Origin of the sequence: Parvibacter caecicola (assembly GCF_003725335.1) — a bacterium.
In the GTDB taxonomy this organism is placed as follows: Bacteria; Actinomycetota; Coriobacteriia; order Coriobacteriales; family Eggerthellaceae; genus Parvibacter; species Parvibacter caecicola.
This window is the reverse complement of the sequence record NZ_QIBY01000012.1, coordinates 1-56,091: the sequence shown is the minus strand read 5'-3', so window position 1 is coordinate 56,091 and position 56,091 is coordinate 1. Positions and strand designations below refer to the sequence as shown.

The 56,091-nt window shown below is 62.0% G+C and carries 54 protein-coding genes and 3 tRNA genes (1 of these 57 only partly in view); 32 read left to right on the top strand and 25 right to left on the bottom strand.

Features of this window, described 5'->3' with window-relative positions; genetic code table 11:
• Positions 1-1,005, top strand: the 3' portion of a protein-coding gene (locus DMP11_RS07485; RefSeq protein ID WP_161555331.1) for a L,D-transpeptidase family protein. It extends 501 nt beyond the left edge of the window; 1,005 of the gene's 1,506 nt are visible here — the last part of the coding sequence; its start codon lies beyond the left edge, outside the window; the stop codon is at positions 1,003-1,005.
• Positions 1,006-1,326: 321 nt separating this feature from the next.
• Here DMP11_RS07485 and ybaK read toward each other — a convergent pair whose 3' ends face one another.
• Both ybaK and DMP11_RS07475 read right to left on the bottom strand, forming a co-directional pair.
• Positions 1,327-1,812: a Cys-tRNA(Pro) deacylase gene (ybaK, locus tag DMP11_RS07480; RefSeq protein WP_123185872.1), complete on the bottom strand. Its 486-nt coding sequence runs from the start codon at positions 1,810-1,812 to the stop codon at positions 1,327-1,329.
• An 8-nt stretch (positions 1,813-1,820) separates the two neighbouring features.
• Positions 1,821-2,474, bottom strand: coding sequence for a flavodoxin family protein (locus tag DMP11_RS07475; protein ID WP_123185871.1), 654 nt, complete (start codon positions 2,472-2,474; stop codon positions 1,821-1,823).
• A gap of 131 nt (positions 2,475-2,605) precedes the next feature.
• Between DMP11_RS07475 and DMP11_RS07470 the strand changes: the two genes are divergently transcribed.
• The 4 genes from DMP11_RS07470 (at position 2,606) to murI (ending at position 8,299) form a co-directional block, all read left to right on the top strand.
• Positions 2,606-3,838 carry a hypothetical protein gene (locus tag DMP11_RS07470; RefSeq protein ID WP_123185870.1) on the top strand — a complete coding sequence of 411 codons (1,233 nt, stop codon included), beginning with the start codon at positions 2,606-2,608 and terminating at the stop codon, positions 3,836-3,838.
• Complete coding sequence (locus tag DMP11_RS07465) at positions 3,838-5,721, top strand: protein kinase domain-containing protein (protein ID WP_123185869.1); 1,884 nt, start codon at positions 3,838-3,840, stop codon at positions 5,719-5,721. The genes DMP11_RS07470 and DMP11_RS07465 overlap by 1 nt, the downstream gene beginning before the upstream one ends.
• Positions 5,718-6,692, top strand: coding sequence for an FHA domain-containing protein (locus DMP11_RS07460; RefSeq protein WP_123185868.1), 975 nt, complete (start codon positions 5,718-5,720; stop codon positions 6,690-6,692). Before DMP11_RS07465 ends, DMP11_RS07460 begins: the two co-directional genes overlap by 4 nt.
• An 86-nt stretch (positions 6,693-6,778) precedes the next feature.
• Positions 6,779-8,299, top strand: a complete 1,521-nt coding sequence (gene murI / locus DMP11_RS10525; RefSeq protein WP_123185867.1) for a glutamate racemase — start codon at positions 6,779-6,781, stop codon at positions 8,297-8,299.
• Positions 8,300-8,333: 34 nt separating this feature from the next.
• Here murI and DMP11_RS07450 read toward each other — a convergent pair.
• Positions 8,334-8,410, bottom strand: a tRNA-Pro gene (locus tag DMP11_RS07450).
• Positions 8,411-8,515: 105 nt separating this feature from the next.
• On the opposite strand from DMP11_RS07450, the gene DMP11_RS07445 reads away from it, so the two are divergent.
• Positions 8,516-8,591: transfer RNA gene (locus DMP11_RS07445), tRNA-Arg, on the top strand.
• A 77-nt stretch (positions 8,592-8,668) separates the two neighbouring features.
• On the opposite strand, the gene DMP11_RS07440 is transcribed toward DMP11_RS07445, so the two are convergent.
• Complete coding sequence (locus tag DMP11_RS07440) at positions 8,669-9,793, bottom strand: aldo/keto reductase (protein WP_123185866.1); 1,125 nt, start codon at positions 9,791-9,793, stop codon at positions 8,669-8,671.
• 685 nt (positions 9,794-10,478) lie between these two features.
• Between DMP11_RS07440 and DMP11_RS07435 the strand changes: the two genes are divergently transcribed.
• The 4 genes from DMP11_RS07435 to DMP11_RS07420 all read left to right on the top strand — a co-directional run bounded on the left by DMP11_RS07435 (position 10,479) and on the right by DMP11_RS07420 (position 13,950).
• Positions 10,479-11,264, top strand: a complete 786-nt coding sequence (locus DMP11_RS07435; RefSeq protein ID WP_123185865.1) for a ParA family protein — start codon at positions 10,479-10,481, stop codon at positions 11,262-11,264.
• Entirely contained in the window at positions 11,257-12,201 is a 945-nt protein-coding gene (locus DMP11_RS07430) for a ParB/RepB/Spo0J family partition protein (protein ID WP_123185864.1), read from the top strand. The genes DMP11_RS07435 and DMP11_RS07430 overlap by 8 nt, the downstream gene beginning before the upstream one ends.
• Positions 12,201-13,439 carry a helix-turn-helix domain-containing protein gene (locus DMP11_RS07425; protein WP_214646987.1) on the top strand — a complete coding sequence of 413 codons (1,239 nt, stop codon included), beginning with the start codon at positions 12,201-12,203 and terminating at the stop codon, positions 13,437-13,439. Before DMP11_RS07430 ends, DMP11_RS07425 begins: the two co-directional genes overlap by 1 nt.
• 301 nt (positions 13,440-13,740) lie before the next feature.
• Positions 13,741-13,950: a hypothetical protein gene (locus DMP11_RS07420; protein ID WP_123185863.1), complete on the top strand. Its 210-nt coding sequence runs from the start codon at positions 13,741-13,743 to the stop codon at positions 13,948-13,950.
• Positions 13,951-14,059: 109 nt separating this feature from the next.
• Here the strand turns inward: DMP11_RS07420 and DMP11_RS07415 are convergent, their stop codons facing one another.
• Entirely contained in the window at positions 14,060-14,851 is a 792-nt protein-coding gene (locus DMP11_RS07415) for an abortive infection family protein (protein ID WP_123185862.1), read from the bottom strand.
• 63 nt (positions 14,852-14,914) lie between these two features.
• A complete protein-coding gene (locus DMP11_RS07410; RefSeq protein WP_123185861.1) occupies positions 14,915-16,432 on the bottom strand; it encodes an ATP-binding protein in 1,518 nt (505 codons plus the stop codon).
• A 362-nt stretch (positions 16,433-16,794) separates the two neighbouring features.
• Between DMP11_RS07410 and DMP11_RS07405 the strand changes: the two genes are divergently transcribed.
• From DMP11_RS07405 to DMP11_RS07390, 4 genes are all read left to right on the top strand, one after another.
• Positions 16,795-18,144: a ParB/RepB/Spo0J family partition protein gene (locus DMP11_RS07405; RefSeq protein ID WP_123185860.1), complete on the top strand. Its 1,350-nt coding sequence runs from the start codon at positions 16,795-16,797 to the stop codon at positions 18,142-18,144.
• 77 nt (positions 18,145-18,221) lie between these two features.
• Complete coding sequence (locus DMP11_RS07400; protein ID WP_123185859.1) at positions 18,222-18,695, top strand: DUF3846 domain-containing protein; 474 nt, start codon at positions 18,222-18,224, stop codon at positions 18,693-18,695.
• Positions 18,696-18,967: 272 nt separating this feature from the next.
• Positions 18,968-19,690 (top strand): hypothetical protein, encoded by a 723-nt coding sequence (locus DMP11_RS07395; RefSeq protein ID WP_123185858.1) that lies wholly within the window; start codon positions 18,968-18,970, stop codon positions 19,688-19,690.
• A 305-nt stretch (positions 19,691-19,995) separates the two neighbouring features.
• Positions 19,996-20,409 (top strand): YraN family protein, encoded by a 414-nt coding sequence (locus DMP11_RS07390; RefSeq protein ID WP_123185857.1) that lies wholly within the window; start codon positions 19,996-19,998, stop codon positions 20,407-20,409.
• On the opposite strand, the gene DMP11_RS10640 is transcribed toward DMP11_RS07390, so the two are convergent.
• Positions 20,330-20,731: a YbaK/EbsC family protein gene (locus DMP11_RS10640; RefSeq protein WP_123185856.1), complete on the bottom strand. Its 402-nt coding sequence runs from the start codon at positions 20,729-20,731 to the stop codon at positions 20,330-20,332. The genes DMP11_RS07390 and DMP11_RS10640 overlap by 80 nt on opposite strands.
• A 291-nt stretch (positions 20,732-21,022) precedes the next feature.
• On the opposite strand from DMP11_RS10640, the gene DMP11_RS07380 reads away from it, so the two are divergent.
• The 3 genes from DMP11_RS07380 to DMP11_RS07370 are packed head-to-tail and all read left to right on the top strand — an operon-like array spanning position 21,023 to position 23,155.
• Entirely contained in the window at positions 21,023-21,433 is a 411-nt protein-coding gene (locus DMP11_RS07380) for a plasmid mobilization protein (protein ID WP_123185855.1), read from the top strand.
• A gap of 10 nt (positions 21,434-21,443) precedes the next feature.
• Positions 21,444-22,646 carry a relaxase/mobilization nuclease domain-containing protein gene (locus tag DMP11_RS07375; protein WP_123185854.1) on the top strand — a complete coding sequence of 401 codons (1,203 nt, stop codon included), beginning with the start codon at positions 21,444-21,446 and terminating at the stop codon, positions 22,644-22,646.
• A complete protein-coding gene (locus tag DMP11_RS07370) occupies positions 22,643-23,155 on the top strand; it encodes a hypothetical protein (RefSeq protein WP_214646986.1) in 513 nt (170 codons plus the stop codon). The genes DMP11_RS07375 and DMP11_RS07370 overlap by 4 nt, the downstream gene beginning before the upstream one ends.
• 63 nt (positions 23,156-23,218) lie before the next feature.
• Here the strand turns inward: DMP11_RS07370 and DMP11_RS07365 are convergent, their stop codons facing one another.
• On the bottom strand, positions 23,219-23,665 hold the full coding sequence (locus DMP11_RS07365) for a MarR family winged helix-turn-helix transcriptional regulator (protein WP_028027726.1): 447 nt from the start codon (positions 23,663-23,665) through the stop codon (positions 23,219-23,221).
• A gap of 9 nt (positions 23,666-23,674) precedes the next feature.
• Complete coding sequence (locus DMP11_RS07360; protein ID WP_123185853.1) at positions 23,675-24,076, bottom strand: SRPBCC family protein; 402 nt, start codon at positions 24,074-24,076, stop codon at positions 23,675-23,677.
• Positions 24,077-24,248: 172 nt separating this feature from the next.
• Here DMP11_RS07360 and DMP11_RS07355 point away from each other — a divergent pair, with 172 nt between their 5' ends.
• The 7 genes from DMP11_RS07355 (at position 24,249) to DMP11_RS07325 (ending at position 27,500) form a co-directional block, all read left to right on the top strand.
• Complete coding sequence (locus DMP11_RS07355; RefSeq protein ID WP_123185852.1) at positions 24,249-24,518, top strand: helix-turn-helix domain-containing protein; 270 nt, start codon at positions 24,249-24,251, stop codon at positions 24,516-24,518.
• A 246-nt stretch (positions 24,519-24,764) separates the two neighbouring features.
• Positions 24,765-25,355, top strand: coding sequence for a TetR/AcrR family transcriptional regulator (locus tag DMP11_RS07350; RefSeq protein WP_016310166.1), 591 nt, complete (start codon positions 24,765-24,767; stop codon positions 25,353-25,355).
• A gap of 8 nt (positions 25,356-25,363) precedes the next feature.
• Positions 25,364-25,594 (top strand): DUF4177 domain-containing protein, encoded by a 231-nt coding sequence (locus DMP11_RS07345; RefSeq protein ID WP_161555330.1) that lies wholly within the window; start codon positions 25,364-25,366, stop codon positions 25,592-25,594.
• Positions 25,591-26,319 (top strand): ABC transporter ATP-binding protein, encoded by a 729-nt coding sequence (locus DMP11_RS07340; protein WP_123185850.1) that lies wholly within the window; start codon positions 25,591-25,593, stop codon positions 26,317-26,319. The genes DMP11_RS07345 and DMP11_RS07340 overlap by 4 nt, the downstream gene beginning before the upstream one ends.
• The gene (locus tag DMP11_RS07335; protein WP_016310169.1) at positions 26,303-26,998 is read left to right on the top strand and encodes an ABC transporter permease; all 696 of its coding nucleotides are present in this window, start codon (positions 26,303-26,305) and stop codon (positions 26,996-26,998) included. The genes DMP11_RS07340 and DMP11_RS07335 overlap by 17 nt, the downstream gene beginning before the upstream one ends.
• 16 nt (positions 26,999-27,014) lie before the next feature.
• A complete protein-coding gene (locus tag DMP11_RS07330) occupies positions 27,015-27,245 on the top strand; it encodes a hypothetical protein (protein WP_028027721.1) in 231 nt (76 codons plus the stop codon).
• A gap of 12 nt (positions 27,246-27,257) precedes the next feature.
• Positions 27,258-27,500 (top strand): hypothetical protein, encoded by a 243-nt coding sequence (locus DMP11_RS07325; protein ID WP_016310171.1) that lies wholly within the window; start codon positions 27,258-27,260, stop codon positions 27,498-27,500.
• A 326-nt stretch (positions 27,501-27,826) separates the two neighbouring features.
• Here DMP11_RS07325 and DMP11_RS07315 read toward each other — a convergent pair whose 3' ends face one another.
• The 11 genes from DMP11_RS07315 to DMP11_RS07265 form a co-directional block, all read right to left on the bottom strand.
• Complete coding sequence (locus tag DMP11_RS07315; protein ID WP_153070633.1) at positions 27,827-31,702, bottom strand: VaFE repeat-containing surface-anchored protein; 3,876 nt, start codon at positions 31,700-31,702, stop codon at positions 27,827-27,829.
• Positions 31,703-31,715: 13 nt separating this feature from the next.
• On the bottom strand, positions 31,716-32,219 hold the full coding sequence (locus DMP11_RS07310; RefSeq protein ID WP_123185848.1) for a DNA gyrase: 504 nt from the start codon (positions 32,217-32,219) through the stop codon (positions 31,716-31,718).
• Between the two features lie 131 nt (positions 32,220-32,350).
• Positions 32,351-33,352, bottom strand: coding sequence for a VirB6/TrbL-like conjugal transfer protein, CD1112 family (locus DMP11_RS07305; protein WP_123185847.1), 1,002 nt, complete (start codon positions 33,350-33,352; stop codon positions 32,351-32,353).
• A gap of 10 nt (positions 33,353-33,362) precedes the next feature.
• A complete protein-coding gene (locus tag DMP11_RS07300; RefSeq protein ID WP_123185846.1) occupies positions 33,363-34,121 on the bottom strand; it encodes a hypothetical protein in 759 nt (252 codons plus the stop codon).
• 13 nt (positions 34,122-34,134) lie between these two features.
• Entirely contained in the window at positions 34,135-35,742 is a 1,608-nt protein-coding gene (locus DMP11_RS07295; protein ID WP_214646983.1) for an NlpC/P60 family protein, read from the bottom strand.
• Between the two features lie 50 nt (positions 35,743-35,792).
• Positions 35,793-38,300, bottom strand: a complete 2,508-nt coding sequence (locus DMP11_RS07290; RefSeq protein ID WP_214646982.1) for a VirB4-like conjugal transfer ATPase, CD1110 family — start codon at positions 38,298-38,300, stop codon at positions 35,793-35,795.
• Positions 38,284-38,691 carry a PrgI family protein gene (locus DMP11_RS07285; RefSeq protein ID WP_123185844.1) on the bottom strand — a complete coding sequence of 136 codons (408 nt, stop codon included), beginning with the start codon at positions 38,689-38,691 and terminating at the stop codon, positions 38,284-38,286. Before DMP11_RS07285 ends, DMP11_RS07290 begins: the two co-directional genes overlap by 17 nt.
• A 9-nt stretch (positions 38,692-38,700) precedes the next feature.
• Positions 38,701-38,916, bottom strand: coding sequence for a hypothetical protein (locus DMP11_RS07280; protein WP_016310179.1), 216 nt, complete (start codon positions 38,914-38,916; stop codon positions 38,701-38,703).
• A gap of 190 nt (positions 38,917-39,106) precedes the next feature.
• The gene (locus tag DMP11_RS07275; protein WP_123185843.1) at positions 39,107-40,957 is read right to left on the bottom strand and encodes a VirD4-like conjugal transfer protein, CD1115 family; all 1,851 of its coding nucleotides are present in this window, start codon (positions 40,955-40,957) and stop codon (positions 39,107-39,109) included.
• Positions 40,954-41,535, bottom strand: coding sequence for a hypothetical protein (locus tag DMP11_RS07270; protein ID WP_123185842.1), 582 nt, complete (start codon positions 41,533-41,535; stop codon positions 40,954-40,956). The genes DMP11_RS07275 and DMP11_RS07270 overlap by 4 nt, the downstream gene beginning before the upstream one ends.
• A 177-nt stretch (positions 41,536-41,712) precedes the next feature.
• A complete protein-coding gene (locus tag DMP11_RS07265) occupies positions 41,713-42,030 on the bottom strand; it encodes a helix-turn-helix domain-containing protein (protein WP_051191216.1) in 318 nt (105 codons plus the stop codon).
• A 398-nt stretch (positions 42,031-42,428) separates the two neighbouring features.
• Between DMP11_RS07265 and DMP11_RS07260 the strand changes: the two genes are divergently transcribed.
• Entirely contained in the window at positions 42,429-43,187 is a 759-nt protein-coding gene (locus DMP11_RS07260; RefSeq protein WP_183621453.1) for a response regulator transcription factor, read from the top strand.
• Positions 43,177-44,709, top strand: coding sequence for a sensor histidine kinase (locus DMP11_RS07255; protein ID WP_123185841.1), 1,533 nt, complete (start codon positions 43,177-43,179; stop codon positions 44,707-44,709). Before DMP11_RS07260 ends, DMP11_RS07255 begins: the two co-directional genes overlap by 11 nt.
• A gap of 11 nt (positions 44,710-44,720) precedes the next feature.
• Here the strand turns inward: DMP11_RS07255 and vanX are convergent, their stop codons facing one another.
• The 4 genes from vanX to DMP11_RS07235 are packed head-to-tail and all read right to left on the bottom strand — an operon-like array spanning position 44,721 to position 48,359.
• Positions 44,721-45,329: a D-Ala-D-Ala dipeptidase VanX gene (gene vanX, locus DMP11_RS07250; protein ID WP_123185879.1), complete on the bottom strand. Its 609-nt coding sequence runs from the start codon at positions 45,327-45,329 to the stop codon at positions 44,721-44,723.
• A gap of 2 nt (positions 45,330-45,331) precedes the next feature.
• The gene (locus tag DMP11_RS07245) at positions 45,332-46,363 is read right to left on the bottom strand and encodes a D-alanine--D-alanine ligase family protein (RefSeq protein WP_123185840.1); all 1,032 of its coding nucleotides are present in this window, start codon (positions 46,361-46,363) and stop codon (positions 45,332-45,334) included.
• Positions 46,356-47,309 (bottom strand): NAD(P)-dependent oxidoreductase, encoded by a 954-nt coding sequence (locus DMP11_RS07240; RefSeq protein ID WP_123185839.1) that lies wholly within the window; start codon positions 47,307-47,309, stop codon positions 46,356-46,358. Before DMP11_RS07240 ends, DMP11_RS07245 begins: the two co-directional genes overlap by 8 nt.
• A 15-nt stretch (positions 47,310-47,324) precedes the next feature.
• The gene (locus DMP11_RS07235; RefSeq protein ID WP_123185838.1) at positions 47,325-48,359 is read right to left on the bottom strand and encodes a D-alanyl-D-alanine carboxypeptidase family protein; all 1,035 of its coding nucleotides are present in this window, start codon (positions 48,357-48,359) and stop codon (positions 47,325-47,327) included.
• Between the two features lie 596 nt (positions 48,360-48,955).
• Between DMP11_RS07235 and DMP11_RS07230 the strand changes: the two genes are divergently transcribed.
• The 4 genes from DMP11_RS07230 to DMP11_RS07215 all read left to right on the top strand — a co-directional run bounded on the left by DMP11_RS07230 (position 48,956) and on the right by DMP11_RS07215 (position 51,400).
• Positions 48,956-49,261, top strand: a complete 306-nt coding sequence (locus tag DMP11_RS07230) for a helix-turn-helix domain-containing protein (RefSeq protein ID WP_123185837.1) — start codon at positions 48,956-48,958, stop codon at positions 49,259-49,261.
• A complete protein-coding gene (locus DMP11_RS07225; RefSeq protein WP_123185836.1) occupies positions 49,230-50,615 on the top strand; it encodes a site-specific integrase in 1,386 nt (461 codons plus the stop codon). Before DMP11_RS07230 ends, DMP11_RS07225 begins: the two co-directional genes overlap by 32 nt.
• A 62-nt stretch (positions 50,616-50,677) precedes the next feature.
• Positions 50,678-50,751 (top strand) — tRNA-Gly (locus tag DMP11_RS07220).
• Between the two features lie 400 nt (positions 50,752-51,151).
• The gene (locus DMP11_RS07215) at positions 51,152-51,400 is read left to right on the top strand and encodes a glutathione S-transferase N-terminal domain-containing protein (RefSeq protein ID WP_123185835.1); all 249 of its coding nucleotides are present in this window, start codon (positions 51,152-51,154) and stop codon (positions 51,398-51,400) included.
• Positions 51,401-51,532: 132 nt separating this feature from the next.
• Here the strand turns inward: DMP11_RS07215 and DMP11_RS07210 are convergent, their stop codons facing one another.
• The gene (locus tag DMP11_RS07210; protein WP_136846157.1) at positions 51,533-52,954 is read right to left on the bottom strand and encodes a PucR family transcriptional regulator; all 1,422 of its coding nucleotides are present in this window, start codon (positions 52,952-52,954) and stop codon (positions 51,533-51,535) included.
• 580 nt (positions 52,955-53,534) lie between these two features.
• On the opposite strand from DMP11_RS07210, the gene arcA reads away from it, so the two are divergent.
• Together arcA and argF are read left to right on the top strand one after the other, a co-directional pair.
• Entirely contained in the window at positions 53,535-54,752 is a 1,218-nt protein-coding gene (gene arcA, locus DMP11_RS07205; protein ID WP_123185833.1) for an arginine deiminase, read from the top strand.
• 95 nt (positions 54,753-54,847) lie between these two features.
• The gene (gene argF / locus DMP11_RS07200) at positions 54,848-55,843 is read left to right on the top strand and encodes an ornithine carbamoyltransferase (protein WP_123185832.1); all 996 of its coding nucleotides are present in this window, start codon (positions 54,848-54,850) and stop codon (positions 55,841-55,843) included.
• Positions 55,844-56,091: the final 248 nt, after the last annotated feature.

Sequence of the window (56,091 nt, the reverse complement as noted above, 5' to 3'; positions counted from 1 at the left end):
GTGGAGAAGTTCAACGCTACGGCCACTGCCCCGCAGGACGCCTACGTGGCCTACAACGAAGAAGCGGGGGAGTACCAGGTGATGCCCTCGGTGATGGGCAACACTCTGAACGGCGAAGCGGTGCTTGAGGCGGTGGCCCAGGCGGTGGCGGAGTTTTCCGCCGCGGTGACCCTGGATGCCGACGTGGTGCAGCAGCCAAAGGTGCTGGTGAATGACGAGGGGCTGCACGCCACGGCCGATGAGGCCAACAAGCTGATTTCCGCCGACTTGGCCCTCATGGTGGGGGGCACCGAGGCGGCCCATCTGGGCAAAGAGCAGTTGAAAAGCTGGGTGAGCCTGGGGGAGGACGGCACGGTGAGCTTCGACGATGCCGCGCTGGACGCCTGGGTGGAAGCCTTCGTGGAGAACAGCGAAACGGTGGGCACCGAGCGCACCTACACGCGCCCCGACGGCAAGAAGATCACGGTGTCGGGCGGCGATTATGGCTGGTACATCCACACCTCTAACACCAAGGACATGGTGCGCGAAGCGGTGAAGAACGGCACCCAGGGGCAGATCGAGCCTCCCATCAACCGCAAGGCTGCCGAGTGGAACGGCAAGGGCAAGGCCGATTGGGGCGACAGCTACATCGACGTGGACATCACCGAGCAGCACGCCCGCTTCTACAAAGACGGCAAGATCATTTGGGAAACCGACTTCGTGAGCGGCAAGGACGGCAACGAGACGCCGCTGGGAGTGTTCTACATCAAGACCAACAACGGCGCATCGGTGCTGAAAGGCTACGAGGAAGACGGCAAGACCATCACCTACGAGGCTCCGGTGGAGTACTGGATGCCCTTCGACGGCAACCTGGTGGGGCTACACGACTGCGATTGGCGCACCGAATTTGGCGGCGACATCTACCACAAGAACGGCAGCCGCGGCTGCATCAACCTTCCCACCAAGAAGGCGAAGGAGCTGCACGAGCTGATCTGGGTAGGACTGCCGGTAATCACCCACGAATAGGCTGTTCCGCGGTTTTCCAAACCGCGGAACCACTCGGCGCTGCGGCGCACTGTGGCCACCCGTCCTTGCCTTTCAGGGCTTTCCCTCACGTGCGAAGCACGCTCGGCCGCCCTTCAAGGCAATTACGGGCACCACAATGCGCCTCGCTCGCACGTCCTGACCGACGGGTTTTTGGCCCGGAAGACCCAGGGACGGGATAAATCGTAGGGCAGAGATTCTATCTCTGCCTAAGCCGACGACCCGCAGATGCTTGCGGCCCAGGCAGGCATAGAATGTCTGCCCTACGAAGGGATCGCGCGCCCGCCCTGACCGGGCGTTGCCTTATTCGGTGAGGTCGGCGAAGGTGAGGGGGATGGTGCGGGCCAGCGCTTCGGGGTTGGTGCGGATTTGCAGCCCGATGCGGCCGCCGGAGAACATCACCTCGTCGAACAGCAGCGCCGTTTCGTCCATCACCGTGGGGAATTGCTTTTTCTGGGCCAGGGGCGAGCAGCCGCCGTGCACGTAGCCGGTGAGGGGGAACAGCTCCTTTTGGGGAATCATGGCCATGGATTTCTCGCCCACCGCCGCAGCCGCCTTTTTCAGGTCGAGCGATTCCGCCACCGGCACCATGAACACGTAGTGCTGACCGCTTTTGCCCTGGGCCACCAGGGTTTTGAACACCTCTTCCGGATTCTGCCCCAGCATGCGGGCTACATCGGTGCCCGAAGGCGTCCCCTCGCACTCGAAGGCGATGTGGCTGTAGGGCACCCCGGCGTTCTCCAGGGCGCGCATGGCGTTGGTTTTTGGGTCTTTCTCGTGCTTGGCCATGGGCGCGGCTAGTTGGCGCCGTCGATGAGGTCGCCGCGCACCATGTTGGTCATGGTGCCCCGCTCCAGCTCGGGGGCGGTGATGCCCGCCTGGGCGCCCGCTTGGATGCACTTCAGCAGCCAGGCCATCGAACGGGCCAGGTTGCGCATGGTCTGCAGCCCCTCGCCATCGCCTTCCACCTCGCCGGCGCCGCGGCCGTGCACGATGTTCCAATAGGTGGACGACACCACTGGCATGCCGTTGATCTGGAAGAACTTGTTGATTTCGTCGGCGGTGATGGTGGCACCGGCGCGGCGGGCGCAGGCGATGCCGGCCGCCGGCTTCTGGCGCATCACGGCGCCGCCGGCGTAGAACATACGGTCCATCAGGGATTTCAGGCTGCCGTTCAGCCCGGCGTAGTACACAGGGCTGCCGAAGATGTAGCCGTCCGCCTCAGCCGCCTTTCGGATGAGGGGGTTCACGATGTCGTCGTCGAAGATGCAGCGGCAGTCGCCGTTGCGGCTGCAGGCGCCGCAGGCGGTGCAGCCGCGGATGGCCTGGGCGCCGATCCAGATGAGCTCGGTTTCGATGCCTTCTTGGTTCAGCACCGCGGCGCATTCTTCCAGCGCGCGGTCGGTGTTGCCGTTTTTGCGGGGACTTCCGTTTACCAACAGGACTTTCATGGCGTTCCTTTCGGCTCCGTTGGGGGCGTAAGCTGCCGCCCCGGTGTGGTTTTCGCTATAATTTTACCCCAAAAGGTCATCGGGCATTTTATGGGTAGGAAACGGATGGTTTTGCCCGGAGGGAGAAGGCTTTGGCTGGGGATTCGCTGAACAAATGGCCCATCGTGGGCCGTGCCTACCGGTGGGCCACGCTGCCGAACACGCTGGCGTGCGCGCTGGTGTTTCTGCTGGTGCTCCTGGCGGGCGGGGCGGCCACTTATCTGGCGGCTGTTCCGGGGCTGGCGTCGGAAAGCCCGCTGATGCAGCGGCTGCAGGCGGAAGGGGTGGTGCCCGAGGACGCCTCCGCGGCGCCGGACGGCGCTGGCGCTCCTTCTGGCAACTACGGTCGGCCGGACGGCGACGGACCGGGGGAAGGCCTTGCGGTCACGGGCGGGGAAGATGCCGATGCCCCAGCCGACGGCGCTGCCGATGAGGGCGAGGTTTCGGCGGAGGGCGAGCAGGGTGCCGCCGACGGGGCCGCCGACGGGGCTGCGGCCGCTGCGGGCGCCCCTGCGAACATCGACTACGGAGCGGCGATGCCAACCTACCGGGGCGGCAGCGCCGAGAACATGCCCGATCCCACCAGTGGCAAGTCAAACGGCTCATCGACTGGCTCTTCGGGTTCGAATGGCGGCGCGTCATCGGGCGGTTCGTCTTCGGGCGGCAACTCGTCCAACAATGCCACCTCTTCGTCCGGCAGCGGTTCCGGCGGCTCTTCTTCCGGCTCATCGGGTTCTTCCGGTTCGTCCGGATCCTCCTCCGGCTCGTCGTCCGGTTCCTCATCGGGCAGTTCTTCGGCGCCCCAGCCCGAAGAGCCCAAGAAGTACTACCCCGAAGGCCCTGAGGAAAACGGCCTGAGCCCTGAGATGGAAGAGCGCATCCGCAAAGTGGTGGTGGCCGAGTACGACATCGTGAAGGACTACGGCAATCAGGTGCGCCAGTACCAGGCCGCCTATGACAAGTATTCCATGACCGCCGATGTGGAGACGCGGCGAAGCGCTCTCCAAGGTATCTCGAAGCTCATGTACAACATCCAGGTGGCGAACCAGGCCTTCATCTCGAAGATGGGCGTGGCCTGCGACATAGGCGGTGGCGGCATATACAACTGCTCGCGCTACTCTCCCAATTACGGCGCTGTCAGCAGCAGTTACGGCAAGTTGGTGGACTACCTGTACGAACTCGACAATGCCTGGGCGGCCAACATGCGGTTGGCGGACCCGGCGGAGAACCCCTCTTCGTGGCAAGGGAAGATAGAGATGGGCTCGGACGGCCAACCGAAGCGCTTGCAGGAATATGAGGGCTACCTGAAGAAGGTGAAGCCCTGATGGGGCTTGCGGTTTCGGGTGCCGTCGAAGTGGCGGGGGCAGCGGCTCCGCGGCTTCGGCTGGTGCGCTTGGAGGGGTTTTGCCCCGTGGCGCGGCCGGCCCAAGACGACGGCCGTTACGAGCGCCGCTTCACCACGCTCTTCGTTGACGAGGCCTCGTGCCGGTCGGGCGGCGTGGCCGAGGTGATGCGGGTGCAAAGCCCCATGGGGGAGCAGTTCGCCTTGAAGCGGCTGCGATTGTCCCAGCCAGGACTGAGCGAGGGCACGGAGCAGCTGCTGAGGGACGCCTTCGACGCCGAATTCGACACCCACCAGCGCCTGTCGGAGCTGAAGGGCTTCCCGCGGCTGTACGGGCGGGCCACCGTGGAGGGCTGTCCGGTCATCCTTATGGAATGGATAGAGGGCATCACCCTGCAGCAAGCGGCTCGCCAGCTGGCGGTGGACGATGAGGGGCGGCTGTCGCCGCTCACGGCGGCCCGCTTGGGACGCGATTTGTTCGAGCTGCTGGCCCGTATGAGCTACGTGGAGGGCGGCTTGGCCCATCGGGACGTGTCGCTGCGCAACGTGATGGTGGACACTTCCCGCGTGCCTTTGGCCGATCAGGCGGAGGAGGGCGCCTTCGAGCTGCGTTTGGTGGACTTCGGTTCGGCCGCCATCTGGGAAGAGGGGGATTCGTCCCTCACGGGCCGCTACGGCGGTGCCCGCGGCGCCACCGCCGATTTCGCCCCGCCGGAGATGCTCACCGACGATGTGGCCGAAGTGGCCCAGCTGCGCCACTCGCCGGCGGTGGACGTGTACGCGGCCGCCAGCGTGGTGTACGCCCTGCTGGAAGGGCATCCTCCCTACGATCTTAGCTTTGCGGCGCGGGAGCAGCAGGGGCAGCGCTCCGCTTACCGCATCAAAACCGAGTTGGCCTTCGCCCCGTTCGAGGGGGCCCATGCCGCTGCCGCCGATATGGCCGCGGTGCTGGCCCGCGAGCCAGAAGTGGCGGTGGCGGTGGGGCAGGAGGCGGCGGCGCTGGAGGCGGCCCCGTCTTCGGGCAAGGTGCGCACGGCCCTTTGCGCGGTGGACCAGCTGTTGGAGCAGCCGATTTCCCGTTGCTTGGCGCCGCAGCAGCCCCTGCGCCCGTCCGCTGCGGCCATGCGCGACGCTCTGGGGCGATCTTGCGACAGTTATCGCCAGAACATCGGCCGCGCCTTGCGGGGCCAGCCGCTGGTGGAGTGCGCCATCGGCCAGGACGAGCGGTCGCGGCGCGTCGCCCGCCGCCGGCGATTGAGCCGCGGTTTGGTGACGGCGGTTTCGGCGGCGGTGCTTTTGGCGGTGACGGCCAGCGCCGCCCTGCTGGCAAACGGCATGCCGGCCGCCTTCCCTGCGCCTTCGGGGCAATGGGAGGGGCCCATGCCCGGTGCGGCTGTGGCGGCCGTGCTGCTGTTGCCGGCGGCTGCGGGCCTGCTGGCGCGGGCCGTCTCCGGAAAGCGGGGCCTGGCGGGGCCGCTGTTGGCGGCGCTTGGCGGGCTTGCGGTTTCCGCCGTGCTGACGGCGCTGGTGCAGTGGCCCTCTGCCGCAGTGGCCGGCGCTTTGTGGGCGGCCCTTGCCGTGGCGGCCGCGGCGCCCCTGTGCGGCTTTGCGGCCACGGCCCTGTTCTCGCCGGAAGCGGCGGCGGAAAGGGCGGCAGAGGCGGCCCCCAAGCGCCCCGTGCTTGCCTGGGGCGCCGACCCCGCGCCCATGCTGGGGCTTGAGGCCCCTGCGGCGGCGCTGCCGGAAGCGGGCCTGCCCGAGGCCGCCGCCGACGAATCGCCGACTTACGAGCCGGACCCGGATTCCGACCCCGCCCCCCGTTCCGAAGAAGTGCTGATTGCCGAAGTTTGCGAGGAGACTGCATGACCCCCACCGACGTAACCCCCGCCTCTGTGCTGTTCGACCTGATGAAGCGCGAATGCGGCGTGAGCCACAAAGAGCTGGCGGGCATGCTGCTCTCCGGCCGGCCGCTCTCCGACGGGCGCAGCCCCTTGAGCCGCATGGACGACCGCACCTGGGTATCGCGGACGGTGGTGCACGCCGCCCCCGCGTCGCTGGCCGACCGCTACTTCTGCGATTACTCGGTGGGCGCCCTGCGGCTGGCGGCCCGCATGAAGGCGCGGGAGAAGAAGGCGCTGCCGTCCGAGAAGATCCTGGCCATCGTGGCCGGGCGGCCGGGGGAGGCGATGGACCGCGCCCTGGAGGCCCATGGGGAAGACCCCACGTTGTTCCGCAACATGATGGAGCGCATCAAGGGCGAGGCGGTGATGACGGCCGACGAGAAGGCCGAGGTGGCCCTGGTGCTGCTGGTGACGGTGGCCTGCACCTCCGACGTGCGCCGCGCGGTGAAGGAGGCCCAGAGCTTCGCGAAATCGGTGTTCGGCCGCGGCGTGCGCACGCCTGCGCCGGCGCTGGCGGTGGCGGGCGACGGGGCCAGCGGCGCGGCCCTCGACCAGAAGGAGCTGTGGCTGGGGCTTTTGCGGGTGGAGGACGGTTACCTGTCCGGCACGCCCCAATGGATTGCCCCCACCGAAGACGGCACCGAGATCGGTTCGCTGGCGCTGGCGGAAGGCGCCGTGAACGAGGTGGGCCCCGACGTGTCGGCCCGCCACGCCCGCATCTGGCGCACCGGGGAAGGCCAGTGGCTGGTGGAAGGGCTGGAGTCCCGCAATGGCACGGTGCTCACCAGCGGCCTTACCAGGAAAGAGACGGTGGTGGAGCCGCCGCAGGAGCAGCGCTTCCAGTTCACCTCGGCGCCGGTGCCCATCGCTCCCGGTGACACGCTGGCCCTGGGGCAGAGCACGGTGTTCGTGGTGGTGGAAGGCTACCCGGAATAGCGGCCCGCGCACGCGCCTTTTCGGATTATTTTGGGGCCGCTGCGCCGCCGCCTTTGGCGCCCGGGGCTTCGGCTATACTTTCGCCCATGGCATATTTCAGCGAAACAGCATCCAACAACGCCCCCATCGGCATCTTCGATTCCGGCTTGGGGGGCTTTACCGTGGCGCGGGAGATTGTGGCGGCGCTGCCCCATGAGAGCATCGTCTACGCTGGCGACACCGCCCGCTGCCCCTACGGTCCCCGCGATCAGCGGGAAGTGGACGCCTTCGTGCAGCAGATTTGCTCGTGGCTGGTGAGCCGTGGCGTGAAGATGATCGTGATCGCCTGCAACACCGCCACCGCCGCCGGGCTTGCCCATGCCCAGCGCACCATGCCGGTGCCGGTGGTTGGCGTGGTGGAGCCGGGGGCCCGGGCCGCCGTGATGACCACCCGCACGCGGCGGGTAGGGGTGGTGGCCACCCAGGGCACCATCGATTCGGGCGCTTACGAGCGGGCCATCACCAACATCGACGCCGGCATCCAAGTGCTCTCGGCCCCAACCCAGCGGTTCGTGGAGATTGCCGAGCAGGGGCTGCGCGGCGAAGAGGTGCGCTTTTCCGGTTACGACCAGCTGGTGGCCGCCGGCTTCGACCGCCCGGAGTACCATGCGGTGGCGGAAGGCTACCTGGCGCCGTTTCGCCAAGCCCATGTGGACACCCTGGTGCTGGGCTGCACCCATTTCCCGCTGCTGGCGGGGCTCATCGGCCAAACCCTGGGGCCCGAGGTGCAGCTCATCTCTTCGGCCACCGAAACCGCGCGGGACGTGGCGGAAATCCTGCGCCGCCGCCGCGCGTTTGCCGACGAGGGCCACCGGCCTACCTACCAGTTCTACACCTCCGGCTCCGATTGCGAGGAGTTCGCCCACCTGGGGGCGCTGGTGATGGGAGTTTCCCCCCAGTGTGCCGAGACGGTGGACTTTGGGGAGCTGCATCCGCCGGAGCTGACGACCGCAAAGGAGAACATCGTGGAAAAGAAAGTGGTCATCGCCACCAATAACGCCCATAAGGTGTCCGAAATCACCACGGCGCTGGACTTCGCCGGCTGGCAGTACAGCACGCTGCGGGACGCGGGGCTGGTGTCGAACCCGGTGGAGGATGCCGACAGCTTCGAGGGCAACGCCCGCATCAAGGCCCGTGCCGCCCATGAGCTCTCCGGCGGCCTGGCGGCGCTCGCGGACGACTCGGGGCTGGTGGTGGACGCCCTGGACGGGGCGCCGGGGGTGTTTTCCTCCCGCTATGCCGGCGAGGACGGCAACGATGCCGCCAACAACGAGAAGCTGCTGAAAGAACTGGCCGACCTGCCCTTCGAGCAGCGCACCGCCCGTTTCGTGTGCACGCTGGTGTTCATCGACGAGGACGGCAGCGAGACGGTGGCCCGCGGCACCATTGAAGGCAAGATCGGCTTCGAGGAGAAGGGCAGCGGCGGTTTCGGCTACGACCCGCTGTTCTACCCGGATTTCTACGACGGCAAGCTTACCCTGGCTGAAGTGCCTCAAGCCGACAAGAACGCCATTTCCCACCGCGGCAACGCCTTGCGCCAACTGAAAGCGCTGCTGGAGGCAAAATAAAGCGCGAGCCCGAAGGCCCGCGCGGTGGAAACGATGGTCGGGGCGACAGGATTTGAACCTGCGACATCTTGCTCCCAAAGCAAGCGCGCTACCAAACTGCGCCACGCCCCGAAAAAAGCATGGGAAATTATAGCCGAAACACTGGGGCGCGCTCCGAGAAAGCGGAATTCGGACGAAAAAGCGCTATAATGACTGCTGCATTTCCGGCACTTGCAAGCGCCCATGGCTCAACGGATAGAGCAACGGACTTCTAATCCGTAGGTTGTAGGTTCGAGTCCTACTGGGCGCGCCATTTTTCCAGATAAAAGGGCGGATGCCGTGCGCACTCGCCCTTTGTTTTCCTTCTCTGGCCGCCTTCCGTGTTCGCGGTTACTCGTATTTCTCGGCGGCCCGCTTCAGCTGGTTGATGATGTCTATCTGCTGGGGGCACATGGCCTCGCAAGCGCCGCATTGGATGCACGCGCTGGCAGGGCCTTCGGCTGTTTGCCAGCTGTAGAGGTCCTTCACGAATTGATGGTCGTTGGTCATGGCCTCCAGGTTCAGGAGCTCCATCACTTTTGGAATCTGCACGTTGGCGGGACAGCCCTTCACGCAGTAGTTGCAGCTGGTGCAGGGAACGCTGGCAAGGGAGCGCAGCACAGCCACGGCCTCGTCCAGCGCCGCCTGCTCGGCGGGGGAGAAGGGGACGTTATCGCGGTAGCTGGCCACGTTCTCGTGCGTTTGCTGCAGATTCGACATGCCCGAGAGCACCGAGAGCACCCCCGGCAGGTTCCAGCAGAACCGGTAGGCCCACTGGGCCTGGCCCGCTTCGGGGGCGGCCTTCTCCAGCACTTGGGCCGCTTGCGGGGGCAGGTTGCACAGACGCCCGCCGCGGGCCGGTTCCATGATGATCACCGGTTTGCCGTGCTTCTGCGCCACTTCCATCAGCCGCGACGCCTTGTTGTGGGGGTCATCCCAGTCCAGGTAGTTCACCTGCAGCTGCACGAAGTCCATTTCCGGATGGGCCGTCAGCAGCTGATCCAAGGTGTCGGCGTTGTCGTGCATCGAGAACCCGGCGAAGCGGATGCGCCCGGCTTCTTTCTCCCGCTGTACGAAGTCCCACATGCCGTACTCGTCGAACTTCGCGGTGCGCTTGCCGCCCACGTTGTGCAGAAGGTAGTAATCCACGTAATCGGTGCCCAGCCGCTCAAGCGAAACATCCAGGCAGTTCTTGGCGGATTCGCCATCGGGCATGGCCCAGGCCAGGCACTTGGTGGCCAGCGTGAAGCTCTCGCGCGGGTAGCGCTTCACCAGCGCTTCGCGCAGGGCGGTTTCGGACGCGCCGTTGTGGTACACGAAGGCGGTGTCGAAGTAGGTGTTGCCCGCCTCCATGAAGGCGTCCACCATCTGCTTGAATAGCTCGATGTCGATGCTGGCCACGTCGCTTTCATCCAGAAGCGGCAGTCGCATGCAGCCGAACCCCATCTTCGATGCGGGCATGATGTTCTGGTTCATGGGCGATACCCTTTCTCGCTCTCCTCATTCTTCTCCAAACGTAGACTAGCGGGAATCGCCCGAAATGTGAAATACCGGTGGCGCATTTCGCGCTATGCGTTTCCAGTGCGTCCTGTTTGCTGGTGCTTTCGGACAGCGCGGTTCGTTGTCCAGAATGCGGTTCCGGTCTGAGGGTCTATCGGCGAGCGAGGGGGTTGCCGGCCAGGTAGTCGAAGACCTTTGCCCCCCGGCATTATTGCCATATCCGCGTTTTTCATGGCGGCGGCTGTGGAAAAAACGAGGATGTGGCAAAACGACAGCAGCCATTGCCACTTATTGGATTATTCATCGGGATTGCGCGGAAAACCGGAGCGGCTGGGGTATAATCCCCTCTGCATTTTGCGGGCGTAGTTCATTGGTAGAACCTCAGCCTTCCAAGCTGTGGCATCGGAGGTTTCTAGCGAAACCCGCGAAATCAGTATTCAGAGTTTCCCCTGTTCACAGCGACATATTTATGAAACAGGCGAAATCTGCATTCTTTCGCTAGCGCCCATGCTCCCCCTGATTTTCCAGTACTTTTCCAGTACGTTTGCGAAACATGCGTCATAGATGACCGTTCGCGGCCATCCATGACCGCCATTCGCGCAAGCCTCTTATATCGCCTGACCTCCCGATGCGGGAAACCGCAGAAGGAGGTGCATGCATCATGCCATGCAGAACCATCGCCGTTGCCAACCAGAAAGGCGGCACCGGCAAGACGGCCACCACCCTTAGCCTGGGGATGGCGCTCGCCAGGAGCGGGCAGCGCGTCCTGCTCGTTGACACCGACCCGCAGGGCGACCTCACCAAGTCGCTCGGCTGGCACGCCCCCGACGCGCTTGAGACGACCCTCGCCAATCATTTGAACGCGATGATCGAGGGCGTCATCCTCGACCCCCGCGAGGGCATCCTATCGCACGACGAGGGCATAGACCTCATGCCCGCGAACATCGAGCTCGCTGGGATGGAGATGCCCATTTTGATGGCGATGTCCCGCGAGCAGCTTGTGAACATGTGGATGTCCCCGCTCAAGGCGGATTACGACTTCATCCTCTTCGACTGCGCTCCCACGCTGGGCATCATCCCGATAAATGCCTTCGTCGCATCCGACAGCGTGCTCGTCCCCGTGTCGGCCGAGTATCTGCCCGCCTCCGCCATGGCCGGGCTCTTGAAGACCGTGGGGCGTGTGCGCCGTCAGATCAACCCGTCCCTCGAAGTGGAGGGCATCCTCGTCACGCTCTCCGACAGCCGCAATAACCTCGCCCACGAGGTCGAGGAAACCATCCGCAGGCAGTACAGCAGCGCCTACCGCGTGTTCGACACGGTCATTCCCCGTGCGGTCTCGGCGGCGGAAGCTCCTGCAGCCGGCATGAGCGTCTTCTCCTACGACGGCGCGGGCAAGGTTGCCCGTGCCTTCGAGAGGCTTGCGGAGGAGGTGCTTGACCGTGGCTAGGAAAAGAGCGCCCATCGACCTCCCCGCCGTGGACGAGCTGTTCACATCCCAGAGCGAGCGCGAAGGGGCGGCCCTTGAGGGCGTCGCGGAAGTGCAGCTCGCGCTCATAGACCCCTTCCCCGGGCATCCCTTCCACGTGAAGGACGATGAGGAGATGGAGCGGCTTGCAGAGAGCATCAAGGAGAACGGCGTGCTCGTGCCCCTCACCGTGAGAGTGTCGGGTGCGAATCGCTACGAGCTCGTGAGCGGCCACAGGCGAAAGCGCGCGGCGGAACTGGCGGGGCTTGAGAGCGTGCCCTGCATCGTGCGCGCCATGACCGATGAGGAGGCCACCATCGCCATGGTGGACTCGAACCTCCAAAGGGAGGCCATCCTGCCGAGCGAGCGGGCGTTCGCGTACTCGATGCGCCTTGAGGCGATGAAGCGCCAGGGGCGGCGCACCGACCTCACTTGTGCGCAAGTTGCGCACAAGTCGGACGGCAGGAGGTCGCGTGACATTCTGGCCGAGGAGCTGGGCGTCAGCAAGGACAAGGTGCAGCGCTTCATACGCTTGACGTTCCTCTCCTCGGAGCTTCTGGCCCTCGTCGACGAAGGACGGATGAAGATGCTTCCCGCCGTCGAGATCAGCTACCTTTCGGCCGAGGAGCAGGAGCACCTGCTCGACGCCATCCGCGCGCAGGAGGCGACTCCCTCCCACGCCCAGGCGCTGAAGATGAAGCGCTACTCCAAGGAGGGCACGCTCACCGCCGCCCTCGTGCGCTCCATCATGGAGGAGGAGAAGCCCAACCAGGTCGAGCAGTTCAAGATCCCGAAGAGGAGCATCGCCCGCTTCTTCAAGCCGAGCGCGACCAAGGACGAGATAGAGAGCCGCATCGTGCGCGCCCTTGAGCTGCTTGAGCAGGCCGAGGCGCGCCGCGACAGACAGGGCGGTGCCTGATGGGCAACGTCATCCACAGGGGCAAGGGTTCCTTCACCTTCGTCGAGAACACCATCTTCTTCGATCACGGCCTCTCGGCTAAGGCCAAGGGGATCTACTGCCAGATTCGCTCCCTTGAGAACAACCCCGAGTGGGTGTTCACCATCAAGGGCTTCGCCTCGCTCGTGAGGGACGGCGCGGATGCCGTGTCGGCCGGGATAAAGGAGCTGGAGTCCTCGGGCTACATCATCCGCGCCCGCAAGCGCAGCGAGAACGGCCGCTTCCTCAAGGCGGAGGAGGCCACCTGGATCACGCTCGACGACCCGGCCATGCACGCGCAGGTGGCGGCGGAGCTCAAGGCGGACGGCTACGCCATCCTCTCGGAGTTCACGCGCGAGCCGTCCGCCAACGTGGAGTTCGAGCCGTCCGCTGCTACACTGACCGCGACAGACGATATGCCCGAAAAAGGCCAGGTCGACACCAGAACGGGAAAACCCGTATCTGGAAAAGCCACATCTGGAGAATCGGCACCTATAAATTACTCATGCAATAAAACCCTTGAACCTGATAAAGAACCCCCCTCTTGTCCCCCCGAGGAAAGCGCCGAGAAAGCGAAGAGGCGGGAGGATGGCTTCAGGGAATATCGGAAGGGAGAGTTCCCGGAAGCCTTCGAGCGGCTGTGCGCCATGTCCATCAAGCCCGTCGCCTCCTTGAGGTTCAAGCGCGACTGCCTCACCGCATGGAAGCGGCGCGTGGCGCAGGGCTTCTCGCCCGAGCAGATCATCGACGCCTACGCCGCCTACGCCAAGAGCTTCTGGATGCGAAACGGCGACGACGCCACGCTCGCCAAGAACCTCGCCCGCTGGCTCGAGGGAGAGGGAGGGCTCTCGGCCTACGCCGACGAGCCCATTCCGCCGGACCTCCTCGACTCCGACGGCGAACCGCTCGATATGGCAGGCCTCGCTCAAGCCAACCCGGAGTTCGCGAAGATGTGGCGCAAGGTCGAGACGCGCCGCAGCGTCATCCGCTCGCAGCTCGCCATGGGAGGCGCGCTGCCGCCGGAGGAGCAGGTGCTCGCGGCTTGCGAGGAGGACGGCCCCTACAAGCGCTATCTCGCCGCCTGCGAGGAGCGCCATGCGCGTTACCTCAAGATATTCAACCTCTTCAAGGCGCCAGAGATGCACCTGCCGCTTGAGGATGCGCACCAGCAGATCATCGCCGACGGCTTCAACCCGTATGGAAGGAGGGTTATAGCATGAGAACGGCGGCGAAGTTCATCCGATGGCTGTTCCGCGCGGTGTTCAGATTCATGTGACGAACACTCGCCGCAAGACGCGTTTGGTTTACCTGTGCACCATCGCGGAGAGCGCACGGCGCGGTCTATAATGGAAGGGTCACGCTAATTGAATATGAACACCAAATATCGGACAGAGGGGCATCTGCCGTATTGGGTATTTGGTGTTCATTTCCCAACAGCGTGACAACTGAGGTGGATGCCTCTCATCTTTTCGGAGGGGCTGCCATCATCCTCGTTTTGCGTTACTTGAAAGGATGGCCCCGATGACATCGAGTGCAGATTACGCCCCGCCAAGAGAGCTCGTCAATGTTGTAGTCCATTCGTCGGAGAAGCTGGAAGGCGCTGCATCCCTCTTGAAGACGTTGGAAGACAAGGCCGAGGGCGAGCAGATAACCTCCGCCGAGCTTGCTGCCATCCGCTGCATAGTGGAAACCTGCGCAAGTGATCTCGATGTGGTCTTGGAACAGGCCTAGACATAAATAGAGCCAGTCCCAGTAGGACCGGCTCCTGCAAAGCCTCGAAGGCTTTGACATGTACGCTTATTATCTCGAATCAGGACGCCCCGTCAATCACAAGCGCGGGCTAAAACGGTATGTCGTCATCATAGACGGGTGTCGGCTGAACGACTGGAGCCGCTTTCGCTCCAGTGCAAGAACGCTCGTATAGCCTCCAAAGCAGTAAGCCTAAAGTAGCAGTGGCATTGACTACGGTTTCTGCCCATAAGCTGTCATCTACAACATAGTCGCCAGCTGCCTTGCCATGCGCAGTCGACTTATCGCTGCGAAGATCGTCTATGGTGCTCCCGAGTCCACGCAGTTGCGATGCGAGAGTCCTTATTTCTTGCGGTGCCGATGCGTCGCAATCACCTATGAGCTGTTTTACAACCTTGCCCGTCAAATCGCTCAAAGACAAGTTCTTCACCCGAATACTTGGGTCAGAGTTTTGTAGAATCGTCTTGAAAAGGCCTTCGAGCGTCGAAGCAGCCAACGCAACGGATTGATCAGGGTGATCGTAAACATCCTTAACGGCACGCTCGAAGTTCGCATACGCATTAGTGTTGTTCTGATTCAGAATGTTCTTCATTATCGGGATGCAAGGAAGCATCCCTGGTGTCTCTACGCCGATGTCAGCCGCCATCTTTATCAATGTGTCGTTTGGCATTCCTGCCAACGTGCGACCGAGGTCAATATGCCCGTCCTTCTCGAATACACAGAAGTTCTCCCAGAAACTGCCATCATCTTCATGCCATCGCCGAACGTATTCTTCGACTTGTCTGTATTTTGATCCCTCGAACAGATTCCACAGGGCGTTTTCCACCCGGCCTTTCAGTCGTTGCATGTATAGCGGCGATATGTCTTTGTACTCGTCTTCCATGTCCTCGCCCGTAGTCTTCTGTAGAATGCGCTTATTGTGGCAAATGGGCTTGCTCCGAAATAACTACGAAGTTTCTTTCGGAGTAATTTCGTAGTATTGCTTTGGGTCGCGGAGGTTCTTGCCTCGCCAAGTTAGGATGCCCCGGCTGGCAAGGCCTTTCAGCACGCTTGAAGCTGTTCGGGTCGTAATGCTCCTATTGTCTGCCAGCCCTTTGGTTGTCACGATTCCGTTCTCGGCCGCCAATCGAATCGCAGCGATTTCGTTTCCTGAAAGGGTCATTAACGTTGATAAGTCAACGGGTATCTGGACGCCGTGCTGTAGGCTATCGGACCCTAGAACGTCGTCGCCAAGGCTCCCATGGGCGGCCGCGTTCCTGAGCCTCGGAATCCGCTCTTCAAGGTTGTTTCTCAAGATGAGCTTAACGTAATAGCCGTCTTCTCGAATCTGATACTCAGGATCAGGCAGTCCGGCCCGTTCCATCTCGTCGTAAATCTTGTCTACTCCCTCGTTCAATTCCCGCACCCAGTCGAACGCCATGAACACATTGGTGATGGAGGGGTTACGAGAGTAGCGCGTATATCTCATGTTCTCGGGCGTCACGATGTTCGGGAGGCCGCCTGGGCTTTGAATCTCCATCCTGTCGTCGAAGATGTACACGCGGATGTGCTCTCCTCGAATGGTGTAGTCGCGGTGCGCTATGGCATTGACCAGCCCTTCGAACCACGGATAGCGCGGGTACTCTGGGACGGTGGTGAACTCCATCTTGCCGGGAAGCTGGAACTGATACTCTCGAAGCTGTGACGCGATGAAGTCTCTAGCTGCTGGCAGGGCCCTCACGAGCGGTTCATCGAATGTCCGCTCTTTGACGACGCGAAGCTCGTCCCCATGGCCCATTTCGGTGCCGTCGATCTTGAGAACGCGAAACTTCATCTGAGGTAGCGAGAGCGATGGGGCCTGCGCGAATAACATGGCACCAGCATTTGTTAGCCGGTCGCCTTTCAGCAAGCCCTTGCTTCGGAGCAGCTTCTCATCGCTGATGGTCGTTCCGAGGGCGTCTTTATAGGCCTGCAACGCTTCATGGTCTACATCTTCCAGAATAAGCTCGCGCGTTAGCTCACCGTCAAAGTAGTACTCACCTTTATCATATTCCAGCGCTCGTATCTGGTCGTAGTCAAGCCACTTGCTCTCGTCCCCTTGGCGAAGCGCCACCTTGCCGTCTTTGCGTCGTCGCACCACCTGGTTTTCGGAGCACTCGACATCCATCACCAGCACTTGATCGTTCTCGCCTTCGGCATTCACGACAGGAATGCGCTCGGCCTCAACCCTTGGCGATGGCGTCAGTTCTGTAACATGAACCTGCTCGAAGCTCTCGATGCTATGAGCCTTGTCGCGCTTGAAGCCCGTCACGACGCCATCGTCCTCTATGCCCACAACGAGCTTGCCCCCTGCGGCGTTAGCGAAGGCCATCAGGTGCTTGGCTATCTCGCTTGTGTCCTTACGAGCACTCTTGCGGTCGAAATAGTGCCCCTCTGGGTCACGGGAGAAGGCCTCTATGTCGTTTTCGGTGTAGGGATGATCCATCTGCCCTCCGTTTTCTGCTGCTTTTATTTTACCGCCCAGCGCATTGTCCCGATACCATGCGTTCCCATTTGCATGACATCACCGCATCGAGCGGTGCAGCCCAGTCGTTTCGCTTCGACCTCCTTGGCGCGTCCTCGCCCCAGCGGCCTTATGCGCCCGCATGCTCGGCCGGGAACCGAGCGGCGTGCAAGGGCCGCGAAAACTTTTCCGCCGGGCGAAGGACATTCCAAGACCCCCTGAAAACTCAAGCCCTCCGGGTTTCGCATTTCCCCCTTGCGCGCCGCCCGAACCCCGTCCGGTGATACGGGCACAAGGCTCGCTCAAAAGGGGCGGGCCGCAACCCTAAAAGGAGGTCAAGAGAAATGGAAACGACCAAGATCCCGCTCTCCCGATGCGTCGAGAGCAGCTACCAGAACCGCAAGGAGCTAGGCGACGTCTCGGGGCTCGCCCGCAGCATCGAGGTGAACGGGCAGATCACGCCGCTCATCGTGGTGGCCGACGGGGACGCCTACCAGCTCGTCGCCGGGCACCGCAGGACCGCCGCCATGAAGTCACTCGGACTCGAAGAGGCGGACGCCTACGTGATGGGCGGCTGGGACGACGCCCGGATCGCGCAGATCCTCAACGCGGAGAACAACCACCGCCGCGAGCTGACCGAGGCCGAGCGCGGGCGCGGCATCCAGACCATGCTCTCGCTGGGAGTCCCGGTCGCGGACGCGGCCGTAAGCGCCGACATCCCCGAGGGCAAGGCCGAATCCTACGTGCGCGGCACGAAGGTGGTCCCCGTGGACGCCGTGAACCTGGACTTCGAGGCCGTGGCGCTCATGGGCGAGTACGACGATGTGCTCACCGAGGACGACGTGGTGGCCGTGCTCTCCAAGAAGAGCTTCTGGGACCGCCAGGCGGTCTGCCGCAAGGCCCGGGCGCGCGCGGCGGCCGAGGAGGAGGCGGTGCGGCTCGGATCCCTCGGCATCGAGGTGGTGGACAGGGACTCCCTCGGGGAGGGCTACCACGGATGCGGCGGCGACTGCGGGCACCCCGGCCTCGTGGCCGTCGTGAGGCCCCAGGCCTGGGGCGAGGGGGCGGACGTCACCTTCTACTGCGACGACGAGTCCCACGTCTACCAGCCCACGCCGGAGGAGATCGCGGAGACGGAGGCCTTCCTGGGGCGCAGGGCGACGCTCGACGCCATGGGCGGCCGCATCGCGGAGTTCGCCAAGTCCATCTACCCGAAGTTCCCGGCCAAGGGCCAGTCGAAGCTGCGCCAGTGGGCGCACGAGGCCTTCGAGGCCTGCTACGACTGCGAGCCCGACGACGCCTGGGAGGGCTTCAAGGAGCCGAAGGCTAAGGCCCTCGACCAGTTCATCCTGATGCGCACCATCCCGGCCTGCGTGCCCGGCCTCCCGGAGCGCGTCCTCAAGCGCGGCTACGAGCCGTGGTCGCGCGACCTGGACGAGCTGCTCGGGTTCACCTCCTTCGTGGACGACGTGCTCATGCCCGCGGGCTACGAGCTCTCCGAGGAGGAGCGCGACCTGATGGACCACCTGAGCGGGATCTTCGCCGCCGAGGACGAGGACGAGGTATTCGGCGAGGGCGAAGCCGAAGCCATCGAGGAGGCGACAGAGGTCGATGATGATGAGTGCCCCTTCGACGCCGACACCATCGACGGCGAGTACCTGGACGGCCATCTGGTCATCGCCAAGGCGGCCTAACGCCTTATCTCCGCCCGGCCCCAGCCACGGGTCGGGCGGTCACTTCTCTTCCATCACATATCAGAAAGGAACAAGTCATGAAGACCACCCTCGAAGCCGTGATCGTCCCCGTGGGCGAAAAGCCCTATCCCAAGACCCTCGAAGCGGACGAGAACGGCTCGTTCCTCCGCGCCCTGCAGGAGTGCGTGGGCGGCCACATCGAGCCTATGGGCTACCTGTTCGACGATGCCCCGACCGTCTACTGCAACGAGGAGGGCAAGCTCGCCGGGAGCGGATGCCGCCCGAACCGTGCCGTCTACGCCACCGAGGCGATGGCAAACGCTGGCTACGTGAGCCCCAACGACCCGAGCCGCGCCGTGAAGCCCGACGAGCTGTACGACATCGTTTTCGGCGACATGGTGTGCGTCGGCTTCGACCCCGAGACCGGCGAGGACCGCGACATCACGCCCGAGGAGCGCGAGCGCGTCATCAAGCGGTTCGGCAGCCGCGAATCTATCGAATCGGGCTATCTGGAAGCCCTCCGAATCCAACTGGCAGCCCGTCACCGCTAGGCGCAGGCTATGAGCGCCACGCATCCCATACGACCTCCGCCGTGAGCGTCCTCCCTCCGCACGCCCCGTCCTGGGAGCCAAGCTGCCCGAGGGCGCGCGCGGCGGCAAGGGCCGCGAAAAACCTTCCGCTGAATACCCACGAAGGCGACCGAAAGCTCAGGCCTGCGGTTTTCGCTTCCCCCCTTGCCCCCACGTGCGCCCTCGGGCGACCGCTTCTCCCAGGAAGGCGCATCCGAAGGATGGACGCGCCGCGAACACCAGGAGGTCACATCATGGGAAACCGAGCCGTCATCACCACGCCCGAGCGCAAGGTCGGGCTCTACCTGCACTGGAACGGAGGGCGCGACACCGTGGAGCCGCTGCTCCGGTACTGCGAGCTGCAGGGCTACCGGCCGCCGAGCCAAGACGAGTACGGCTGGGCGCGCATGTGCCAGGTCATGGGCAACTTCTTCGGAGGGAGCACGTCCCTCGGCATCGGCCCCTACACCACCGACCGCCAGATGGACCCCGGCGACAACGGCATCTACGTCATCGACGGATGGCGGATCGCCGAGCATCTGCGGACCGAGTACGACTCGGACTGGAACCCCATCGGGATGCGCTCGTTCGAGCCCGCCGAGGAGGAAGCCTGGCACGAGTTCGACGATATGCTTCGCAGCCTCGACGCGTCCATGCCCGAGGAGCTTCGGCTCGGTGGGGTGCTCGATTCGGTGGAGGTCCCCGTCTCGGACGTGAGGCTCGGCGACGAGGTGTGGCTCTACGATGGCGTCTACGGCAAATGGGAGGTGTTCCCGGTCGTCGGCTTCGGGCAGCCCGAGTTCAACCGCATCGCAGTCGAGGTCGACGCGCCGAACGGCAGGAGGGAGGTCACGTACCCGGACCTGCCATACGTCGCCAAGTGCGACCACGGCGGCGACTTCTCGTGGAACTGCAACAACTACGTCCACGGCGACACGGCACGCATCAAGCCGCGCGGCCAGCAGGTTGCCGCATAGCAGCTTGCAAGCCCGTCGGCCTTCGGGTCGGCGGGCTTTCCCTTCGCTTCCCGCATGGGTCGCATCGACCTCCCGGCGTATCCGGCAGCCCCGCCCCGCCTCTCACCCGCATGCTCGCCGATGCCCCGCAGCCGCGCAAGGGCCGCGAAAACTTTTCGGGCGGAATGAGGGCAAGTCCACAACCTCCCGAAAACTCAGGCCCTGGCGGGTTTCGCTCTCCTCCCTTGCGCGGCTGCGGGGCATTGGCGGCTCCCGGGTCACGAGGCAGGACAAGAGGGCCTGCCCAAGACTTTAGGAGGTCTACCATGAACGACTTGAACGCGAAGGCCAAGCAGGCCGCCGAGAGCTTCCTCTCGCGAAGGGGCTACGACATCCTGGACGACGGCTGGGAGGATCCCTCGGGCATCGTCGACATCGTGGCGCGCGAGGGCGACGTCCTCGTGTTCGCGGAGGTGACCGCGACGCGCGACAGCGGCCGTGGCTTCCCCCGCGAGCGCTCCGACGAGGCCAGCCGGGCGGCGCGCGAGGCGTCGGCGCTGGCGTACCTGGCCGAGCACGACGTGGCCGACATGATGGTGCGCTTCGATACCGTGTCCCTCGTGGTCCTCGGCAGCGACCGGGCGCTCGTGCGGCACCACGTCAACTGCCTCTCCGTCGGGATTCCGCAGCAGGAGCTTCCTGACGGCTCGGACCTGCAAGCCCTCCCGGAGGCCGCCTAGACCTCCTCGGCCCCGCGAGGGGCGAAGCCCTCCGCCTTCGGGCGGAGGGCTTTTTGATGCTCAGGACTGCCCCTTTGGCTGGCGGCTTGCAGGCATCGACCCAGACGCCCGCGGGCACGGTCTGCGCCAGCTCTTCGGGCGTCAAGGCGATGGCGCTGTTGGAGTTTCCGCATGCCGGGCAGATTACGTCGAACCGACGCAGGGACTCGTCGAAGCACACGTCGCAGCCGTCCTTCACGCCGAAGGGGCAGACGCCTCCCGCCGCATGGCTGATGCGGTCCTCCGCCTCGTCCGCGATCTTTCTCAATGATGGGTCGCTCATGGAGAGGCTTTCGGACGAATCTCGCCCAAGGTTCTCGCAACAAAGCAAGAGGCCTATTCCGTGTACACAGCACACGGAATAGCTCTTGGCCGCCAACGCCGTCACTCGCAAGCGACGGCCTTCGGCATCGTTTCGGGCGGCATCGCCACGGGGACGAACCTCCCCGAAACGATACGGCGGCAGCGCGACCTCGGATACTCTCGGCTACGCTTTGTGCGGGGGATCCCCCGCGCCCCTAGTGCGCAGGCTTCGCCTCCTTATTCAAACTCGGAAGGGGGCGAAGCCCGCGCGATGGAGCGCCATTCCAAACAGATCCACGTGCGCATGTCGGAAGCCGAGGTCGAGCGGGCCAAGCTCCTCGCGGCTGATGCCGGCATGACGCTCTCCGACCTCATCCGCGTCCTCCTGCAGATGCCCTCGTCTTCCATCGAGGAAGGCTGCCGCTTCGTCGTCATCGACCGCGCGACCGCCGCGAAGCTCGCCCGCGAGATGCGGAGGTGGGGCCATCACTACAACCAGGCCGTGCACGCCCTCAACGCGATCGCCTACTACCTCCGCGCGAACGACATGGATGCGGCGGACGTGATGGAAGAGCTCGACCGGGCCTCCGACAAGCTGGCCGCCATGCAGCCCGGGGTCGAGGCCCTGCGCCATAGCGTCGAGGACGTGACGAGAAGCGTCGTCGCGGCGCTCGGGAGGTGATCTCGTGCCGATGCTCAAGACCATCGCGGGGCACACCTCGGCGCGCGGCATCCATCGGTATCTCACGCGCAAGAACCGCGCCCTCGCCAGTGACTACATCAATCTCGACGTTCCCGAGGGCGCACGCGATTTCGACTGGGCGGAGGCCATGGACGCCACGCGCCGCTCCTTCGGAAACGACCTCCCCTGGCGGGGAAAGCGGGTGCGCACCTACAAGCACTACGTCGTGTCCCCCGACCCGAAGGACGGCATCGCGCTCGAAGCCCTGCGCGATCTCGCGACCTCGTGGGCGCGGGAGCACTTCTCCGAATACGAGGTAGCCATCGTCTACCACGACGACAACGAGCACGGCATCCCCCATGCGCACGTGGTCGTGAACAACACGAACGTCGAGACGGGGCGGCGCCTCCAAGACCCCGACCCCAAGGCCCTTGCCGCATCGCTCCAAGAGCTCGCCGAGGCGCAAGGACTCACCGCCTTGAGACCGCCGCAGGCAACAGGCGTGGCGGCGCGCGCCCAAAGGCGCAGCCCGAAGAGGGCGCCCGAGACCTTTCGAAGCGAGTACGTGCGCCGCGCGGAGCAGGAGCTCACCGAGCGCGGTGAGTACTCCTGGACGGCGGACATCCGTGCCCGCGTCCGCATAGCCCGCACGGTGTCGAGGAGCGAGGCGGAGTTCCGCAGCATCCTCGGCACCATGGGCGTGACCATGGCCGACAACTCCCCCAAAGCGGAACGGCGCGACTGGATATACGCGCTCGCGAGCCACCCTTCGAGAAGGATCTCCGGGGAGCGCATGGGGCTCGCCTACGGGCGCGAGCGGCTGGAGCCGCTGCTGCGCTCGGGAGGCGCGAGAAGGCTCGAAGACGCCGGGGAGCGCGCCATCGCGGCCATAGCGAAGCGGGCGGTCGCGGTCGGGGACCTCGCGGAGCTGCGGAGCCTTTCCAGGGCGGTCGCCCTCATCGAGGCCTCTCGTGCCAGATGCCTTGACGATCTGGATGCGCTCTTGGAGAAGGGCGGGGACGAAGCGGTGCCGCAGCTCGTCGGCTATGTCAAGGAGAAGGGGCTTCTGCCGGAGGAGCGGCCTGCGCCCGCCCCTAGGAAACCTGCGGCTAGATCGGGCATCCGTCCCGTCGGAAGCAGGCGCCAAGACGATGCAGGAAGACATGCTCGCCAAGACATTCAGGACAAGCGAAGAGAAGGGGCCGAAAGGTGATAGTCAAGGTTTACTACTCCGGCGGTCGCATCGACGTGTTCGACACGGACCGCATGACCGACGGTGTGCCGCAGCCGGGAAACCTGCTCACCAACTACACCCTCGACCTCTCCGACGTGAACGGCGAGAGCCTGTGGCTCTGCTCCTACTACTACGAGGCAGCCCAAGCGTATAAGGACGAGAAGGGGTCGAAGGACCTTCCTGTGGCCCGCAGGCGCGACGGCTGGAGCTTCCTTCTCGCCGACGCCGAGGACATGCAGAGGCTCAATCGCGTCACTATGGACGGGGAGACCGTGCTCGTGCAGATGGCCGGTGAGCTCGTGGACGTGTCGGCGTTATCATGGGCATGTGACGTGGCTGATGTGTTCGGGCCTCAGGTTGAGGAAGCTCATAACCTCTTGGCAGCAACCGGGGCAAACGCCCTTGCTGACATAGGGGTACCCGCCTCAATCGCGCATCGCCTCGCAATGAGCGTCGATCAGGGGAGTAAGGAACCCCTAAGATTCTGATGCCAATACCGTCCGGCCGCTCAATGAACCGACCCGAGTTGTAGCCTAATTCCAAACAGCTGGTCAGCAACTTCGGCACAACAACCGTGAGAGCATGGTTCTTAGCCGCGCATTCTCTTCATCGTGCTCAAAGAAGAAAGACCTGTCGACCCCCTCGACATCCCCCATCGCCTGCTTCAGGCGGTTCCTACCCTCTTCCGTATTCAAGATTGAATTGGCCCGCATGTCCGCTTCGTGCGGGGATCGACGAACGAGCCCTTTTTTCTCCAATAGCCTAACGGTAGAAGACACGGTCATCGCATCAATCATGGAGAAATCCGATATCTTCTTTTGGGTGATGCGCTCTCCTTGCTCGGAAAGCTCCTCGACTACAGCCAGGATTACGAACTGGGTATGCGTGAGGTCGTATGGCTGAAGCGCCTGCTTGACCTCTCTGTGCCAAAGCATATAGGTTTGCCAAAAGAGCAACCCAGTGCTGTCTTTATGATTTTCGCACTCTGCAAACTTCATGACAATCCGTCACATGGAAAGGAGCTTCTTCAGGCAGCCGGCAAGGCCTGCGGTAATGCCTTTTCCTATGTTATCCATCTGGCTCTCTTCTCCACCATCAATGGTGACGGCATGTGTGATGGTCACGTTGCCCGCATCTTCCACCAAGGCGTGCTCAAAGGTGATCGTCATTGGCCCCATCTCAGATTTTGTAGTGAAGCCCTTCATTTGCGAGCATTCGACCAGAATGAAGGGCAGGTCAGGCCCATGCGACATCTCCATGACGCCATGGGTGCCGGCGGAGAACGGTCCAGACAGCCGCACGGATCTTACTCCGCTATCCCATGTACTCCATTTGCTGACATCAGAGTACAGATCCCAGATCCTGTTGATATCGGCTTGGCCGGTAGCAGATTCTTCATAGTAAAACATGCAAAGCCTCCTATTGGTAAGTACACTTATAATAAGATAACTTACTTTATAGAAGGATGCAATAGGCGGCTTATAGATGATCGTGGGGTCATAAAAGACTGCGATTTTGTTGCCGCAAGTCCGCCATGGGCAAACGCCCGGAGCATCGGCAACTCAGGGATAGCCATACCAAATGCAATACCAGCACATCATATTGATAATTGACCGCATGCGCCTAGAGCGTGGTATGAGCGTTGCTGAGCTTGGCCGTCGGACGGGCATCGACAAGAAGCGACTCTGGTACATCCTCGACGGGCAGCGTGAGATGCGCGTGGACGAGTTCCTCAAGCTCTGTATTGCCTTGAGAATGGATCCGCGCAGCTTTGTGACCCGCGAAATGATAGATGGAGTTGCCGAGGCGACGGCACGGAGTATCGGTCGCAGCGATAATCCGAACACATAGAGCGAAGAACACCCCGCGGGCCGCTCTTCTGCGATTATCTATCCCTTTCCACCAGCGCAGGCTATTCTTCCTGCGGCTCTTCCTCTTCTTCCGATCCCCCTCTCCCGGAGGGATTCCCTGGCAAGAAAAGTCTTCCGGAAATCGCCTAGCTCACCCTTGACATTGATTTCGTACAATGATATCTTCTCTTTGTGAACATATTTTACGAATATTCGTAAATAGTATTCTAAAAGGAGATGAGCCGCCATGCCGTCGAAGCCGATGCTCACCGAAGCCGACAGGGAAGCCCTCCGGGAGAGGCTTTCCGGGCTCTGCGAGGAGCGCTGGATAGAGCGCGGGTACAAGAAGACTTCCATCAAGGAGCTGTGCGAGGGCGCGGGGATGTCCGTCGGCACCTTCTATACGCTCTATCCCACCAAAGAGGATTTGTTCTGCGAGACCATAGCGGGCATCCAGGAAGAGCTGGAGGCGAGGTTTCTCGACACCATCGCGAAGAACCCCACCAAGGAGGGCTTCGCTCAAGCGATGAAGGATATCTTCCGCGAGTACGCGAGCAAGCCGTTCCTCTACAACGTCGGCACCGCCGACTTCCAGTCCTTCGCGTCGAAGCTGCCCGCCGACACCCTGGAGAAGATCAGCTTCGATAGCTTCGAGTTTTTCGGCCGTGCGGTCGACGTCGCCGGACTCGCCCTAAAGGTCGCTCCCGAGCAGGCCTACGGGACCTTGAGCGCGCTGCTCTCGATCATCAGCGCTAAAAACACGCTTAGCCTCACATGCAACTACCTTGCCGTGTTCGACTACATGACCGACGTGCTCGTAAGCGGAATCTTCGAGTAGGAGGGGCCATGGAGCTATACGAATACGAGGTCGTTGCTGCGGAGGCCGGGAGCGAGGCCGGTCTAGAAGGCGGCCTGAAGGCCGAGCTGAACCGGCTGGGAGCGCAAGGCTGGGAGCTCGCCACCTCCTTCGCGCTCCCGCACCTCGGTCGCTCGAAGCACGCCCTTCTCGGCATCGCGACACCGACGGTTCTCATACTCAAGCGTCCTCTCGGAGCTACCAGAGAGGTGCCGAAATGAGCTGGGCCATCGAGACCTGCGGCCTCACGAAGAGGTTCGAGGGCGTCACCGTCCTAGATGACGTGACCTTGCGCGTGAGAAAAGGCGACGTATACGGTTTCCTGGGGCCGAATGGCGCGGGCAAGACCACGCTCATGCGGTCGCTCTTCCGCCTCGTGACCCCCGATGCCGGGACAGTCTCCCTGCTCGAACAGCCCGTACGGAAGGGCTCTAATCCCGTTTTCGCCCGCGTGGGCAGCATGCTCGGTAGCCCGGCCTTCTTCGAGGGGTTGAGCGCGCGGGAGAACCTCACGCTGCACTGCGCATATATGGGAGCTGATGCGGGACGCGTCAACGAGGCCCTGGCGCTTTTCGGCCTGTCGGGGGCGGAAGACAAGGCTGCAGGCAAGCTCTCCCTCGGCATGAGGCAGCGCCTCGGGCTCGCCCGCGCCATCGTGACCGACCCCGAACTGCTCGTGCTGGACGAACCCATGAACGGCCTCGACCCCGAGGGCATAATAGAGGTGCGCAACATCTTGCGCGCCGTAAATGAGGAGCTGGGCGTGACCATATTCGTGTCGAGTCACCTCTTGGACGAGCTCTCGAAGATCGCGTGCACGGTCGGGCTGATAGATCGTGGGCGCATGCTCGACGAGGCGACCGTGGGCGACCTGCATGATAGCGACTGCACCCTTGAATCCTGGTACCTTGAGAAGACGGGAGCCCGCCGTGGTAAAGCTGATTAGCTTGGAGTTGAGAAGGGTGCCGCTTCTGGGCCATCTCGTGGGCATCGTGGTGGCGAACCTTCTCATCGCCCTCGTGAGCATCATCGCGTCCGCCCTCCTGTCCGGGAACGCATCCACCTCGGCCGCAGTCGGCTTGCCTGCCACTCCGCCGGACACACTCACCTTGGCCACCATGCTCGTACGGGCAACCCTCATCGTCTGGGAGGCGGTGCTCGCATCCCAGGTCGTCATCGAGGAGTACCGCGCCGGCACGCTGGCCCTGCTCTTCGCGAGCCCTGTACCGCGAGGAAGGATCCTCGCGGCGAAGGTCCTCCTCGTGTGCGGCATAACGCTCGCGCTCTACGCGCTATCCTACTGGTTTCAGAGCGCCTGCGTAGCCGTTGCGGGAAACTATCTGCCCTACGTGAGCGGTCACAACGTTGACCCCGTCAGGGATACCACCGCCATCGTCTCCGCAATCGCCGTAGGTCTCGCTCCCCTTCTCGTGGGAGCCTTAAGCAGATCCGTCATCGCTACGGTGGTCTCGTCCTTCGCGCTGGTGGCCGTCGCATCGAACGCCCAAGGGGCGGGAGCGAGCCTTCTGTCGGTCCCCTTCGCCGCGCTCTTCATAGGCATGGCCGGTACGGTCTGCACAGCAGCGGCCGTCCACAGAATAGTATCGGCCGATTCGGCAAAATAGCAGAAAGGGAGAACGCATGCTCAATTTCCTCATCCCCAGCTCCATCCCCGTGCCCGACGCCAACACCCTCCAGCTCATATCCATCGCATCGCTCATAGTGGGTATCTGTCTCGTGCTTGCGGGCGGCGCTTTTCTCCTCTGGGGAAAGAAGGCGGGCGGCGGATGGAAGGTCGTACTCGGATGGGTTCTCGCCGCCATCGGCGCGACACTCACGCTTAGCCACGCCGTGCAGCTGATGCTCTACTAGGAAGGAAGACCGATGATAGACGAAGTAAATGATGCATGCAAAAAGCTCAACAAGGGGCTCGGCGTCCCGGTATCGCCCCCGAACCCCGGAGAGAAAGCGCTCGGCAGGGCTTCGGCAGTAAACGTGGTTTTGGGAATCGGCCTCGTGGCCGTAGGAGCCCTCACATCCTTAAAATGGTGCGCCGTCCTCGGGATTGCGGCCATAGGCAGCAGTGCGGTGATGGCGTGGGAGAGCAAGAGGCGAAGGGACGACTGACTCCCTCCGAGGCTCGGATCCTCGACAAAATGAGGCAGATGCGGGGAATTTGTGTTGCTGAGCTGGCCCGACGCATCGGCGTTGACAAGAAACGGCTGTGGTATGTGCTCAACGGGCAACGTGAGATGAGGGTCGATGAGTTCTTGAAGCTCTGCGTCGCCTTGAGGCTCGACCCTCGCAGTTTCGTGACTCGTGAAATGATGGACTGTGTTGCCGAGGCGACATGGCGAAGCATCGAACGATACGATGATATAGGCATATGAAGAGAAGAGCGCCCCGTGAGGGCGCTCTTCTTGCTGTTTTCTACTCCTTTCTGGCAACACAACCTACTCTTCCTGCGGCTCTTCCTCTTCTTCTGAATCCTCCTCTCCCGTCTCTTCGTCTTCCGAGGAGCCCTTGTGCTTGGCGCGGCGTTCGTGCAGGGCGACAAGTGCGGCGATGAGGGCGGCCACGACCGCCAAGCATATGAGCGGCACGACGTTGTTGGTGTCGCCCGTCTGCGCGAGGCCCGCCTTGGGGTTTCCGGGGCCGGGCTTCTCCGCGAGGTCGACGCTCTGTCCCTCGTCATCGATGTCCTCGTGCGTGGCCACCACGTACCCGTCGAGCGCAAGGCTCTCGAAGGCCACCGTGCGGTGCCCGGCGAGCTCGCTTCCGTTGAAGGAGAACGTGACCTCCACCGAGCCGTTCGGCTCTGTAGGAGTGAACGCCACCATGCTCGTCAGGGGCAGGCCGTCCATCTCGATGGGAGCGGCGGTCGTCTTGTCGATGAGCGTGCCGGTCAGCACGTACTCGCGGCCGGGCTCAAGGTTCTCGTAGCGAACCTCGTCGATGACGGTCACATCATCGTCCGCCACGGCCTCGTGGTCGCCGTCGTCCGCATCGGTCGCTGTCGTGCCGATCTCGGGCGCGGGCTCGGTCATAAACACCGTCTGGTTCATGTTGTCGAGGTCGTTGTGCTCGAAGACGGCCTCGCCGTTGTGGTACAGCGTCTCGAAGACAACGATGTCGGTGTCCTCGAAGCCGGTTCCGTCGAACTCGAAGGCCACAGTCTCGAAGCCGTTCGCCTTCTCGGGAGCGAACTGCACCTCGCCCTCCACCGGGTTCCCGCCGACCGTCACAGGAGCGGCCGTTGCCTTGTTCATCAGGATGCCTTTGATGGCGTAGTTCTCGCCAGGGATGAGCCCTGCGTAGAACACCTGGTCCTCGATGCGAACGGTGGAGTCGGCCGAAACCTCGTGGTCGCCGTCGGCCGCGTCGGTCGCGATGGTGCCGATCTCGGGATTAGGCTCCACTTTCACGGTCTGCCCTTCGTCGTAGATGTCCGCGTGCGCCGCTACCTCGATGCCCTCGCGCTCAAGGCTCTCGAAGGCGACGATCTCCTTGCCCGCGAGCGCGGATGCGTCGAAGGTGAACTCCATCTTCACGTACCCGAAGGGCGCTATGGGGGCGAACTCCTTCTCGGACGTGACCTCGGAGCCGTTCACGATGAGCGGACGTGCCGTCGTCTTGTCCATGAGGATTCCCTTGACCGTGTAGGTCTTGCCCGGTACGAGGTTGGCGTAGGTCACCTCGTCGATGACGGTGACGGTGCCCTCGGGCGAAAGCGCGTGGTCTCCGTCGGCCGCATCTGTCGCCTCGGTGGCGAGCAGCGGGATGGGCTGGTCGTCCACGGTGCCCAGGTCGATGTCGAAGCCGGTGGCCGTGGTGTCGCGGCTCACGTTGAAGGTGTCCTCCCAGAGCGCGTAGCCCTCGTTCGCCTCGCAGCGGAGTTCCTGGATGCGGTACTCGCCGAAGGGAAGGGCGCCCAGCTTGTCGTCGGGCTCCGCCATGGAGCCGTCCTCGCCCCGGCCGAACCAGATGCCGGAGTTCTCCACCACATCCGAAGTGTCGATGTAGTCCTCGTCGAGCAGCTTGTCGTTCGCGTTCACCGCATCCTGACGGCTTCTCCACTCGGAGGAGGTGTTCAGCATGCCGTTGCGGTCGGTCACGGCCACATGCGCCTCGCCTGTGGTCACGTTCGTGATGAGGAAGGGGACGTGCGCGAGCTTACCGCCCGTGACGGATCCCTTCTTCTGCAGGTGGGCGTCGTGGCGCACGACCTGGTCGCGCCAGAGCAGGGCGTCGCCCTCGCGGTCGCATATGACCGTCCTGCCGTCCTCGCGCACCTCGAAGGTGCGGGGAGCGCCGTCGGTAAGCAGGTAGCTGTCGTTGGTCGCCGTCTCCGCGATGGTGTAGGTGCCGTAGGGCAGCGTGTCGGATGCGGTCTGGGCCGTGTAGGCTTCCTTCTCGGGGTTCCAGGCGGTCTCGATCACGGCCACGATGGCGCCCTTGGGCCGGTAGGTATCGCCCACCATGACGCCGTGCTCGGATGCGTTCACGATCGTGAACTGGATGCCCTCAAGGGAGCTGCCGAGGTACCCGTCGGCGCCGAGGGAGGAATGGCCGGCCCCGCCCAGGGCCTCGCTCTTACCGAGCTCAAGGTCGTCCTTCTCGATCTGCACGCCGCCGCGAGCGACCTCGTTCAGCATGCCGTCGGTCTCGACGAGCTGGTCGAACTGGCCGTCCTCGCGGATCTCGACGATGTGGCTCAAGATGCCCTCGCGCACATATCCGGCGGGGGCCTTCGTCTCCACGACCTCGTAGGTGCCGAAGGGGAGCGCACGCGCGCCGGTTGTCGCCGTCCATGCGTCGAGAGAATCGTTGTAGCTGGTTGCGATCGTCATGATGGCAGAGCCCACGGCGAACTCCTCGGATGCCTGGAACCTTCCGTCGTGGTTCGCGTCGTACCAGACGGGGTTGGCGGAGCGGTTGTACACCGTGAACTCCGCGCCTTCGAAGGTCGCATCGCCCTGGGCGTAGTTCCAGAACTCCCCGTCCTCGTGCTCGTAGCGCTCCGCGTCGCCTTTGCCGACGATGAAGCCGCCGCGCTGCGGGTTCTCGCCGAACTCGCGTGTAGGCTGCACCTCGATGACGGCGGAGCCGCCCTGGGCGTCGGCCGCCGTGACGCGCAGGCGATGGGCGTCGCGGTCGAGCAGGTAGCCGCCGGACGGGTCGAGCTCGCGCACCTCGATGTCGCCGAGCGGGATGCCCTCGAACACCACGGTGGCGCCGTTCGTCTCGCCTCTGACCGACTCGGTGCCACTGCCTCGCTTGTAGCTCGCCTGGTAGAGCGCCCCGTCGAGGGTGGCGTCGCCCTGCGGGCTTCCGTGCCCCGTCTCGGCGTCGAACTTCTTCAGCACGAGGCGCACGGTGATGGGAGGCTCGGCCGAGGAGAACGTGTAGTCGTTGCCGGGGCCGACCTCGTAGATGCCCTCGTCGAGCACGTAGCCGGCGGAGGCCCGCACCTCCTTGGCGTAGAAGGTGTCGCGGGTGGCGCCGAGGCTGCCCGACTCGCCCGCGCCGCTCGCGTCGGTGGTTATCGTCGTCAGGCGGCTGCGGTCGGCCTGGGCGTCCGCCCGCGTCCGGTAGATGCCGTAGACCGCCCCCGCGAGCGTGTAGTCGGGGTCGTCGGCCGCCCAGGACCGGGCCGCCGACTTCGACACCTTCACGGTGGTGTGGTAGGTGAACGAGAGGATCACCTGGGTGGAGGAGCCGGTGTAGAGCATGAAGGGCTCGAAGTTCGAGGGCACCTCGCCCGCGCGGCGCAGGATCTTGCGGCCCGTGGCGTCGTCGTTGATGAGGCTCCCGTCGTCGCCGAAGCCGATGACGTTCCAGCGCACCCAGTCGCGGAACCCCTCGGTGCAGCCGAACATGGCGTAGTTGCCGTCCGAGGAGTAGGTGTCGGCCATGAGGATGTGGGCGAGGGCCATGTATCGGTCGGGCGTCATGGAGCCGCCCCCGTACCACTGGCTCGGCCACAGCGAGGCGTCGAAGCCGGGCGAGCCGTAGGAGAACCAGATGTCGGCCGCCAGCTCCTCGGTGCGCCCGCTGATGGTCGAGAGGGGCGATTTCTCGTAGGTGCCCGCATCCGGCGTGAGCTTGGAGGGGTTTCCGCACCAGGCGGCCTGGCCGTCCACCTCGAACCAGGTGGTGGTGTAGGCGTCGTAGTGGATCTTGTCGCCGACGGTGAGGGTCGCGCCCTGGGCCGCGTGGGCCTCGCCCGGCGCGAGGCCGAGAGCGGGCGCGACCATGCCGAGGGCGAGCGCCGCCGCCAGCAGCAGGCGCAGCGCCCTGGCGGGCGTGCCGTTCCGGGTTATCTCCATCACATCGCCCCCTCTAGCGGCCATCGCGGTCCAAAGGGCGGTCTGCGCCCTTCTCCATCGACTCGGATGCCTCCTTGGCCCCCTCGGCGCGCTCGGCGAGCCCCCGGTCGTCCTTGGCGTGCTCCGCCGCGTAGCGCTTGCGTGCCTCGGAGAGCGCCGTCTTGATCTGGTCGGGCGCAACCTTGATGACCTCCTTCTCACGCTTGCCGTCGTCGCCGACGATGGGATTGCCCTCGATGTCGCGCACGTCGCGGCGCAGTTGCACCTCGCGGTCGGCCAGAAGCGGGATGTCGCGCCAGTGCTCGCCGCGGAACTTCGAGGGGTTCACGTAGAGGGGGCTGAACTCGCAGCCGCCCACGTCCTTGCCGTCGATGACGGTGTCCTTGGGCAGGCGCACGACGTTGAAGGTCTTCTCCTCGCCGGTCTTCTTGTCGGTGTACTTGATGCCCTCGTGGATGAAGGACTCGTGGAGCGAGATGTAGACGTTCTTCTTGGGGGTAGCAGTCTCTTCTGCCATAGCTTGTCTCCTTTGCATCGTTGGCGCAGCGGCCGCCGGTAACGGGGGAAGGGCCGCATGCGATCCTTTGTTGGTCGGTCTTGCGGTTGCTCTTGCGCGCTAGGGGCCGCGCGCGCTGGCGCCCATGGAGGTCAGCCTCCCATGATGTCGCGCGCCCAAGAACCGCTCTTCACGAGCGAGAGGATGAGCAGAACGCACATGGCGAGGTATTGCAGCGCATACGAGAGGCCGCCGACGATGGAATCGACCACCGGCACGCCCGCGCTCGCGGCGTTGAGGCCCCCGAGCACTATCGGGAAGGACACGAGCAGCACAAGGATGATGAGCCCGGCCAGGCACACCGCGAGGAAGTTCTTCAAGTACCCGATACCCATCTGGCGCGTCTCGTCGAGGGAGGTGAGCGCGAGTGGGATGGGGCTGAAAGCCGCCATGATGTAGATCTGGATGGCGCGCGCCCAGCTCACGACGAGGGCGACCACGTAGGCCACGATGACGACGAGCCAGGACACGAGCGCCACCACGAGCATCGCGATGAGGGCCGCCACGTCGTCGTCGGTCGTGGTGATGGACACTGCCGACAGGTCGAGCGGCATGCCGGTTCCGAACAGGCCCACAACGCGGTCGATGGCGAGCTTCACCACCTCGTAGATGGCCGCCATCAGGTCGAAGCTGTTCTGTATGAGGAAGAGGAACACCGCGAAGAAGACGAGCATGAGCACGACCTCCTTCACGCCGGGCATCGAGGCGTTGCCGTCCATCTTCTGCGAAACCTTCACGAGCTGCACGGTGAACACGAAAGAGAGCATCCCGCAGCCGATGGGCAGGATCGCGTGCTGCCACACGCCGCGCACGAGGTCGTACATGGTGACGGTGCCCGCGTGCCCGAGCATCTGGTCGAAGCCGGAGGAGAGCACCCCTCCCGCGCCGATGGTCTTGAGCATGTCGGCCTGGCTTGAGAATATCCAGTTGCAGGTGTCACGGAGGATCCCGCAGAGCCAAGCGTTGATGTCGCCCGCGATGTCGGCGAAGGCGAGGTTCGGGCATGCGAGCATGAGCGCGCACAGCAGGGCCGTCGCCGAGAACGCCATGGCGAACCCTCGGCTCGCCATGGCTTGTTTGAGGAACGCTGTCATGTGACGCCGCCTATCCGGCCACCGCGAACGAGCCGTTCTCGTACACCGCCGTGACGATGGTGGAGGCCGCGTCGTTCAGATGGAAGGTCGCGCTCACGCGCCCGCCGCGCACGTCCAGGTACACCTCGCCGTCGAAGGAAGCGGCGGTGGCGGAGGGGGCGTGCGCTGCGCACCAGGAGCCGACGGCCGAGGCGAGCTCGCCCGCCTTGCCGTCGATGAGGCCCGTGTAGGGCTCGGCGAGCCCGGACACGCTCACGGCTGTGCCAGCGGGCTTGCCCTGGACGTAACGGGATTCTGCTGCGAAGGCGTCGCTTGCAACGGTGAGAACGCCGTCCCTCTCTTCCACGATGATCGAGGCGGGGGTGGTGTAGGGGTCGCCCTCGCGCATGAAGTCGATGTCGAGGTGCTTCTGGCCGTTGCCCTCGCCGGCCTCCTTGGCGTCGAACACGGTGAGCTTGACCGATGATCCGTCGCTCTCCACGAAGGAGCGGTCGCGGAACTCGATGGTCTTCTCGGGCGCGCCCTCGACCTGCCATACGTTGCCTTGGAGCATCTTCGTTATCTCTTCGGACGTGTCCGTGGCGGATGCCGTGCCTGCGGCATCGGCGCCGCCGGCATCCTGCACGATGCTCTCGGCGGTCGCCTGCGCTTCGCTCTGCGCGCTCTCCTCGACCGTGTGCGCGATCGAGCAGCGGACCGCCGTGCTGCCGATGATGACGGCCACCATCCCGATGGCCGCTGCGAGCATTACCTTGTTCTTCTTCTGCATGTTCTCTCCTTGTCTATCGGAATCGGATGGCGCACGTGAAGTAGGCGATGCCGCTCGCGCGCCTGCAAACGTCCCCGGTATGGGGCTCGTGGATGTACTCGTCGCCGCCCGCGTAGATGGCGACGTGGCCGGGCCTCCACAGGATGTCCCCGGGCTTCGCCTCGGAGAGCGGCACGCGCCGCCCTGCGGAGGCCTGGTCCTCGGAGTTCCTGGGGATGGAGATGCCCGCCTGCGCGTAGCAGTACTGGGTCAGCCCAGAGCAATCGAGGCCGACGCCCGGCGTCGTGCCTCCCCACACATAAGGGACTCCGAGCTGGCTCACGGCGGCAGCCACGATGGCGTCGCCGTTGGCCGCACCGGAACGGAAGTCCTCAAGGCTCATGCCGTCGAAGCGGCGCAGACCGTAGGCGTCCATGGCCGATTTGAGGGATGCCACGTACTCCGACGAGGTGGCGTAGCCCGCGTCCTTCAAGCCCTCCGCCATCTTGTCGGAGCTCTTCTCGGCGATAGCCTGCTGGATGAGGATGTTTCCCGCGTATCGGGAGTTGGCGAGGAGCACGCGGCTCCTGAACACGATGCACTCCCTGTGCCCCTTGAACACGGTGAAGTCGGCCATGATGCCGACCACTTGGCCCCCGTACTCCTCGTTGGTGGCCCACGAGCTCTTGCCCGCGACCTCCGGGCAGCCGAGGAAGGACGAGGCCCACTTGATGCCGAAGAGGTTCTTGTCGCGTTCCGCGAGGAGCGAGAGGTGGTCGCCCGCGCCGCTCTCGCAGATGATCTGGGCGAGCGTGCATCCGGCGGGGTGCCCGTACTTCTCCTGGCACTCAAGGGCCGCCTCCACCATCTCCACCGTGATGTAGGGAGGCAGGCCGTCGAGCGACGCTTTGGCCGCCTCGCTCTTCCAGAAGCCGAAGATGGCGCTCATGAGCTGCGAGACGACCAAGGCTGCGAGCGCGAAGCAGAGGACGCCCGAGAGCGCCCCTGCCACGGGGCCTGCTGCGGAGGCGGCCGCTCCTGCGAGGGTCTTGGCAGCGCCTTTCCTGGCAGCCTCCCCAGCGGCCTTTGCGGCGGTTGCGGACTCGGAGGCGCGAGCCGTCCTGGCTCGCAGCCATGTCCGGCGGGACTGCGCGCGCCGCATCTCCGCCGTCCTCTTCGCGGATGCCTTGGCCTCCGCGCCCTTGCCGATGCGCCCCGTCGTCTTGGCCTCCGTAGCCGCTTCCTTGGTAGCTACGGTCTTCTCGGGATTGGCGACGGATGCCTTCCCGCGCCGGGCGGCGTGGATCGCGGCCCTCGAAGCCCGGTAGGCGTCTCCCGTCCCCTCAAGCTCGTCGGCATCGTCCGCCTCATCGGCCGCTGCATCGGCGGCGAGCGCGGCGAGGTGCCTGCGCGCTTGGAGGGCCGACTTCGCCTCTTGCGATGCGGGTTCGTCGGCGGCCTTGGAGCCGGCCTTCCCTTCGCCTTTGGAACGGCTCTGCTTCACGGAGGGCTTCGAGCCTTTGGGCTTGCGCCCCTCGGCCCTGCGGTCGCCCGACTTTCGGACGAGTCCGGCCGATACCGCATCGGTGCGCGTCGCGCGTGCGACCTCGGCCGCATCGACCGCGCCCTCCTTGGCGGACACGGCGGCTTCCGTGGCCGTGGCGGGCGCCTGCGCACCCTTGGCTAGATGCGTCACTGGTCAGCGCCCTTTCGGCGGCGGGCCCTCTTGGCGAAGTCGCTCTCGCGCTTCTTGGCGGCTATCTCCTCCGGCTTGGTGTTGAACAGCTCGTAGAGCTTGCCCTTCGGGAAGTCGTCCTTCAAGGGGACGCGGGCACCGCCCGCGATGAGCAGCCCCTCTCCCGCGCGCACGGACTCGTCGATGTAGGAGGACTCCTGGGCGCTCATGTCGAGGAGTTCTGCCCAGGCGCGGCGGTCGAGCGGGGACTGCTTGTGCAAGAGCACGAAGTCGGAGTTCAGCACCATGTTCCTGGCCTCCTCGTGGTCGAGCATGTAGACGCTGTTCTGCGTGATGCCCGTGGCGATGAGGTTGAACTTGCGGCCCTCCGCCCAGTATTTCGAGAAGTAGCTGATGATGGCGGGGTGCCCGAACAGCGACTGCACCTCGTCGATGTAGAGCCAGGTCGTGATGCCGCGCTCGTAGTTGTAGTACATGCGGTTTCGGACGCTCTCAAGGACGGCGATGATGCCGAAGGCGCGCATGTTCTCGGAGAGGTCCTTGAAGTCGATGTTGGTGATGCGCCTCTCGAAGCCCACGTTTGAGGGATGGTTGAAGAACGACAGCGCGCCTTCGACGTAGCGCTCGTAGCGAAGCGCGATGTCCCGGGCCTCCGGCTCGGGCTGCTCCTTCAGGATGCGGTGGAAGTCGCCGAGCAGCGGGTCGCGCCCCGTCTCGGCCGCCTCGCGGTAGGCCGCCTCCACGCACCGGCTGATGATGGACTTGTCGGCCTCGGGAAGGCCCTCGGCCCCCTCCGCCATGGTCGCGGAGGACAGCGCCAGGAAGGCGTCGATCTTGAAGGCCATCTGCGCCGAGGGTGACTGGTGCGCCACGTCGGCCAGGTCGAAGGGGTTGAGGTGGGTGTCCGAATCGGGCGCGAACCTGATGGACTCGCCTCCGTTGGCGACGACCACCGGCGAGTACTCGCCAGCGGGGTCGAGGATGATGATCTCGTCATCGGGGTAAGCGAGGATGGTGTTCTCAATCTCGCGCTTGACGGAGAACGACTTGCCGCTTCCGGGCTTGCCCGCGACGAAGCCCATGGGGCTCGCCAGGCGCTTGCGGTTGCAGAGCACGAGGTTGGAGGACTGCTTGTTCTGACCGTAGTAGCCGCCGCCCGTCTGCGCGAGCTCCTGGGTCGCGAAGGGCATCTGTATGGCGACCTGCGCGGTCGTCATCATGCGGGAGACCTCCACGTGGTTGTGCCCGAGCGGCAGCACCGAGTTCAGGCCCTCGCGCTGCCGGAAGTCGAGCGCGTCGGCCTCGATGGAGTTTCGGCGCGCGGTCGATACGATCTGCATCACCTGGTCGTCCAGCTGCTCGCGCGTGGACGCGTAGGTGTAGACGAGGCCCGTGTAGACGTAGAGGCGCTGGTTGCGGTTCTGCAGGTGGTCGAGGAGGTCTTCGGCCTCCTCCTTGGAGTACTTGAGCTCGGAGGGGAGGATCTGGAAGTCGTAGCCCTTCTTCACCGCGCTCATCTGCTCGTCGATTATCTCCTTGTCCATCCACGCGATGCGCTTCTTCACGAAGGCGACGGCTTTTGACTTGTCCATGGCCTGCACGTGGATGGAGATGGCGAGCGGGATGGGAAGGTCGATGATGTCGGCCAGGCAGCGGTCCGAGAGCTCGCTTCCGAAGCGGTTGATCGAGAGCACCTGGCCCCACGTGTCCTCGGTCTTGAAGCAGGTGCCCGAGCCCTCCGGTTTGAAATCGAGGGACGCCGGGCAGATGAGGTCCTTGCTCGTGAGGCCGCCGGTCGCGCCCACCGCCTCCCAGGAGAACAGGTTGGGCTTGCCGGGACGAAGAAGCCCGTGGATGGCGTCGAGCCGTTCCTCGCCGGAAAGCGGTCTGCTCGCGCTGCGCATCTTGGCGAGCGTCTGCTCCGCGTCGGTCCTCATGCGGGCGAGCTTGGGGATGGCCTCCTCGATGCTCGCGGCACCGACGGAGAACGTGAGGTAGCGCTCGCGCACGAGGTTCGACACGCCCTCGCGCATCTTGTCGTTGAGGATGCGGTTGTACTCCTCCGCATAGGCCGCCGTCGCGGGGTCGCTCGCGTCGAAGAAGCGCTTGCGGCCGATGAGGTCGGCGGGGATGGGGCGGTTCACGACGGCGAGCTGCACGCAGCTTTCCGCGCCGAAGTAGTCGAACAGCTGGCACCACCCGCTGAATATGGCCTGCTGCGCCTCCTCGCGCGCCGACTGGTAGCTGATGTCGTCGAAGGCGAGGGTCTGGCTGAACAGGCCTTCCTCGACCTGCGCGATGCCGTTCTCGTACATGAGGTCGAAGCCCACGGCCCCGTAGACGTCTCGGGCCGCGCGGCGGCGCTTGCGCTTCTCCGCCATCTGGTCGGTGAGCTCGCGCTCCTGCTCCGCCATGCGGCGCCCCAGGGACTTGGAGCGCTTGGGGGCCGAGCCGGGCCTCACGAGAGCCTTCTGCTCGTTCTGGTTGCTAGAGTTCCTTGACATGCCGCTCCGCCCCCTTCCGCTTGGAGGCGCGGCGCGCGCGACGGTCGACCTTCGGGCAGCCGATGGGGCCGGCGATGGACGTTAGGTGCGAGCCCGTGGCATAGACGAGCTTGCCATTGCCGAGGACATGCTCTGCGAACAGCGGCATGAACTTCTCGGGAACGAGGCCCTTCGGCCGCCAGAAGCCGAGCAGCCAGAACGGCATGGAGGCCGCCATGACGGGAAGCGTCATGGCGTCCACGGAAACGCCGAGGCCGACGTTCGCCACTGCGGCGACAGCCACGGCCGTGACGAGCCCTCCTGCGGTGCAGGCGAGCGTGCGGGCGGAGAGCTTGCCCACCACCTTCTCGGTGTACTCGCCGATGTCCTTGTGCACGGATACGCTCAACATGGCCGCCCCTTATGCCGGGAGCCAGCTCGTGTCGAGCATTCCGAAGTACACGGCGGCCGCGATGATGATGCCGCCGCCTGCGATGGTCGAGATGGCGCTCGCGATCTGCGCGCCGCCCTGCTGCTCGCGGATGGCGAGGCCCAGCGACACCGCGCCCCAGACGACGAGGAAGCCGCCCAGGAACGTCACGCATCCCGAGACGAGGTTGATGATGTTTGCCAACATGGGGTCTGTTTCTCCTTTGCATCTTGCCGCGCGGCCGGGAATAGACCCTGGGAAGGGCCGCGCTGTCGTTTAGAATCTTTGCCGGGGACGGGTCGCGCCCCGTCTCCTTTGCATCGCGGCGGCCAACGCGCTTCGGGTTGGGAAGCCCGGAGGGCGATCCTCGGCACCGTAGGGTGCGGCCGCCGCACCATCACCTCTCCTGCATCCTCCTTTCTGCGTACTCCGCGAAGTCGAAGGGGCGGTCGAATGCCGCGCCCTCGTGCCCCGGGTAGACCGAGTGCCACCTGGGGTGGGCGGTGATGTCGTACTTCTTGTCCTTGAGGGGGTCCGTGCCCGCTATGAGCACGATGGCCTCGTCGCGCGGCAGCTTCGCCACCTCGGCGGGCTGCATGAGGTCGCGCTCGATGGTGTTCCAGTTGCGCGTCGATGAGGAGGACTGCCCACGGCTCTCGTTCCAGGTGATCGTGGCGACGGTCTCCTTGCCGATGGATTCGGCGATCTCCTTCACCGTGTCGGTGGACTTGCCGCCTAAGAACAGCGTCGTGTCGCAGCAGTCGATGATCGTGGCCGCGTCGTCCTTGTAGGCGGACTTCAGCTGGGAGAGGGATTGGAGACCGAATGCCATCGAGATGTTGCGGCTTCGCACCACGGCCACCATCTTCTCCACGTCGGGGAGCCGCCCGATGTTGGCGAACTCGTCCATGAGCATCACCACGGGCACAGGCAGCGCCCCGCCATAGCGCTTGATGGCGCGCTTGCACAGGATGTTCATGGCCTGCCACATCATGATGGCGAAGAGGAAAGAGTAGAGAGAGGAGGTGTCCGACATGACCGCGAAGACGGCGCGGCGCTCACCCTCGTCGCCGAGGCGATCCAGCTCCATCTCGTCGTAGCTCACAAGCTCGCGCACCTGCGGTATGGCGAAGGGCTCCATGCGCGTGTTGCAGGACACGAGGATCGATTTCAGGGTCTTACCTGCAGCGTCCTTGAACATCTTGTAGTGCAGAAGGCAGAAGTCGGCGTCCACGGGGGTCGGCTCGGACACGCGCACCCACCTGTGAGCTCCCGCATCGGGTCGGTACGACACGCGACGCGTGGGGTCGAAGGGCTCCTCTTGCGCGCCGGCCGCCTTCACGTAGCGCATGCCCGTCTCCACCTCCTCGAAGAGGAGGTCGAGCGGGCTTCTGTAGTCCTCGTCGGACTCCTTGGCCTTCGCGAGCGAGAGCAGCGTCACGAGTCCCGACAGAGACCGGTCCTCGGGCGGGCAGTGATAGACGAGGTATCCGATAAGCGCCACATAGAGCAGCCGCTCGGCGTTCTCCCAGAAGGGATCGCCCGCGTGCTCCCTGTCGCCCGTGGTGTTGTCGATGAGGCAGGTGACGAACTCAAGGATGTCCGCCTCGTCCCGGATGTACGCGATGGGGTTGTAGTGGAGGGACTTCGAGAAGTCCACGGTGTTGAAGGAGAGCACATTGTAGCCTGACCGATCGAGCATGTGGCCCAGGCGCGGAAGCGACTCTCCCTTGGGGTCGGTGATGAGGTAGTTCGCCGACATCTGCATGACGTTGGGCTCGAAGAACCCGCGCGTCTTGCCAGAGCCGGAGCCGCCCACGACAAGCACGTTTCGGTTTCGCTCGTACCTACGGTCGTGATCGGGTCGGCTCATGGCCATCCCGAAGTGCTCCGTGAGGATGATGTTGTCGAAGGTATCCTCGGTGTTCATGAATCTACGGCCGCCTCGCACGGTGCCCCAGCAGGCGGATCCGTGCTCTTCGCCTTGGCGCTGGGCGGTCCCGTGGGTGAGGGACCACGCCCAAGCGCACCAGACAGAACAGGCGGCCACAAGCCCCGTCGCGAGCGCGGCAGCCTCGAGCGAGAGGGGGCCGTGGCCTATGAGATAGGAGGGAAGATGGGAAAACGCTGCGGTTAGGTTAGAGATGGGGTTGCCGGGAAGCGACAGTAGGCAGGCGGTGTATGCGTTCGCAGCGAGGAAGGATATGACCGAGAGGGCCGCCGCCCAGATGATGCCTACCGCTGTCACTTCGCCCGCATCTCCTGGAAGCGGGGTTCTTTCGAGAGAGCCTTGGTGGTGGACCTCTCGGCCTCAAGGGCCGCCGATGCCTCTCGCGCATCCTCGGCTCGCTCGTCGAGCGTGCGGTCGTCGCGGTCGCGGGAAGGCTCCTTCTCGTGCTGCTCTCTGATCTTCTCGGCAGCTTTAGCGCAGGCGTCGTCGGTCTCGCGCGAGAGCTCGTCGAACGACTGCCACACTTCCTTCGCGTCCGCGATGCGGAACAGGAGGTATTCCTTGCCGGTCTCCGGGTCGGGGAACCAGGCCGAGCTGACGCTGTGCGCGGCGAGCCTGTCCTCGATGATTCCCTTGATCGCGCCATAGTCCTCGATTCCCTGGAACTCCTGCATGTCGAGCTTTGCCCATTCGGGGGCGTCGCCTTCGGGCATACGATCGCCCGTCAGTTCCTGCGCGGAGCGGGTGGCGTTCTGGAACGCCCTCTGCATCTGCGCCGCCCGGGCATACATCGCCCGCTCCCCCATGCGCTCGCCGAAGCGCATGAAGTCGTCTATCATCTTGCTTCCGGCCTCGTCGCCGTAGTCGCTCGCCATGTCCTGAGCCTTCCTTCCCGAATGCGGGAAGGGGCCTCCCGCACGGCTATCGAATCAAGTGATTGCTTCCGATCAGCTGTGGGGATGGCGATGGCGCGAGGGTGGAGATGGGGGCAATGCACAGCGAAGCCGCGCTCTGATACGCAGCATCACGATGGGTCGTCCCCTTGTATGCGCTTAGCGGGTGCAGAGTTCTTCCCCTCTTCTAGATTGAGGAAGCAGACCGCAAAGTCCACTCCCGTAGTCTTCGATAACTTTCTTGCGGCGGTAAGAGAGCTCTTCCCTCATTTCGCTGGTGAGGAAGAATCCCATGTCTACATTCATGACGACGCAGAGCCGTATGAACTCATCTGCCCTCATCTGACGCTGCCCGTCGAGAATGTACCACAGTCGTTTTCGATCGATGGAGGATCGCCGTGCGAGTTCTGCGACGCTGATGCCGCATGCTTCTCGCACCGCCTCCATTCGTATTGCAACTAGTTTTGCGTGGTCCATCCTCTAGTTTCGCCTGCCGTTTGCTACATGCTCGCATTGTCTGACTTTCGTACTGTTTGTGAGGCTAAGCGAGGAACCCATTTCCAGAAACCCTGTTGTCCTAAAACAGGTCGATGCGTTCCTAAATTAGGACTCCAGAAGAGCCATTCCGTGGCTTTGCCGCAAGCGCTCCCTCTCGATCGCGCGAAGACTCGACCCGTTCAAATGCCTTGCGTCTACCTCGAAGAGAATCACGCTATCTTCGATGCTAGAACTGCCACGGGTTTTCTGTCTCTTGACGTTTCCTTTCATTTGCATTTGCAAGACCTTATGTTTTTCTTACTTACCCTCAGTTGGGACGCAAGCGAAAACAACAGATATTAGAATGTATCTAAGCTGAGCAGAGAGGGATTTCCATCTTGAGAGATGCAGATGGCACAGACGCGCGAATCCTTGTGGTGGATGACGAGAAGGCAATTGTCGAGTTGCTGACATCGCTCCTCTCCTGCGAAGGGTTCCAGGTGCTTCCGTTCACGAAGCCTCTCGAAGCGCTTCTGGCGTGTTCGCAAGAAGGGTTCGACCTCGCCATCGTTGACCTCATGATGCCGGAGATGAATGGCTTCGAGCTCTGCTCGAAGATGAGAATGATCACCACCGCGCCAATCCTGTTCCTTTCAGCGAAGGACGGCGAAACCGACCAAGTGGCCGGTCTTACGCTCGGCGCCGATGACTACATCACCAAGCCCTTCAAGCCCCGTGAACTTGTAGCGCGCGTAAAAGCACACCTCCGGAGAGTCGATTACAACTCCGGAACACCCAGAGCGCTTTGCCGCAAGTCAGACATCGAAATCAATCGAAGGAGTCACGAGGCATTCCTTCTCGGAGAGCAGCTAACGCTGACACCGAAAGAGTTTGGCGTCCTTGAACTTCTCGTAAGGCGGGCGGGTGAGCCTATTTCGGGCGAGGAAATCTTTGAGAGCGTCTGGAAGGAGAGGTACGACTCTTCGGGGGCCAATTCCGTAATGGTGCACATTCGCCACCTGAGGGAAAAGCTATCCGAGATCGACTCATCGCGTGAGTACATCAAAACTGTATGGGGCGTCGGCTACAAACTGATCGTTTCTACCGCACCTCATCAGGAAACGCCTTCAAGCGAAGCGGATCCCGATGAAGCCTAACAAAAGCGCCCAGTCCCGAGCGCTCAGGCGGCGGTATACCGTGCATTTTCTATTAACGCTGCTGGCGTATACGGCTGTGTTCTGCTCAGCAATGGTGATTTTGAACATCACAATCGTCCCCAAGATCGCGGACTGGATATTTGAAACCACCAGTGATGACGTGTACATCGATCCTGCAAATTATCTTGAAGAGTTTTCGACCGAAGAACTCCTGATTGACCTGCTCGAATCGTACAAAGACAATGGAACGCGCTACACGCTTCTGTGGGCCGCGCCAGAATACCAAGAGTTGCTGAGCGAAGCTGGCATTCAGACAGATGACCCTCAACGGGAAAGAGACGCGGATCTGGAATTCTCTATCGACGACCAATACCCCAACAACCTCGTAGGTGAAGTTCGCTTGAGTTCGATGGGGTTTGGTTCAAACGCTTACGAGACAACCGTGATAGAGCTTACGCCGATGTATTTGGCCTACTCCATGGCGACCAGGGAGGCACAGGCCATCGAAGATAGGGGCGGGGATTGGAAATGGGAGCAACTGAGCACCAAGGAAGAGACTCCGTTTCACCCCTTCATCCTCCGCAACACTACTTTCTACAACACCGCAAGAACGCTCAAGATTCCTTGTGCGATCCTCTTGTATCTGCTCGGATGCCTAGTGATTTCCCTTATGGAAGTGAGGCGAGCGCTAAGCTACTTTGATGAGCTGTCTTCGGCGGTTGTCAGCCTGATAACCGATAAGCTCAAGCCGATTAGGCTCACGAAAGACCTCTCGATTGCGCAAGACGAACTCAACCATATACGAGAAGAATCGGCGGCAAGCGAAAGAGCTGCGGAAGCTGCGCAGAAACGGAATAACGAGCTCGTAGCCTATTTAGCGCACGACATACGCACGCCTCTTACCTCGGTTATCGGGTTTCTGTCTATGGTGAACGGGGACGAGCGCATGCCGAAGGACTTGCAACGGTTCGTCTACCTGGCCTCCCAAAAGGCAGACAGCCTTCAGCTTTTGGTCGATGAGTTTTTTGACATCACCCGATTCAATGCACAATCGATCTCTATTGAACGGTCGCAGGTTGGCGTTATGTTCCTCCTCCAACAGCTTGCTGATGAGTTTTACCCTCAGGCCAAGGAGAGCAACGTCCAAATTGTCGTCACGGCTCCAGAAGAAGGCAAGTTCTGCGTTGACGGAGAAAAGCTCGCTCGGGCTCTAGGCAATATCCTCAAGAATGCTTTGGCATATGCGGCGAGCGGCACAAAGCTCACGATAGCTGCTCGCAGCACCCAAGAGCATTGGGTGATCACCATAACGAATCAGGGCAGCGAAATCCCGACGGAGAACATCGAAAGGATATTCGAGAAATTCTACCGGGATGATGATGCTCGAAACACAAAAGCGGGCGGCGCTGGTCTTGGCCTCGCAATCGCGAAGGAGATCGTGCTTGCCCACAAAGGCGCCATCAGCGCGGTAAGCGAGCATGGCACAACCTCCTTCGTCGTCGAGCTACCCATCAACGAGTAACGCTTGCGAGCTCACGCAATACGAAAGTCGAAATAAGTGTCCGGATAGGGCTCATCCAACAAGGTATAGTGCCACCATTCGAGCTCATACGGCAAAAAACCGCTCCTCTCCATGATCAACCTAAGGTCGTCGCGGTTTCTGGATTCGGCCGCGATGATTCCGGCAGCGCCATGATGCGAACTTACGTCCATATAGTCGAAGCGGCCCCCCATATCCACCAACATGCCGGTCTCAAGACTGAACAGAGTGAGATCGATCGTTCCGCCCCTGCTATGCCCCGAACGCCTCGCCACGTAGCCCTGCTCCACGATCTCGGCCTTCTCAATGTTCGGATAGTGCTTGTCTTTCGTCAGCCCGTCTTCGGGACTAGACGCCCATCGGAGAAAGCAGTCAACGGCAATCTGCGGTCTATATCCATCCCAGAGAAGCAGGCCAAAGCCGAGCTCTCCAGCAACTCTTTGGGCCCGGCGCAAACCTTCCGCAAGCTGGCGCGTTCCCACAATACGATTAACGTCGTAGCCATCCACAGGGCACCCGATGAAGTTATCCCAAGTAGCATATTTCGCATCCCAACGGATTCCAGAAACACATTCGTCTATATACACGAAGTCGCGATTCATGTTCATGCACCTCGTTTTAGCGCCAAATTGATGAGGCAATCGATTAGATTGGCTAGCGACACGCCTGCCGCCTCCATCATGCGCGGATAGCGACTGTATGATGTGAGGCCGGGCATGGTGTTCACCTCGTTGAGGACAACGCGTCCGTCATCGCAGAGAAACATGTCCACACGCGCCAAGCCCTGACAGCCGAGCGCACGAAACGTGCTTGTTGCGACCTCTATCACGCGGTCATGGTCCTCCGGTGCAATTTCTGCGGGAACTCTGATCTCCGAGTTTTCAGACCCGCTCTCGGGGTCGCTCTCTTGATGGATGCGAAAGAACCCGTGACTGAGAACTATCTGATCGAGCTCTCCTACGACCAGATCAGAGCCTGTGCCCAACACTGCGCAGCCAACCTCACTCCCGCGAACTTCCCTTTCCACGAGAACTTTTTCGTCGAAGGCTGCGGCAGCTTCTACGGCTTTTCGGAAGTCACCATCCTGCTCGACCTTGCTTACCCCGAAAGATGATCCCGATCGTGCCGGCTTAACGAATACGGGCAAATCCATTGGAGCCGTGGGGCTTTCGGCACCACAGATCACATGCTCCGGCACCGCAACTCCCGCTTCCGAAGCAACTGCATAGGTGAGGGCCTTATCCAGGCAAATCGCTGATGAGGCGATGCCGCAACCGACATAGGGAATCCCGGCCAGTTCGAACAAGCCCTGAACGGCGCCGTCCTCGCCGTATCTGCCGTGCATGACAGGAAACGCGACATCTATGTTTTGTATGATGCATTGTCGCCTATCGGCAATCAGCAGGCCGCGCGTGTGCTTATCCGGCGAGAGGGCCACAGCCCTCAAGCGCTGTTCCTCCCAACCTAGACAAGGCCGCTCGCAAAGCTTCCATGCCCCGTCTCTCGTTATCCCAACATAGAACGGCTCGTATTTCTCCGTATCGATGTTCTTTGCCACGTTCATTGCAGACTTGACCGACACATCGTGCTCATCAGAGCATCCTCCGAACAGTATCAAAACCCTGAGCTTACTCATCTCTTCCTCCTTCTTTCCCATGCTCTCGACATTCCCTTAGGGCGCTTCTCGCCATATCCTCCATTGCGTGATCTGTGAAGTAGGCAACATGGGGAGTGATCACGACATTGGGCATCGCACGCAATGTCTCCAAATGTCTCAGCATCTCCTTGTTTTGGGACGGGTCATCGTTTTCTCCCTCCACCACATCAAGGGCAGCTCCTCCGAGTCGTCTTTCCTTTATCGCGTCCACAAGCGCCTCCGCTTCCACGAGTGCGCCGCGCCCCGTGTTGACGAGAATCGCTCCGGGTTTCATCGCGTCCATTTCTTTGCGACCGATCAAGTGATGGGTCTCTGCCGTGAGGGGAACATGCAGCGTGACCACATCACTTGAAGCGAGCAGCTCTTCGAGCGAAACGGAGGTGCTGGATTGCTCGCGATCGCATATCAGAACAGAGCAGCCAAAGCCTTCGAGTCTTTTCAAAACGGCATTTCCTATTCGGCCTGGGCCGATCACGCCGACAGTCATATCGCCGAGCTCCTTGCCGCACACGGCTGACTCCTGCGAGGTCTCGCGAGCGTTGCGGAATCCCGCTTTAACTCCCCGGAGGACCATGAGCATCAGCATGAGGGTGAAGTCTGCGACGCTGCCGGGAGAATAGGGGGAAGTCTTGATGGATATCTTCAGCCGGCGCGCTTCCTGGATGTCGATATGATCCGTACCTACGCTGCGCGTGATGACGCATTCCACGCCAGCCGCCTTGAGCGCCGAGAGTTCCATCTTTCCGATATTGGCCCTATGGCTCACGCTCACAATCGCAAAGTCTTTCGCGAAACATGCCAAATCCGGCGCGAACTCGTCTTCTACGAAGCGAATAGGTAGACGCTCGTTGCTGAAGGCTCGCTCGAACGCCTCGGCTTCATCGGGTAGGCCGCCATACATAACAAGACCGCTACGCGTTTTCATAGGTTTCCTTTCGTGCTAGCCAGGGATGGATTCGTACAAGTTGATGGCGTCCTGGAATCTCGACTCATCGCTCGAACCCATAACCACGCCTATGTAAATACGTCCTTCGATTTCAGCGGCGGACACGAGGCATGCCCCCGCGAGCGTTGTGCTTCCCGTCTTTATTCCTATAGCGCCCGGGAAGTAGTACGGGCTATCCGGGTCAATGAGCTGATTGGTGTTGCGGAAAGTCGCTTCCTCCCCGCTGGGCCATTGTTCGTGAGAGACAGGCGTGCTCACGATTTCGGCCAGTGTCGGATCTTCGAGGCACGCCTTTGCCAAAATGGCCAAATCGACGGCAGTGGTGTACTGTCCTTCGGCGTCGAAGCCGTCAGGAACAACGAAGTGCGAGCTTTCCGCCCCCAACGCAAACGCCTTCGCATTCACGCATTCCATGAACTCCCGTATTGCATCTTGCATAGGCAGATCGTTGTTGCCCGCCGCGGCTCTGCCCGCATGGACGGCGAGAGTGTAAGCGGCATCGTTTCCCGAAGGAAGCATGAGCGCGATAAGGAGCTGGCGAACCGTGAGAACATCCCCTCTTTCCAGCCATGCCCGCGACGACTCCTCGTTGATAAGGCCAATCTCCTTTCCCACCTCAACTTCTTTGTCGAGAGGCAAAAGGTCGATGGTCGTTAATGCCGTCGCCATTTTTGCTGTACTCGCAGGGGCAATCTTCTTGTCGCTGTCTCTCTCGAAAACTGTACGACCCGACTCCGCGTCAACCAGAAATACTTCCTTCGCTTCAACGGTTTTCGGAGGGCTATCTCCTTGGCCTGAGCAATAGGGGCCGCCGGCGTTGTCCCGCGCCTCTCTTACGTCGAACGCTTGCGATGCCAAAGGGATGGTGTTGGCGCTGGAGGCAGAGAGGAGCACGCCGGAAACAGCTGAGAGCAATGCACCGAGCAGAAGAACGATGGCGCACAGCTTCGCCGCACTCCTGCGGGAGCGGCCAGCGCGATACCTCGTCCGCCCTCTACCGTACGCCGTCGCATATCTTCTTGCTGCCAAGTTTAGTCACATCCTTGCTAGTCCCCTTGCATCTGAGTTCGCCAAGGGTCTCGACCGTAGGCCTAGGATAGAAAGGGGAATCGTCTTAACAACGCTGAGCGGGCCAAATATAAGAATCAGGATGGGGAAAGATAAGGTTTAGCCAAGGCTTCCTGAACGATCGTTAAGGCTGAAAGCCCTTACTCGCCGAATGCGACAAAGCTAAGACACTCGGGTATCGGAAGCGTCCTTTCCGGGTTTTCCGCAGCGGGCAGCATTGCAAGAGAGCAATCGCGTGCCTCTCTGGGAAGCGTCGTTTCTTCGGTGACGCTCGTATCGGGAACCGCTGTTCCCGTAATGAGACCAATCGACTCAATTCTTTGCAGCGGGAAGATAAGTTATCCAGGGTGCTTCATGTCGTTATCAGCAACAGGAGAAACACACGGAGCTCCACCGGACCTTGATAACTACATTGAGCGCTCATTTCGAGCTGCGTCACAACTGCACGCTCTGCGCAAGCATGCGTTCGGGGCTTTCGCATCGTTGTGGCGTTTATCAAAACACCGCATCATCGCGGTCAGCGACGCTGGCCGCCTCACATTCGAGAGGAGGCGACTATGAAGGAAACCTATGGCGAGATAGAGATAGACGAGGCACGACTCAAGGCGGCCGACCCGGACGGGCTGTACCTTTTCATGTTGGAGGACTACCCCTACATGATGACGCCCGACCACGTGGCCGCCTTCACGGGCACCACGAGTCAGGAGATACGAAAGCTCCTCGGTCGCGGGGAGATGCCGGGGTGCCGCATCGGCATCCGCTGGCTCGTGCCGAAGCTGGGGCTGCTCAACTACCTCTACAAGGATCGCCGCGAGAAAGAAGGCGATGCAAATGAAGAAGCTGCGATGCGACAAGCCCTATGACATCGACGAGGCCCGCAAGAGGAAGGGGCTCCCGCGCCGCAGGCGCAAGGACTCGCGCACCACGGCCTACGAGTTAACCATTCGCGTACCCGTTGAGTACCAGGTCTATTTCGATGGCAAGAAAAAGCTCACGCGCGTCGTCTTCGCGCTCAACAAGAAGGAAGACCTCAAATCGCAAGTCAAGTCCTTCGAGGAAGAGAAGAACTCCGAACTTGAGAGCAGGCTGGAAGTACGCGGCTGTAAGACCGCCGAGAGCGACGACCAAAATGATGAGTTATGCCGCACGCCAATCGGCGAATACGTCTATCGCTACATTGACATCCGCAGTAATGGTGCAGTGGGCAAAGAGACCATCAGAAACGAGAACAACTACGCCCGCTACATCAATGCAGCTATGGGCCATATCCCACTGTGCGACCTCACTTCGCGGGATGTGGAAGCGTGCCTTTTGGCGGTTCCAGACCTTTCACGCAAGTGGGCGGAAGAGAAAAGGGCAGCTCGGGAGGAGAATCGAAAGCAAGCAGACTGGTGCAAGAAGCATCACAAGAGGATGAAGCCATTGGCACCGATTAGAGTCGCCGGACCTGACCTTCAATCGAAGATTCTCAAGTTCTTGCGAGAAGTCCTTAACTACGCCGTAGAGAAAGAAGACATAGCCAAGAATGTGGCAAAGGCGAAGTTTCTGACCCGTCTCTTCAAAAAGAGCAAACCCCTCATTGACCCTCTCATGCCTGACGGGGCCGCCCGCTTCCTTGAGGCCATTGAAAGGCTTCCGATCGGGTTCTTGAAACTGGCTCTCCTGCTGCTTCTCAATACCGGCATGCGCCCCGAGGAGATGCAGGCGATCAGACCCGGCAATTTCATCTTCGACGAAGATGAAACCGTCGTTAAGATCACGAGCGTCGTGAAAGACAGAGGGACAAAGATCGTTGACTACCCGAAGTCAGATTCTTCGCGCCGCTCTGTTCCCATCGACGCCTACACAGCCGAGATGGCAAAACAGTGGATAGCGATGAAGAAGGCTCTTCTTGCGGAAGCAGGATTGAAGTTCACTATGAACACGCCGCTCATGGGGCCGCTTGACACTCCCTACACATACAGAACATTCCTCGTGTATTGGGAGGACTTCTGCTGCAAGGCTGGCTTCGAGAATGTACGTCCTTACGCCTTGCGTCACACCTTTGCCACCCTGAACCTTGCTAACGGTGAGAACATCAAGACGGTCTCTGTTCTTCTCGGGCATAAGAGCTCCGCTTACACTCTTGATCTCTATGCCGGTTATGTACCAATGACAGGAGTTGGGCTCGGTACGCGATACATGAGTTTCCTACGAGGGTTCGGCAAAGCCGCTTAGTGGATTATTCGTCTGGCCTATTCTCATTTACGCTTTGATTCAGTTATAATCCACTTTACATCGCGGGTGTAATTCAATGGTAGAATTCGAGCCTTCCAAGCTCGCAGCGCGGGTTCGATTCCCGTCACCCGCTCCAAAGAAACATCGTGGAAGCCGTCCTGCAGACGGCTTTCTTGCATCAGGAGCTCATTTGAAAAACTCCGTGTTTTTCCAGTATTTCTTCCAGTACGTTTGATAAAATGACAGCAGGTAAGCACTATGTTTACTAAATGAAGCGAGGTCAGACGGTATTTTTGAACGAGCTTGCGGTCAGGGATGGCAAGGGCCTTCCAAGCTGATGAGGCGGGTTCGATTCCCGTCGCCCGCTCCAACGCGTCTTCCGGCCAGGCTCATCCTGGCCGTTTTCGTTTCGGCCGCCCCTCGCTGCCGCCTTCCAATGGGCAATTACGGCTGAGAAACGGATGCTGCGGCGGGCGCGTGCCAGCCGTTAACCTTCGGACAAAAGAATTGGCGCTTCCCAGAGAGAGGAGCAACCGATGGCTTATTTGAGCGATTGCGTGCTGTACTACAAGAAAACCTGCCCCTACTGCCGCAAGGTGCTGGATTACATGGCCTCGGCCGGCGTCACCATGGATTTGCGCGACACCCGCCAGCCGGGCAGCGAGGACGACCTGGTGCGCATTGGCGGCATGAAGCAGGTGCCCTGCCTGGTGCACAACGGCCGCGCCCTGTACGAGTCAGACGACATCATCGAGTGGCTGCGGACCAATGCAGCAGGGAGGTAGTGCCGTCCCGGTGCGCCCGTTCCTTTTTTTGGCCCGCGCCGATTGCTAAGGTCGTAAGGCTCCTTCTCTGCGCAGGGCCGCAGGATGCTGCCCCTTTTCCACTGTTTCACATGTCGCTGCGTCCCCTCTGGCTTATTCGGCGATAAAATACAGCACGCGCAAGAAGATGCGAGTGTCGGCATCTTCCAGGGTTTCCCCCAGCAGTCTGCGTATCTTCTCCAGTCGATAGGCCAGTGTGTTCCGGTGCAGGTGCATCCGTTCGCATACGGCGCCCGAGCGGCACTCCTCCATCAAGAATACCCGCAGCAACTCATAGTCGGCGGTGCCGTGCTCCTCGTCGGCGCGCCTCAGTTTAAGCAGTGGGTTTTTTGCTACTGCCATCTGGGCGATTATTTTCGCACGGTCGGCGAAGGGGTCTAGCGCGAAGTAAGGGAAGTAACGACGGAATCGGAACACTACTTCGGCGAGGGAGTCGGAAACCGCGCCTGTGCAGTAGCGGCGGAAGTGCTTCTTTCCGTATTCCAGCGCTATGCGCGCTTGCTCTAGCCCGAACGCTGCATCTCCCAGGTAATCGAAGCGCTCTGAGAGTCCGATGTTCATCTTCAGATCTCGTGTAAGCTGAAACAGCGTTTTTTCCATGGCGTCTAGCTGTTCTCCTCTGCCCGGCTTTACATGCAAAAGCACGGTGAGGCGATTGCCGTCGAAGGTTACTTTCACCTCGGGCTCCAGCCCTATCACCCGTTTGGCCAGAAGCGACACACTGCCCGCCTGCCAAGTTTTATCGATGAGCATCACTTCAAAAATGCCGTCTACAGGCATCTGGTGCAGGGAGGCGTGTTCCTCCAGCGATGAGCGGCCGGGCACGTTGCCTTCCAGTATTTCCTTGAGGAAATAGGTGTATCGCTGTTCGAAGGGGTTTTCCCGGGCCCAATGGCGGGTAAGGCAGACGTCTATCTTCTTGGCCAAGATTTCGAACAAAAACCGCTGATAGGTATTGACTTCAGTGGGGGATACCATGATGAGCAGCGAGGCGAAGCGGTTGTGGCGGTAGAAGGGATGGTATAGGGCTGGGAAGCCGAATACCGTCTGGTCGGCGCTTTTGGCTGTGGTCCAGTCGAGCCGGCGGGAAGATTGGGAAAACCCCAGCTCTTGGATGTGGCGGATGGCGGTGGAGCTGAACCGACGGTGTTCTACGAAGTAGGCGCTCTCATCATCGATGGGAGCGTGGCGGGGAGTGGTGCATATGTAAGAGAAGGTGGCATCGCAGAGGGCCACAAACGATTGGAGCAAAGGTTCGCTGGCCCGTAGTAGGTCCACGTTCACGCAGTCTTGATCCAGTAGGTTATTCAGGTGGTCGTTCCACTGCATGATGGCTATCAGTTGCTGTTGAAGCTGGTCGGCCACGTAAGCGGGGGAGTGGTCGGTTACCGCCACCATATCGTCGCTGCCCACGGTGGCCGCGATGGTGTCGCGCAGTTGCCTGTCGGAATTGGATGGAATCAGGAACAAGGCGGGCTGTCCGCCGGTGAGCAGACTGGAGTCGTCGCTAACCATTAGCACCTCGTTGGCAGGGCTGCTATCCGTGGCGAAGGCGGAGACGGAGGTGATGAGGGTGTGGGGGTGCTTGGGTTCTTTTACGACCTCTATCCTTAAGGTGTAAAGCTTATTTGTAACAACGTCCAAGGGGAATTTCACTGGGGGCCTTCTTCCGTTTGCTTCCTGTAATCTTGGAATCGCCTGCTTGTAACTTTACAAAAAATGAAGGGCACAATTACCGAAAATATCAAATTATTCTGACAACTTTGCACATATTAAAATATTTTCAATCATCCTAGAATACTAATCACGTCGACGCGTGGTCCCCAATCTTCAAAACCTCATAGCACGGTAGTTTTCCAGGTGGTGTTTAGGCCCTTTTGGTTGTGCCTTTGCAAACCGGCTTGGTTCTTGCTGCTCAAAAGTACAGAAGCGAGGTTACATCCGGTTGTCGGCAACGCTCCAAAACGCTAAAACATTTTATGGGAGGCCCTTGTTGCGGGTGAGGAATGCGATGGTTTGAGGGGTGCCCGTTGGGGTTGTTTTACCGCAGGCATCAATCGTATTGGACTCAAGTTTTAAGGAATGGAGGCTTTCAATGGCTGGTGTGAACGTCAAAAGCGAGATCATGCCCCTCAAGAAGGTGCTGTTGCACCGTCCTGGGGACGAGTTGCTGAACCTGACGCCGAACACGTTGGAAGAGCTTCTGTTTGACGACATCCCGTTTTTGCAGGTGGCGCAAGCAGAGCACGACGCGTTCGCTGAGATTCTCCGCAACGAAGGCGTAGAGGTTGTCTACCTCGAAGATCTCATGGCGGAAGTTCTGGACCTGTATCCCGAGCTCCGTGAGAAGTTCTTGAAGCAGTTCATCTTTGAGGCCGGAATTCGTACTGATCGCTATCAGAAGATCATCTACGACTACCTTAACGACAACTACGTCACCAACAAAGAGCTGGTAATGAAGACGATGGCAGGCGTGAACCTGCAGGAGCTGCACACCGATAAAAGCAACTCCCTGGTTGACCTTGTGAGCGACGCCAGCAAGCTGGTCATCGCTCCGATGCCCAACCTGTACTTCACCCGCGACCCGTTCGCCATGATTGGCAACGGTGTGTCCATCAACCGCATGTACTCTGAAACCCGCAACCGCGAGACCATCTACGGCGAGTACATCTTCAAGTACCATCCGGACCTGCAGGATGTGCCGGAGTACTACAGCCGCTACAACACCTTCCACATCGAAGGCGGCGACATTCTGAATATCAACGACCACGTGCTGGCCATTGGTATTTCCCAGCGTACGGAACCTGATGCTATTGACCAGATCGCCAAGAACATCTTCCATTCCGATTCGCCCATCGACACCATTCTGGCGTTCAACATCCCGAATTCCCGTGCGTTCATGCACCTGGACACGGTGTTCACCCAGATTGACTACGACAAGTTCACCATCCATCCCGGCATCATGGGCCCGCTGACCGTGTTCGAGATCAAGCCCGAAGGCGAAGGCATCAAGGTGCGCGAGATCAACGAGCCGCTGGAGCAGATCCTGACCACCTATGTGGGTCGTCCGGTGAAGCTGATTCCCTGTGGCGGCGGCGACCGCATCGCGGCCGAGCGCGAGCAGTGGAACGACGGTTCCAACACCTTGTGCGTGCGTCCTGGCACCGTGGTGGTGTACCAGCGCAACGACGTTACCAACGCCGTGCTGCGCGAAGCCGGCCTGAACGTGCTGGAGATGCCCTCGGCCGAGCTGTCCCGCGGTCGTGGCGGCCCACGCTGCATGTCCATGCCGCTGTGGCGCGACGACGAATAACTTGTGGTTAATGGCTAGGCTCGCCCCCGGGCGGGCCTATGCCTGTTGAGAATGGCGCGTTTGCCTCAAAACCGCGCTTCGCGAAAGGAAAGAAAATGCCCGTGAATTTGAGTGGTCGCAGCTTTACCAAGCTGCTCGACTTCACCCCTGAGGAGATTAACTACCTGATCGACCTGTCCCAGAACTTCAAGGACATGAAGCGCGCTGGCGTGCCCCATCGTTACCTTGAGGGCAAGAACATCGTTCTTCTGTTCCAGAAGACTTCCACCCGTACCCGCTGCTCTTTCGAGGTTGCCGGTATGGACCTGGGCATGGGTGTGACCTACCTGGATCCCGGTAGCTCGCAGATGGGCAACAAGGAGTCCATCGAGGACACCGCTCGCGTGCTCGGCCGCTTCTACGACGGCATCGAGTTCCGCGGCTTCAAGCAGACCGATGTTGAAGAGCTGGCCGCCAAGGCCGGCGTGCCGGTATGGAACGGCCTTACCGACGAGTTCCATCCCACCCAGATGATTGCCGACATGCTGACGGTGAAGGAGAACTTCCCCACCGGCATCAAGGGCCTGAAGTTCGTGTTCTTCGGCGATCTTCGCAACAACATGGGCAACTCGCTGATGGTGGCCTGCTCCAAACTGGGCCTGCACTTCGTGGGCTGCGGCCCGAAGGACCTCATGCCCGAACAGGGGCTGGTGGACACCTGCAAGAAGCTGTGCGAAGAGTCCGGCGGTTCGGTTACCTTCACCGACGATCCGAAGGCTGCCGCCAAGGACGCCAACGTGCTCTACACCGACATTTGGGTGTCGATGGGCGAGCCGGCTGAGCTGTGGGCCAAGCGCATCGAGCTCTTGTCCCCGTTCCGCGTGACCAAGGAGCTCATGGCCCTGGCCGACAAGGACGCCATCTTCATGCACTGCCTGCCGTCGTTCCACGACACCAACACCACTATCGGCCAGGACATCGCCGACAAGTTCGGCATCACCGAGATGGAAGTGGCCGACGAGGTGTTCGAGTCGAAGCAGTCCCGCGTGTTCGATGAGGCCGAGAACCGCATGCACTCCATCAAGGCCATCATGTACGCAACCCTGCGTTAATCAGTATCTGTAGGTATTTCCAGCGGCGGGGTCCGAAGCGCCACCAAGGGCTCTGAGGGACCCCGCCCCTTTTAGAAAGAGGTGAAGCGCAATGCCTTACGCCAAAGGTTCGGGCAAAAGCGTGGTCATCGCCCTGGGCGGCAACGCGCTGGGCAACACGCCCCAGGAGCAGCTGGAGCTGGTGGCCAACACCGCCGTGCACATCGTGGACATGATCGCCGAGGGCATCAACGTGGTGGTTTCCCACG

Bases quoted from the DNA above. Each gene is read 5' to 3' on its own strand.
- ybaK (WP_123185872.1), bottom strand. From the start codon at position 1,812: ATGGCCAAGCACGAGAAAGACCCAAAAACCAACGCCATGCGCGCCCTG.
- DMP11_RS07475 (WP_123185871.1), bottom strand. From the start codon at position 2,474: ATGAAAGTCCTGTTGGTAAACGGAAGTCCCCGCAAAAACGGCAACACC.
- DMP11_RS07465 (WP_123185869.1), top strand. From the start codon at position 3,838: ATGGGGCTTGCGGTTTCGGGTGCCGTCGAAGTGGCGGGGGCAGCGGCT.
- DMP11_RS07460 (WP_123185868.1), top strand. From the start codon at position 5,718: ATGACCCCCACCGACGTAACCCCCGCCTCTGTGCTGTTCGACCTGATG.
- murI (WP_123185867.1), top strand. From the start codon at position 6,779: ATGGCATATTTCAGCGAAACAGCATCCAACAACGCCCCCATCGGCATC.
- DMP11_RS07440 (WP_123185866.1), bottom strand. From the start codon at position 9,793: ATGAACCAGAACATCATGCCCGCATCGAAGATGGGGTTCGGCTGCATG.
- DMP11_RS07435 (WP_123185865.1), top strand. From the start codon at position 10,479: ATGCCATGCAGAACCATCGCCGTTGCCAACCAGAAAGGCGGCACCGGC.
- DMP11_RS07425 (WP_214646987.1), top strand. From the start codon at position 12,201: ATGGGCAACGTCATCCACAGGGGCAAGGGTTCCTTCACCTTCGTCGAG.
- DMP11_RS07420 (WP_123185863.1), top strand. From the start codon at position 13,741: ATGACATCGAGTGCAGATTACGCCCCGCCAAGAGAGCTCGTCAATGTT.
- DMP11_RS07415 (WP_123185862.1), bottom strand. From the start codon at position 14,851: ATGGAAGACGAGTACAAAGACATATCGCCGCTATACATGCAACGACTG.
- DMP11_RS07410 (WP_123185861.1), bottom strand. From the start codon at position 16,432: ATGGATCATCCCTACACCGAAAACGACATAGAGGCCTTCTCCCGTGAC.
- DMP11_RS07405 (WP_123185860.1), top strand. From the start codon at position 16,795: ATGGAAACGACCAAGATCCCGCTCTCCCGATGCGTCGAGAGCAGCTAC.
- DMP11_RS07400 (WP_123185859.1), top strand. From the start codon at position 18,222: ATGAAGACCACCCTCGAAGCCGTGATCGTCCCCGTGGGCGAAAAGCCC.
- DMP11_RS07395 (WP_123185858.1), top strand. From the start codon at position 18,968: ATGGGAAACCGAGCCGTCATCACCACGCCCGAGCGCAAGGTCGGGCTC.
- DMP11_RS07390 (WP_123185857.1), top strand. From the start codon at position 19,996: ATGAACGACTTGAACGCGAAGGCCAAGCAGGCCGCCGAGAGCTTCCTC.
- DMP11_RS10640 (WP_123185856.1), bottom strand. From the start codon at position 20,731: ATGAGCGACCCATCATTGAGAAAGATCGCGGACGAGGCGGAGGACCGC.
- DMP11_RS07380 (WP_123185855.1), top strand. From the start codon at position 21,023: ATGGAGCGCCATTCCAAACAGATCCACGTGCGCATGTCGGAAGCCGAG.
- DMP11_RS07375 (WP_123185854.1), top strand. From the start codon at position 21,444: ATGCTCAAGACCATCGCGGGGCACACCTCGGCGCGCGGCATCCATCGG.
- DMP11_RS07365 (WP_028027726.1), bottom strand. From the start codon at position 23,665: ATGAAGTTTGCAGAGTGCGAAAATCATAAAGACAGCACTGGGTTGCTC.
- DMP11_RS07360 (WP_123185853.1), bottom strand. From the start codon at position 24,076: ATGTTTTACTATGAAGAATCTGCTACCGGCCAAGCCGATATCAACAGG.
- DMP11_RS07355 (WP_123185852.1), top strand. From the start codon at position 24,249: ATGCAATACCAGCACATCATATTGATAATTGACCGCATGCGCCTAGAG.
- DMP11_RS07350 (WP_016310166.1), top strand. From the start codon at position 24,765: ATGCCGTCGAAGCCGATGCTCACCGAAGCCGACAGGGAAGCCCTCCGG.
- DMP11_RS07345 (WP_161555330.1), top strand. From the start codon at position 25,364: ATGGAGCTATACGAATACGAGGTCGTTGCTGCGGAGGCCGGGAGCGAG.
- DMP11_RS07340 (WP_123185850.1), top strand. From the start codon at position 25,591: ATGAGCTGGGCCATCGAGACCTGCGGCCTCACGAAGAGGTTCGAGGGC.
- DMP11_RS07330 (WP_028027721.1), top strand. From the start codon at position 27,015: ATGCTCAATTTCCTCATCCCCAGCTCCATCCCCGTGCCCGACGCCAAC.
- DMP11_RS07325 (WP_016310171.1), top strand. From the start codon at position 27,258: ATGATAGACGAAGTAAATGATGCATGCAAAAAGCTCAACAAGGGGCTC.
- DMP11_RS07315 (WP_153070633.1), bottom strand. From the start codon at position 31,702: ATGGAGATAACCCGGAACGGCACGCCCGCCAGGGCGCTGCGCCTGCTG.
- DMP11_RS07310 (WP_123185848.1), bottom strand. From the start codon at position 32,219: ATGGCAGAAGAGACTGCTACCCCCAAGAAGAACGTCTACATCTCGCTC.
- DMP11_RS07305 (WP_123185847.1), bottom strand. From the start codon at position 33,352: ATGACAGCGTTCCTCAAACAAGCCATGGCGAGCCGAGGGTTCGCCATG.
- DMP11_RS07300 (WP_123185846.1), bottom strand. From the start codon at position 34,121: ATGCAGAAGAAGAACAAGGTAATGCTCGCAGCGGCCATCGGGATGGTG.
- DMP11_RS07290 (WP_214646982.1), bottom strand. From the start codon at position 38,300: ATGTCAAGGAACTCTAGCAACCAGAACGAGCAGAAGGCTCTCGTGAGG.
- DMP11_RS07285 (WP_123185844.1), bottom strand. From the start codon at position 38,691: ATGTTGAGCGTATCCGTGCACAAGGACATCGGCGAGTACACCGAGAAG.
- DMP11_RS07280 (WP_016310179.1), bottom strand. From the start codon at position 38,916: ATGTTGGCAAACATCATCAACCTCGTCTCGGGATGCGTGACGTTCCTG.
- DMP11_RS07270 (WP_123185842.1), bottom strand. From the start codon at position 41,535: ATGGCGAGCGACTACGGCGACGAGGCCGGAAGCAAGATGATAGACGAC.
- DMP11_RS07265 (WP_051191216.1), bottom strand. From the start codon at position 42,030: ATGGACCACGCAAAACTAGTTGCAATACGAATGGAGGCGGTGCGAGAA.
- DMP11_RS07255 (WP_123185841.1), top strand. From the start codon at position 43,177: ATGAAGCCTAACAAAAGCGCCCAGTCCCGAGCGCTCAGGCGGCGGTAT.
- vanX (WP_123185879.1), bottom strand. From the start codon at position 45,329: ATGAATCGCGACTTCGTGTATATAGACGAATGTGTTTCTGGAATCCGT.
- DMP11_RS07245 (WP_123185840.1), bottom strand. From the start codon at position 46,363: ATGAGTAAGCTCAGGGTTTTGATACTGTTCGGAGGATGCTCTGATGAG.
- DMP11_RS07240 (WP_123185839.1), bottom strand. From the start codon at position 47,309: ATGAAAACGCGTAGCGGTCTTGTTATGTATGGCGGCCTACCCGATGAA.
- DMP11_RS07230 (WP_123185837.1), top strand. From the start codon at position 48,956: ATGAAGGAAACCTATGGCGAGATAGAGATAGACGAGGCACGACTCAAG.
- DMP11_RS07225 (WP_123185836.1), top strand. From the start codon at position 49,230: ATGAAGAAGCTGCGATGCGACAAGCCCTATGACATCGACGAGGCCCGC.
- DMP11_RS07215 (WP_123185835.1), top strand. From the start codon at position 51,152: ATGGCTTATTTGAGCGATTGCGTGCTGTACTACAAGAAAACCTGCCCC.
- DMP11_RS07210 (WP_136846157.1), bottom strand. From the start codon at position 52,954: ATGGTTAGCGACGACTCCAGTCTGCTCACCGGCGGACAGCCCGCCTTG.
- arcA (WP_123185833.1), top strand. From the start codon at position 53,535: ATGGCTGGTGTGAACGTCAAAAGCGAGATCATGCCCCTCAAGAAGGTG.
- argF (WP_123185832.1), top strand. From the start codon at position 54,848: ATGCCCGTGAATTTGAGTGGTCGCAGCTTTACCAAGCTGCTCGACTTC.